Genomic DNA, 54,885 nt, shown 5'->3' with positions numbered 1-54,885 from the left:
TGGATGGTTGTTGTCATTGTTTTATGATTGCGGTTATTTATGAATCAGGCGGTTTCGTCTTTGCCTGTGAAACTACTTTACACTGCTTTACAAAATTTAATCAAGTTTTATTACTTCAGTAAAACTGATACGAGTTATCAGGTTTGCTTATTTAAGCTTGAGCTTTAGTGTTTGCAGTTGTTCACAATACTGTTGAACCCAGGATTTAGATATATTTACTCTGGTGTTAGCGCCCAAAAGATAAAATAGAAAGGAACATTATTGTTATCGACTCTGAAATTGAGAGTTGATATGGATTAGTACCAAAATTAGGAGGGAAGGTGTGACATGACAATTACTCTAAATCACACCATAGTGCCCGCACATGACAAAGAAGCAGCGGCGAGGTTCTTTGCAAAAATTTTCGGTTTAGAGGTCGAGCATCCCGTTGGTCACTTTGCTGCTGTACATATAAATGATGCATTAACGCTTGACTTCGCCGACGCTGAAGCGTTCGAGTCACATCATTATGCGTTCCACGTTAGTGATGAAGAATTTGATGCAATTTTTGCACGCATCAAAGAAGCAGGTATTGAATACAGCAGCGACCCCATGCATCACAAGAAAGGACAAATTAACCACAGAAAGGAAGGTCGTGGCTTCTATTTCTATGACTCCGATGGTCACAACTTAGAATTGTTAACCCGTGCATAGATTTTTGACATCGGGTCAAGCCCTTCGGGCAAGGGATGCATCTTTATTGGGAAAGGGCAAAGGGAACCCCATAACTAAAGTTAGGGGCTTGATATGAGGCGAGGACGCTGTATTTCTCGTACTACGTATCTCGAAATACATCTTTTTCCTTTCTCTTTAACCTTTTCCCTTTCCCCCCTCTTTGGTCAATGCATTACTTCTTTACTAAAAAATATGCCGTAGCATAGTCCGGTATTTGGCTGATATTCTGCCCAAATTCTGTTTTATTCTTAAAAATACCTGCCAAAAAATCGAGCTGATAAAGATTGGGTAAAAATGCTCCGCCTGTATCGGCGATGACTCCCATTTGCAGATGTTTGCGACCACCTTGAGTATGCTCAATTACAATCACTTTACCTAAACCGATATTTAAAACATCTCCAGCAAAAGTAACTCCGGGTTTGATAGAAATTTTTGCATCTATTTTGTATCCATAGCCTTTAATAGCATCAACTTCTCTAAAATACCAATAACGCTTTTGTGCTGTTGCCTTTAATCCACGGATATAAGCCATTCCATTGTTTCTATCTACATTAAAAAATGCCTTATAACCATCTGTAAAATTAATCAGGATTGTTCCTTCCATAATTGCTTCTTCTAAGCCATTTCTGGTTAGATAAGCAAGAGTATTAACTTTTCCAAATTCTCGACCACCTGGTTCATAAATACCAGATAAAACATCTTGCTTTGTGTATCGAGTGTAGAACTTATCGTTATTCGAGTTATCTTTTAAGCTATAAATTGGTATATTAAAAGTAGAGGTTTTCTTGCGGGAACCAGGGTGAGTAAATACAGCATATTTGGTAATTCGTAATTGTTTTTGCTGTTTAGCTTTGGGGTTGTAAGCAGACCATTTAATGACTCGAAAGTTGGTATTAATAAATTGAGAGTCTTGTAAACGAGTAGCCCGATTATTAGCAATATCTTCCTTCAAAACAGCAATCATGAAATCCAAAGTCTTAAGGACATCTGCTACAGTAACTCCTTGAGTTGCAAGCACTCCTGTACGCATAATATCTGGATCTTCTGAAGCATAATCTTGAAAATATTTTCTAGTATTAACGAGAACAGTTAATAAATCTCTTTGATTAAATTTAACCTTACTATTTGGTAGTTTTCCTGAAGTAGCAATCTGGCTGCCATTAATGTTAAATTTATATTTTTTGAACTCATCAACAACTGGATAGGGTGTAGATGCTGTTAACAAATTCTGTCGAGATGTAAAAGCATTTTGAGACTTAGAGTTAAGTCGATCGCTATCTTTATTTGAAGTCAGAGAAATCTGCGATTGAAGTAGGGCAGAATTTTCTTGTTGAGTAAATGACTGTTTAGTTTTTGAGTGGGTATATAGATAACTACTTGCTAAACTGACAAGTAATAAGGCAGCACAACCTACTCTAAAGCGAAGTTTTTTGCTCAATAACATATTCTTTAATGCTAAATAATCAACGTTATGTTTCTATCACCTCACGCACTAACTGCGCCAATTTTTCGGCACTATCAGGAACTGCGATCGCCTTTGCTTTTTTCCCCATGTTTGCTAACTCTTGAGGTGACTGCAATAAATTCAACACACTACTTTGCAATACTTCAGTTGTCAACTCAGATTGCTTCAACGTTAACGCTGCACCCGATGAAGTAAATACGTCTGCATTGTAAGATTGATGGTCTTCTGCGGCAAAGGGGTAAGGAATCAAAATCGCAGGCGTTCCACACACTGCTAATTCTGTTAAGCTACCTGCGCCAGAACGACTAATGGCAAGAGTTGCTCGTTGCAATAACGCTGCCATATTGTTGTAAAAAGGCAAGGCTATGTACTGTGGATGTTTGAGACTATCTGCTTGGGGATCGCGATCGCCAGTTAAATGTACTACATAAACACCAGCATCAAACCAAGCTTTTGCAGATTCGCGCACCAATTTATTTACTGCAACTGCACCCTGGCTACCACCAAAAACAACAATTAAAGGCACACCATCAGGAATAGCTAAATCTAGTGGCGCATTAATTGCCCCATCAAGAAATTGCGCTCTAACCGGAGTACCAACATAGACATTTTTGGCACGAGGTAAATACTTAGCAGCGACTTCAAATCCCAAAGCTACCGCACTACACCAAGGGCCAAAAAAGCGAGTTACTTTACCTGGTAAGGCGTTAGATTCGTGGAAAACCACGGGTAAACCGAGAGAACGCGCCGCAATCACGGCTGGCCCGGCAATGTAACCGCCAGTGGTAAACACCCCTTGAAAATTTCCCTGTTTGAGAATTCGTCTGACTTCTAGAATCGAAAGGGCGAGTTTACCCAAAATGCGAATCGAGGAAACTCCAAACCCTTGCTGAAACCCTTCAACTGCAATAGTATTCAAGGGATACTGTTTCGGGACAAGTTGAGTTTCTAGGCGATCGGGTACTCCCAGCCATTCTATTTGATAATCTGGAAGTTTTTGTGCCAGGGCGATCGCTGGAAACAAATGTCCACCAGTCCCACTGGCAGCTATTAATAATCGTATCGGTGCGTTTGCCATCAAACCTCTACCGTTTAGCGTCTAGCTTAACTAAGATAAAACAATTTGCTTACTTTCTCTAATCAAATCAGTAAACTCTTACCCATGACTAACATTATTACCGCCTTAGTGAGACGACAACTCAAATTCCCAGCAAATATTTGGCTAGTTTCGTTTCTGCTGACTATTGGTTTAACAACTGGTTGGCAACGTACTCAGGCGACGACACCACAGCAATTATCCCAAGCCACAACAGCCCAAAATGCACCAGCTGCTTTGACAAACCTGTTGACACAAGTTGATACCGCCGCCAGCCGAGGCGATATCAGAGGGGTGTTGCAATTTTACAGTCCCAATTTCACTCATGGCGATGGATTAAACCTCCAAACCCTGGAAAAGTCTTTGACTTCACTTTGGCAACGATATCCGAAATTGCAATACAGCACGAAACTGCTATCTTCAAAACCTGAAGCCAATGGAATTATTGCTGAAACAGAGACGAAGATAACTGGCTTACCCTCTGGTAACGGTAATAAGTTAGCTCTCAATGCCACGATTAAATCGCGTCAGCGCATTGAAGGCGGAAAAATAGTCCGCCAAGACATTTTGTCAGAACGCACCCTGCTTACTTCTGGTAGTAATCCGCCCCAAATTGATATTAAATTACCCCAGCAAGTGCAAGTCGGTCAGAAGTATAATTTTGATGCGATCGTTCAACAGCCACTTGGTGATGATTTTTTACTAGGAACGGCCTTAGAAGAATCTATCCAACCAGATAAATTTCTTAATCCTACACCCGTCGATTTGGAATTACTGACATCTGGCGGATTGTTTAAAGTAGGACAAGCACCATCTACCCCAGGTAGCCAATGGATTTCTGCTGTCATCCTGCGAGGTAATGGAATGACAATGGTAACTCAGCGCTTGCAAGTGGTGAAGAAGTAGTTAGGAGTTAGGAGTTAGGAGTTAGGAGTTATAGACCGATTGATGATAAATTATGAACGATGAAACTTGTGCTAATTCATAATTCATAACTGTTAACTCCTCACTTCTAACTATCTTTGTTTACTTTTCACTCCTAACTATCCTAATGACTTCCCTACAAAATCAAATCATTTTGATTACTGGTGCAAGTAGTGGTATTGGTACTGCTTGTGCAAAAATCTTTGCTGGTGCGGGTGCAAAACTGATTTTAGCAGCACGAAGGTTAGAACGTTTGCAGCAGCTAGCAGATACTCTGAGTAAAGATTTTAGTACTGAAATTCATTTATTACAGCTAGATGTGCGCGATCGCCATGCTGTTGAATCTGCTATTGCAAATCTACCCCCTGCCTGGTCTGACATCGACATTCTCATTAATAATGCTGGCTTGAGTCGTGGTTTAGACAAGTTACACGAAGGCAGCTTTCAAGACTGGGAAGACATGATTGATACTAACGTTAAGGGTTTACTTTATGTCTCCCGCTATGTCGTTCCAGGAATGGTAAGTCGCGATCGCGGTCATGTGGTAAATTTAGGTTCCATCGCCGGACATCAAACCTATCCCGGTGGCAATGTCTACTGTGCTACCAAAGCTGCTGTGAGAGCCATTTCTGAAGGTTTAAAACAAGACCTGTTGGGTACGCAAGTCCGTGTAACTTCTGTCGATCCTGGTATGGTAGAAACGGAATTTAGCGAGGTACGCTTTCACGGAAATACTGAACGCGCCAACAAAGTCTACCAGGGAGTTACACCCCTAACAGCAGATGATGTGGCTGATGTGATATTTTTCTGTGTGACGCGATCGCCCCATGTCAATATTAATGAAGTTGTGCTAATGCCTGTTGACCAAGCTAGCGCTACCCTAGTTAATCGACGAACATAAAAGTAAGCGATCTCATCCCATTCTCAAAAAGCTTACCTCTGCCACTTACTCTACTCAAGAGACATTTGGTAGAAAAAATGTAGAGACGTAGCAATAGTACGTCTCTACTAAGGTTCTGGATAATGCATATTTAATTTCACTAAATATTTAAAGTCTTAGAGTTTATGTTTCAGTTTACGTCTAGAGAGTTTGTTAAGCCTTTAAGTAAGTTGGCGAGAAAAAACATAACTATGTTAATAAAGATAAACGAAGCTCAAACTCTCTTTCCTTCTGCCTCCTGCCTCCTGCCTTGCCCTGACGATAAATATTCACGACGACCTACTTACCAACTCAGCTAGAGTAAAGAACTCTTAACCCAAGCGTATTGGATTTTAATTGTAAATTAACCTATTTAATAACTTTTCTTAACTGTGTTTTACGAAGTATTTAGTTATTGTATTTAAGGATACGCAATTATTTTTTATAAATAAGCGCTAATCTAATCAAACATGGCCAGAATATACTATACCTTCCTGGCAGGGGGACTTGTTATATAGTCCCTGCTGGGTTTATTTATTACAAGCTTTAAGTTTTTTCTAAATTTTTATGAGTTGGCGTTAGTGTAGATCGACTCAAACATCGCCAACACTATTTTCAAGGCAGGTATATTGGCTATTGGTCAGCCGTGACGATCGCGATCGCAAAGCCGTCATATCCTTTGCTACCCACAGTCTGGATTGCCGTGGCGTTGACGCGTGGCTCAGAAGCAAGCAGTTCGTTGAAGCAACGCACCCCCTGAACGCTAGGATCGTTGCTACTGGAATCAATCACCGCTCCGTTACGCACAACATTATCAGCGATAATCAGGCTGCCGCGACGGGAAAGCTTGAGCGCCCACGCGAAGTAATCGGGATTACTTGGTTTATCAGCGTCGATGAAGATTAAGTCAAATGGGCTGTGACCTTCGGCGGCAATCTGTGGCAGTGTAGAGAGGGCTTGTCCGAGGCGGAGGTCAACAACGTCAGACAGACCAGCGTGAGCGATATTGGCGCGGGCAATTTCGGCGTGCTTTGGGTCAGCTTCCAGTGTGATTAGGCGGCCATTGCTGGGTAACGCCCGCGCCAGCCAGATCGTACTGTAGCCGCCCAGTGTGCCAATCTCTAAGATGCTTCGCGCTCCTTGGATTTGCGCCAACAGTAACAACAGTTTGCCTTGGTTTGGCGAAACGTTATGCGGCGGTAGTCCGGCGGCGGCACTGGTTTGGAGGGCTTTATCCAGCACGGAGTCTGACGGCACAAGCAGATCGGTAAAGTAACGATCGACCGCAGTCCATTGCTCTTGAGTCATAGATTCTCAGTTTTTACGATTAAGTGTCACTTGCTTCATTGGAAAGGATTGTAATGATTTCATCCAACGGGCGATCGCGATTAGACTTTTCTGGTGTTTCTTTACCCAAGGAGGTTTCTTTCACCAAACGGTAAACGTTAGCTGCTCCGTAAAAAATCTGCTCTGTCAGACCTAACTCTTTAAAGGTTTCTGCAATCTCTTCCATCTCTCCTACCCAACGATGTGCTTTCGGTGTCATCGTGGGAATGGAACGCGTTAAAATACTAGCAAGTTCTGGTTGACTATTAGATATTTCATCCCATAGTTCCTTATCTAAACCTAAACGATGGGCTGCAATTAGTAATTCTGTGCCAATTGCTGTAAGCCCCTTTGTCAGTGCTGCATAGGACATTTTCAACCCGGAAGCCTGACCAATTTCATCACCAATTACCCGTACATCCAGTCCGCGATCGCGCAGTTGTTGGAGTTGATTTGCCTGTTTTCCAGAAGTGTAAATGCGGGTGCGATTGGGAACTCGCGGTGGTGGGCCAATAATTGATGCATCTACAAATGTTCCTCCAACTGATTCAATCAAGTGGCCGATATTTATGACTTTTTGGGGTGCGATCGCATTACAATCAACGTAGAGAATGGGTTTACCAACATTGGCGATCGCCTCAGCTACTTGCTTCGCCGCTTGGGTAGCCACTGCCGGGACTAGAACTGACAACACCACATCAGATTCAATGACCAATTGTGTGAGGGAACCCACATCTTGGATGTTGGCTGCGGCTGCTAATTGCCGAGTTCGTTCACTGCGATCGTCTAGGGCTGCAATAGTTTTCAATCCATGTTGATTGAGAACAGCTGCGATCGCCTGTCCCATATCACCCGGACTTAAAATACCAATAGTTTGGATAGGCATGGAAAGTTTTATATTTATTTTATGGCTGACAAGTTAATTCAAGTAATTGAGTAGTCATCAACTACGATAAATCGATGTATATGCCGTACTTTAATCAAACCACGGATAAGCTTAACAAGCAAGCTATCTGCTGAGAGATATGTAAGAGGTAGGAGCAAAACCAGTACGGTTCGGTTAACGTTTTTATATTTTGAAGATCCCCCCAACCCCCCAATTTATTGGGGAGCAAAAAGCCTCTTTTACCCCCTTTTTAAGGGGGTCGCCGTAGGCGGGGGGATCTTAACCGAACCGTATTGGCAGCAAAACAATCTTTATATATAAGGATTTTGATGAATTGCAATAGGAAATGGCAATTTCTCAAAATCAACTAGATTTATTTCAATTTCTAATAGGGATTTTAATGAATTGCAATACACTAATATAGTGTAAGAATCCTACACTGGAAATGTGGGAGATATTCAAGTAAGAATGTTGACTTTACCAGTATCAATATCGTAACAAGCACCAACAATTTTTAGTTTACCTTCACGAAGCAATTTAGCTAAAATAGTTGAGCTTTCTTGCAACTTTTCAGTTTGATATTGAATGTTGGCTATAACTGCATCTTGCATATTATCGCCAGTTCTGAGCTTTACCCTTTCTACAGATGGTTTGATACCTTCAATAATCAAACCAATTCTGCCCGGAAGTGGTTCGTTTTTGATTGCTTCTGCTACTGCACCACATCTTCTATGACCCAAAACCATAATCAACTGCGAACCCAATACTGCTGTAGAATATTCCAGACTACCTATAACCGTGTCACTGACAACATTACCAGCAACTCGCACGACAAATAAATCTCCAAGTCCTCGATCGAAGACAATTTCTGCGGGTACTCTAGAATCTGCACAGCCCAATATGGCGGCAAAGGGATACTGAGCTTTCGCAACTAATCGCAGGTGTTCTAGTGATTGATCGGGATATTGGCGTTTTTGATGGATAAATCTTTGATTACCATCAAGCAAGCGTTTGATGGCTTCATTTGGACTGATTGAATTAGGGTTAACTGGGTGAATATCAGCAACAGCAGTTTGCTCTGTATTCCAAAAGCTATCACCAAAAGTAGTAGCTGCAATACCTACAACACTGGCGAATTTCAAGAAATTACGTCGCCCGACAAATCCATTAATTCGACTCATCAATCTACCTGACAACAATAAAGCTGTTCCCAAGAAGATATCAGACTTAATTAAGATGCAAGAGTACTTGATTACACGGTTTAAGAGTCATTTAATATTCGCGTGATTTCGAGTGGTTAGAATCCCATCTGGTTTAGCGATGAAAGCAGATGAACAAGCGATATAAGAGAGTCATTATAGCGGCTTTATCGCTTCTATTCTAAATTATAACAACTAATAAAATATAAGTTTTTTAAAAGGTTTTTGGAGAGACATTACTTAAAATATTCTGTAAATATAGGGATATTATCTTTCAACCTATTAGTCAAACTATTTTAGAGGATGTTTGAAAAGTTTAATTTCCAATACTTTTCAAACATCCTCTAAAAGCGATAGTGTAGCTCGTTTGGTATTTGCTTATTGATTCATTCAAACACAAAGCTCTGTTCTGACGTTCATTTTCAAAAATTTGTGGTTGATTGAAATTGTTTCTTTGGCTAATAGTGTGTTTTTTCTAGTCAAATTTAAAGTACTTTTATCTAAACTCAGGTTAGGCATCTCTTGCCAGCAGTGGCGGCAGAACCAGTAGGTTTCTTGTAAACGAATGTGACGAAGCATTTGGTTGGAACAGCAAGGGCAGTTTGTCATAAAATTGTTGTTTTATTAAAAAAATTAAACACAAATAAGTAGTTTGCTCTTGGCTTAACTACCAACAGCTTTAATTTATAAACAGAAAATAAAGAACTAATAAAGAAATGATAGTAGTTAAAAAACTTTAGAAAATATTAACAATTACTTGATTAGCGTAGGATCGCAAGAACCGCAGGCATCACTCACTCTCTAAGCTCGACTTTATCCATTTTTACGAAACCCAAAACCTGACACTGAAACCTTTGTGGGACGGTAGTTTTACTTTTTAGATTTAACCGATAATCAGTGACATGGAAAAAGTTTTTGCCAAAAAGCTAGGGTTTTTGCCGTATCAAGATAAGCAAGTTCTTAATTTTGGATAAAGTCGAGCTAAGACAGTCTATTTATACAAGAACGATTACGCCCGTTTGCTTTGGCTTGATAAAGGGCTTGATCTGCTGCCTCAATCAAATCTAAAGGAACCATACTGGGTGTCGGAATCACTGTAGCAATTCCGATACTCAAAGTGACGTGGTGCATCACAGGCGATGCCGCGTGGGGAATATTTAGCTGTTGGATAGCTTTATGAATTTCTTGGGCAACGTGAAAAGCCCCATCACTAGCAGTGTTAGGCAAGATGACAACAAACTCTTCTCCACCATAACGAGCAGCTAAATCTCTAGAACGTTTGACATTTTGTTTGAAAGCTTGGGCAATAAAGCGCAAACAATCATCTCCGGTCGTATGACCATAAGTATCGTTATATTGTTTAAAATAATCAATGTCGCATAAAAGTAGTGAGAGAAAACCTTGTTCTCGTAAAAGATATTGCCAGGTAGAATTAAGTTTAATATCAAAACATCGGCGATTGGCGATTTGAGTTAATTCATCCACCATTACCATATTTTCAAGCTGCTGGTTGGCACGCTGCAATTGTTGATAAAGTTCTGATTGCTGAATAGCGATCGCTACCTGTGTTGCCAATTGCTGAAGCAGTTCGCTTGCCCAAGATTGCCACTGACGCGGGGCGCTGCAATGATGAGCAACCAAAAGACCCCAAAGGCGATCGCCTTGTAAAATTGGTACAACTAGCTTGGCTCTGACTTGCAACTTTTCCAATAACTCTACATGACAAGGGGCAAATCCGGCGGTGTAGATGTCTGGAGTAACTCTGAGCGTACTTTCTGGATAAGACTGTCCCTGTATATTGACAAAATAGCTGTCTGTAATTTCCATATTCAAAATCGATTGCCAACCTGCTGTTATAGACTCCGTGACAATCACACCACTCCAATCACGGTTAAAGCGATAGATGATGACGCGATCGGTTTGCAGAAAATGTCGAACTTCAGCAACAGTTGTGTTTAAGATTTCATCCAAGTCTAAAGACCTACGGATATGTTGAGCGATCGCATAAACCATACGTTCCCGTTCTGTTTGCTGTTGCAGGGCAATTTGTGCCTGTTTGCGGTCTGTGATATCTGTAAATGATGTCACCACCGCAGATGGTTTTGATTCATCCGATTCAAACAGTGGCTGAGAATTGATTGAAATCCAAGTCAAACTGCCATCAGGTTTATGAACTCCCATAATCACGTTAAATTGGGGTTGTCCGGTGCGTAAGGTGACAACAGCAGGGTGAGTTTCACCTGGAAAAGAAGTACCATCTTCATGAATCGCTCGCCATAGCAAAGCGATGGAAGTTCGCCCCATCATTTGATCGGCTGTTAACCCTAAAATTCTTTCGGCACTGTCATTACAGGTGGTAATGCGTCCATCGGATTGCTGTAGGACAATACCTTCTGCCATCGCTGTAATTACGGAACGATAGCGTTGTTCGCTTTCTCGCAGCGCTTCTTCCATACGCTTGCGTTCAGTAATATCAGTATGAGTTCCTAGCATCCTTAGGGGAAAACCATTCTTGGCGCGACTCGAAACTTGACCCCGATCTAAAATCCACTTGTAGGTTCCATCCTTGCACTTAATCCGATATTCACTGACATATTGTTGGGTTTCACCGGACAAATGCTTGCTAACCTCCTCGTAAACCCTCGCTTTATCATCAGAGTGAACCCGCTGTTCCCATTCACTGAGGGTATTTCCAACTTCATGCTCTGCAAACCCTAACATTTCTTTCCATCGCCGGGAAAAAAAGACTTCGTTAGTTTCAGCATTCAAATCCCAAACTGCGTCGCCATTTCCTTCCAAGGCATACTGCCATCTTTCTTCACTGGTTTTGAGTGCGGCTTCGATTTGTTTACGTGAGGTGATGTCTTCAAAAATGTATAACCGCCCAAAGTATCGATCCTGAGTATCCCGAATTTGACTGGAAAAGCGGCGAATCGTTCGCCCATCGACAAATAAAATTTCATCCTCAATCGTGCAACGATTTTCTTCAGACTGCAACGGTTTATAGGATTCGACAAATGCCGATACATCGACAATTGAAGATATACAATCAGGAATGATGTCATTATTTTTTAAAGCACCCAAACGCATTTGGTCTTCTAGATGTTCGATGCCCCAAATTTTACAGAAGTGGTGATTGAAATAGAGTATTTCATCGGTACGATTGTCAACAACAAAAAATCCCAGCAAAGAAGTTTCAGTCATAGAACGCAGCAAAGCTTCCCGCCAGCGCAATTCTGATTCTGTACGCTGGTGTTCTTGTAGTGCAGCTTGTTGCTTGGTAATATTGTTTTCGTTGACGAGGATGATGGAGTTACCTGTTACTGGATCGCGGGTGCATCGTATATCGATCCCATGCCATTGAATTCCCTCAGTAGTAAACACCTGAGCCTCTATGCTGAACGCCTCACCGCAATTAATCGCTTTCATAGCTTGTTGTCCAATACTCTTGTCAACAAAGTGACTCAGGAAAATATTCTCAGCTGACGAGTTAGGGTACAGGGTATCCCGATAACAGCGAAGGGCTGCCGGATTTTGCATCAAAGGTACACCATCGATCGTGTAAAGCGAGATCATTACTCTGGTGTGACGTAGGGCTTCAATCGATCTGAGTGTTTCTCGATCGATCTGATTGATAATTTCTGTCGATCCTTCAACCAGCATCGCCATTCGCCCTTCTTCAATTTGAATCCCAGAAAAGATACAGCGCAGAGAAACAGGTTTTCCTTCTGGGTAAAATGTCCAGTTTTCAGTGATGGTTTTCCCTTGCTGAAATTCTTGCAAATAGCTTTGCATTCGAGTGTGAGTAGACTGGGAAACATCACTGAAGTTGCGACTGAGCAATTCTTCTCGACTTTGAGCATTCCAAATATGCACAGCGGATTGATTCGCCCACCACATCTGCAAGTTTTGAATATCATAAATCCAAACTGGAGTTTGTAATCGGTCAAATGCAATCAAGTCTGCAACTGATATATTCTTTGGCAATGCTGTTCTTGTGATAATGGAACCTCTAAAATTCTGATACAGAGTTCTTTTGATTGATTTTAACTTTGGCTGAACTGTCAAATTTTTCAGGTTTTGATTCAGTTGCAGCGTTAGTTTTTGGCAGGATGTAGCCTTTTGCCGATGGCGTTCTGCTTCCCCAAGAGCGATTCCTAGTTCTGCGGCTATCAGTTGGAAATACTCAATTTCTAAAGAACTCCATTGACGCGAACCACTGCACTGGTGAGCAATTACTAAGCCCCATAAATAAGGATATGTACTAGAAACTCCATCAAGTTCTTGATTATTGACTAAAATTGGTACTACTAAATTAGCTCGAATCTGCAAGTCTGTTAATAGTTTTTTGTAACAAGGGTCAAGGTTTGTAGTATGAATGTCTTCAATGACACTAACGCTTCCATCTCGATATCGCTCTACCCATATCGCATTGAAGCAACGATCGTAAATTAATTGCCCTAGAATCGGTTTCCATCCATTACTTACAGACTCTTCTACGATGACTCCATCTCCATCCGGCAAAAAACGATAGATAATGGCGCGATCGCTTTCTAATGTTGTTCTAACTTCGCTGACAATAATCTTGAGAATTTCACTCATTTTAAGTGACTGATGAATTTGATTGGCCAGCATCCTAATTCGATCGAGGATTTGCTTTAAATCAATTTCAGAACCCGATAGACGATTGAACAGCATAGTCATAATCTATGTATATGCACTTAGGTAGATGTAAGATTTTTCTCTGGTATTTAATTTTATTCCAAATTACCTAAAACGTTAAGTTAAATTTAAGCTTAAACTTGATATACAGCAGAATTCAGAAGTAAAACAGGCTTTATACCTGGCTTTGAGACGAATCGTTGCGTACTTTACTTTCTTTAAAATCCGCTGTAGCAATCCAAATTGAAACGTGAGAAAATATATAGGCAGAAAAAAAGTATCTATAAGTGTTTTAGCGATTTTATTTTTTACTAATAATTTAAGATTGCTATTATTGGTAATAACTTCTTGATTTTATTAAACTTATTAAGTTTAGGTATCAAAGTCTTCTTAATTCTGACTTCTTACGGATGTTTTACCCATTCTTGTTTAATCTTTTAGTCAAGTAAAATCCCAACCCAGCAATTGAGCAACTTGAGACGGGAGGGTAACTGGATTAAAGGGTTTGAGAATTACACCTGCAACTTGATACTGTCGCAAAATTTGCGAATCCAACCATCGCGCTTTCGCACTGAGCAACACTACAGGAATAGCTTGAGTTTCTGGATGATTTCTTAGTTTATTCATAAATTCAAAACTAGCCAAATCGCGGATTGAGATATCTAATACAATCGCATCAGGAGTATAGTGTACTGCATTCTGCAATCCTTCTAATGGAGAATCTGCTGTCACCACATTCCAACCAGCTAAATCTTGGAGGCAAAATTTTACTATCTCACGGACATGCAGTTCATCATCAATGAGCAATATCGTTTTGCCGATTATATTTACCTCCTTTAGCATATTCATTTGATTTCATATACCTTTTTTGGTTACAGATATAGCAAGGGACTGGGGACTGGGTGAAAAGCCTTTTTGTGTCTAAGTTTTATCGTCTGTTGATGTCCTAACCACCAAGGCTTGTGCTATAAAAGGTTTTTATCTGTAACCAAAAAATACATTACAAAAATAAAAAACTAATAAAGATATAGATTTCGTTACCAAACTTAACTATTAATCGTCCCACCCCAGAATCTCACTAACTTCGTTGCAAATAGAGGTGGGTTCAAAAGGTTTGGTGATAATTCCGGCAATTCCCATCTGGGCGAAACGGGCGCGATCGCTCCCTTGGACTTTCGCTGTTAATAGAATCACTGGAATCCCTTGGGTTGCTGAATTTGCCTGAAGTTTTTCGTAGACTGCAAAGCCATCCATATCAGGCATAGAGACATCAAGTAGAATGGCATCAATGGGTTCTGTCTGGGCGATTTTTAATCCTTCTAACCCTGATGCAGCTGTCAGGGTGTCCCATTCTCCTAAGTCTTCTAAACAAGCTTGCACTAATTCGCGGATTCGTTCTTCATCATCCACAATTAACAATTTTTTAGTCATTTGTCATTTGTCATTTGTCATTTGTCATTGAGTATGGGGATTGAATCTTCAATTTTGAATTTTGAATTTTGAATTTTGAATTGATTTCTCCCCTGCCTAATTTATCGGCAATGGCAGAGTGAAGAAAAACGTGCTGCCAACACCAAGAGTGCTTTCAGCCCAGATTTGCCCACCGTGCCGATCAATAATACTACGACAGATTGCCAATCCCAAGCCTGTGCCGCCTTTGGTGCGAGAATCAGAGGCATCTACTTGCTGAAATCTTCCAAAGATTGCTTCTAACTTATCTGCTGGAATACCTCGGCCTCGATCCGTTATTTGGAATAGTACGCAGTCTGTTTGCTGTTGGACACTGAGAGTAATAGTAGAATCGGCAGGCGAGAATTTAATCGCATTACCTAACAAATTGGTGAGTGTTTGCACAATGGCATCAGGAGCCGCCCAAACTTGAGCATTGGTAGGATGGATCTTAAAAGTAATATTATGCTGATTGGCGATCGCTTGCAGTCCTGCTACTGCTTGTTGAATTAAATCAGCTGCATTGCAGATGGTTTTTTCTAAGACAGCTCGATCCGATTCTAAGCGTTCCAAATCGAGAATATCGTTGACTAGACGCACTAAGCGATCGCTGTCGATGGCTGCAATCTCAATCATCCGCTTAAATTTATCTGGTTTTTTGTCGTAGATACCAGTTTGTAGTAAACCCAATGCTGCGCGAATTGCAGTTAAGGGAGTGCGGAGTTCGTGACTAACGATGCCAATAAACTCACTTTTGATCGAATTAATCTGCTCTAGTTCAGTGATATCTTCGGCAATCCCAGCAATCCGAACTACCTCGCCGAGTTCATTTTTGATCGGAAATGCGCGATCGCGAATCCAACGGATTGAACCATCAGGGCGGATAATGCGATATTTTTTATCGTATTGCCCTGCTTTCATCTGTTCAATGAGTTCAATTTCGACGCCCTGGCGATCTTCTGGGTGAATTGCATCTAACCAATTTGAATAGTTGTGATACAAGTCCTCACAATTTTTTTGCCAGATGGTTTGGTATGCATTGCTCACATATAGAACTTGCTGATTTTGAATATCGGTCATCCAAAATACTGCTTGGATGTTTTCTGCCAGCTGACGAAATTTTTCTTCGCTGTGGCGTAAAGCATCTTCGATGCGTTTGCGTTCGGTGATATCTTGGTGAACCGCAACCAGAACGTCGCCGTAGTCGGGATGTCTAAATACCGAAGCCGTCACACTACACCAAAATGGCGTACCATCTTTTTTAAGATTCTGAACTTCGTAGGTGGCTTCAGTATTTTGTAAAACGGCAGACAAAGTGGCTTGATTTACATTTTGAGTAGTTACTGATTTGGTGACACAGTTCGCAATCGAAACGTGTTGACCGTTGAGTTCGCCAGAGTCATAGCCAAACATCTGCTCAAATTTCGGATTGGCATAGACAATGATTGCATTATCAATTCTTACTAAGCAAATGCCTTCCCCCATATTTCGGGTGATTACAGCCTGAAGCTCTAGCATTTGCGTCTGTTCTAAAAGTGTGAGTTGGGTTTGTTGCTGCTCTATAACTGTTTTTCGCAGGCGATCGTTCGTCTCTGTCAGTTGGGCAGTGCGTTCTTGCACCCGTTGCTCAAGTTCGGTATTCAGTTGTTGTAGGTCAATTTCTGCCTGTTTGCGCTCTGTTAGTTCTGTTTGTAACTGTTTGACCAAAGCTGCTTGCTGGATAGCAATGCTTACCTGCGCTCCCAACTGCCGCAACAGAGAAATTTCTCTTGATTGCCACTCACGAGGAGCCTTACATTGATGAGCTGCTAATAATCCCCACAATTCATCTCCTACGGAAACAGGAACGACCAGATTTGCCCTCACTTGGAGACTTTCCAAAAATTCAACATGACAGGGACTAATTCCAGCAGTATAAATATCAGTTTTGGCAGTGACTAAGCCTTGTTTAAAGGGTTCGACGTTCTCTTCACCAATGCAAGCGTCATAAATCTGGAGTGGTAAAAGAGCCATGCAGTCCGGTGCAACAGACTCAATCACAATCGTTCCTCCCCAACCTGGATAAAATTGGAAGATAGTGACGCGATCGCACTCCAGAAATTGCCGCACTTCATCGACAGTAGTTTGTAAAATATCTTGTAAATTGAGCGATCGCCGGATACGCTGGGTCATCTCCATCACTAGGCGCTGTTGCTCAAATTGCTGTTGCAGCGTTTCTTGTGCTTGTTTGCGCTCGTCAAGAGCTATCCGCAGTTGCTCGGCGTTTTCTTGAGACAATTGTTGGTTGAGTTGTTGAATCTTCCGTCTGCTGTACTGAAGATTGCTAGTGATTAGGTTAATCACCAAGGCAACCAGTAAAAAGATACTTAGCCGCAATAATTTTTCTGGTTGACCGAGCCAGATTTGGGATCGCGGATGCATCAATAAATAATTAATTGCTACTGTCGAAAGGACAAGTGTAACGATCCCTGGCCGAAAGCCACCATACCAAGTACTGACAATAATAGCTATATAGAAAAAAGCACCAATGGTTCGGGAAATAAGCGGTTCTAACCAGAGTGACAGCAGCAGGGCGATCGCAGTTGAACCAATAGCCACACCGTAGTTCAATAATCGCTGATAATTTCTCATCATGCTTTACTTCTCCCCGCCTGAGAGCGCCAACGAGTTCTTTGAATGCGGCTCAGTACTCGTGTCACAAGTTCTGGCCCTAGCACTGGCTTGCTGATAAAATCATCGGCTCCGGCAGCAAAAGCTTGCTGAAGAAATTCTGCTTCGGTATGGGCTGTAACTACTAAAATCGGTAAATCTCCCCACTGGGCATCCTGGCGCACGACTTTGCACAATTCTAATCCGTTCACTATCGGCATTTCTAAATCTAGCACCACCAAATCAGGAGATGTTGTAATCAGCACTTTCCAAAATTGTTGTGATTGGGAGAGGGTGATTACTTCCAGCCCCCAAGGAGTTAACAACGCCGATAATCCAGCCAGCATTACAGGGTCATCGTCTACGATTAAAACTTTGGCTTCGGAAGTTTGAGGTTGAGGTAAGACACGAGCGATCGCCTGAAAAATCTCCTCGGTTGTCGCCGGTTTATGCAAAAATTGTCTAGCTCCTAAACGCGATACTTTCAGTCGATCTGTTAGGCTATCTCGTCCGGTAAAAACAATTACTGGGATATTTGACGATCGCTCTACGATCTCGCTCAATAATATTAATCCATCTTCTTCTGTTGTTGTAAAACTCAAATCCAGTAAAACTGCATCAGGAGTTTTTAAGGAAAAAAGCGATCGGGCGGTTGCTAAGTTTGGTGCAACCTTCATCCTGATTCCCCACGAATCGGCTTCTGCTTGCAACTGCTTTGTCAGTATAGGATCATCATCGATTACTAACAGCCGATGAGTTTGCTTCATCGGGACGCTTGGAGCAGTGGAAGTGACAGCAGGCTTGGTTAACTCTTGCTGTAATGCTGTTACCAGTTGCGAGAAATTAGAGATTTGCTCTGGAGATAGCAAGGAATCTTCAAGCAGCAAATGTTCTATTTTCCGTCCGAGCCGAGAACCCTCTGGATAACCGAACGACCCCATTGAACCTGCTAGCTTATGAGCTTCACGCAATGCATTCTGCTGTAAATCTTCATTTAAATTTCCTGCCAAGAGTGCAGTTTTTGCTTGCTCCAGCACTGCAACCTGTCCAACAAAGGAATTACGAAATCGCTCCAGCACCCGATTTACAGAAGTCATATCTTTGGAACTGGGTTTCTTCTTTCCATGTTGATTATTTTCCCCAACAGACATGGGGCGATTAGGTACAGGCTTGATCCGATAGCCCATGCCATATACCGTTTCTAGAAGTTCTTCTGCTATACCTGCTGTTTTCAGTTTCTTGCGCAAGTCTTTAATATGAGTCGTAACTGCATTTTCAGTCGGTGCATCCCCAAATCCCCAAAGCCGATCTAGAATCACTGCCCGACTAAAGATTCGGTCTGGGTTTTGCAAAAACAACTCCAGCAGTTTGTATTCTGTGGCTGTGAGGAGAATTTCCTGCTCATTACAAGTTACTCTGCCGGCACTTGGATCTAAAGAGAGATTTCCCCAGGTTAAAATAGATGATGAGATCGCCCCATTGCGTCGTAGTAAAGAGCGAATTCTGGCTAGTAATGCTTCTGGGTCAAAGGGTTTGATGACGTAATCATCTGCTCCGGCATCTAACCCCGCCACAATATCTGCATTAGAATTTTTCCCTGTTAATAACAAAATAGATTTACGGTAGCCTTGCTTTCGCAGTTGCCGACACAAGGTAATCCCATCCAGTTTTGGAATTAGCCAGTCCAGCAAAATCAACTCATATTCAGTCGATAGCGCTAGTTCTAATCCAGCTTGTCCATTACTTGCAATGTCGATAGTATAATGATTTGCACTCAACAACTCGAAGAGTGCTGTACTCAGTAATACGTCATCCTCTACCAACAAAATTTTCATAAGTTGTATCAAAAGAAGATGCTTATGACACCTTCGCGATCGCAGGGCACACCCTCTGCGCGGTCAAACTTTTGTGTAATTTTAATATATTGTTACAAACAATACAACAAGTTAATTTAATGTGAGTTCGACAGGTGCTATTTTGACCTCTCCCCCAGCCCCTCTCCTACCAGGAAAGGGGAGCAAAAACTTTTCTTTTTTCGTTACTCCTCCCTCTCCTTTTAGGCTACGGTGTACACACAAGTCTCTTGACCTGCACCTTTGTTGCATCGACTTGCACCTTTGTTGCATCGACTTGCACGTTTGCTGCATCGACTTGCACCTTTGTTGCATCGACTTGCACGTTTGCTGCATCGACTTGCACCTTTGTTGCATCGACCTGCACGTTTGTTGCATTGACTTGTACCTTTGTTGCATCGACCTGCAAAAATTAACCTACCCTATGTTAGGCAGTAACTTTAAAAGACTTGTGTGTACACAGTAGCTCCTTTTAGGAGAGGGAGGCTGTCCGGGAGAGGTCTGTCGAACTCACGTTAATTTAGATAGATTTTGCAGTCTGACATATTTCGACTTATATCTGTGTCAGTGCATTAGTACTATATATTTTCTGTTTGATTTCTAGCCAGTTGTAATGAAGCGGTGGCGCTGGCGCTGCATACACCTTAAGGTGGTTGGGAGAGCGCGAACGTCAACAACTGGCCATTGGGTGGGATTTTGAGACGGGAATCGATCCCTTGTAGAATTTTCTCAATGTCCCTGTAACCCTGTTGATATATAAATTAAAACTGCAACAGAAAAACTTTGGATGCCAAATTGCCAAAAGCACTCAACACAATAGATTCTTGGCTTTTGTAATTTTTGCTTTCCGATTGGGGAAAGGTTAAAGAGAAAGGGAAAATTCCATACCTTTACCCTTTACCCCTTACCCTTTTCCCCACAATGCCATAAACGCTATATATATTAGGAAGATCGGCTAGATTTGCAATCATACCTTGTATGGTAGTTCTGCACGCACTTTCAGATTTCATCGACTGCGATTTTGCGATCGCCAACTCATCTTGTAGTTATTGGTACGAAGGGCGTTGTCCGCAAAGTGGCGATCGCCTAAAATTACCCCGCACTTCAATGTCCGAAGCGATCGCCCACGGATTAATGCAACATCTTGCCAACAATGACTGTTATTCTCGTGAAGGGAAGATGTATGGAATCCTATTAGTTGAACTGCCTAATGGCGAACAACGGATACTAAAAGCTTTTTCTGGTCTTTTGAATGGTTGCAGTATGATTGAGGGCTGGGTGCCGCCAATTCCGGGACGAGATGAAGTTGCTTTCGAGGAAAACCGTACTTTGGCACAGTTGGAAGCGATTAAGCAAGAAATTATTACCTTGAAGCAACTAACCGAACGCCAGCAGTATGAAATCCTGTTTAATGACTTTGAGCAGCAGTTACAAGCAATGAGCGATCGCCATCGCTATTGCAAACATCAACGACAGGAAAAACGTCAGCAAATCTGCAATACACTCACTGCCGAAGCGCTTACTATTGCCCTTGAACAACTCGATGAAGAGAGCCGTCAACAGGGAATTGAGCGACGACAACTTAAACGCCAGCAAAATGCTGTATTACAGCCCATACAACAGGTAATTGCAGCAACGGATGCGCGAATCAGCGAACTGAAACAACGGCGCAAAGAACTTTCCCGTCAATTGCAAGCTCAAATGCACGCTAGCTACAGCCTGACTAATTTTTCCGGGCGATCGCAATCATTGCAAGAATTGATGCCAGGAGGTTCGCCCACTGGCACAGGAGACTGTTGTGCCCCAAAGCTGCTGCATTATGCGGCAACACATAATCTCAAACCCCTAGCAATGGCAGAATTTTGGTGGGGTGAATCTTCCGCAAATCAAGATAAAATTCCAGGAGAATTTTATGGAGCCTGTGCCGAGCGATGTCAGCCATTGATGGGGTTTTTGCTCTCAGGCTTGAAACCTTCCCTCCCTGCTAGGGAAAAAAGAAGCCTCTCTTCTGATAGGCTACCGTGTATACACAAGTCCTTCTCACCCCCTCTAACTCCCCGATGCCTTGGGGGAGAACCGGGAACCGGATATTTCCCCCAAGGCATCGGGCTACAGTGTACACACAAGTCTGAAATAGCTTACTCATCTGGGTTTTTGCGTCACTTTTACCCCACCCTAACCCTCCCCTTGCAAAGGGGAGGGAACCGGATCTTTAATCTCCCCCCTTTGCAAGGGGGGATTAAGGGGGGTAAATCCGGGGTTTGCGCTTCATTACCAAGATGTGTGTACACAGAGGTAACTTTACCGATTATTTATGAAGATGAATGGCTGATTGCTGTCAACAAACCTGCTGGATTACTTTCGGTACCCGGTCGTTATCGCGATCGCCAAGATAGTGTTTTGAGTCGCTTACGTCATTTGTTACCTGATGGTATGGCGCTTATATCTGTGCATCGCCTAGATCAGGAAACTTCCGGGATTTTGTTGTTGGCACGCGATCGCCAAACCCATCGACAACTCAGCCAGCAGTTTCAGCTACGCCAGGTTCACAAGGTTTATGAAGCCATACTTTCCGGTGTTTTGACAATTGAGCAAGGTAAAATTGAACTGCCATTATGGGGAGATCCTGAAAATCGCCCCTATCAAAAAGTTGATTGGCAGTACGGTAAACCCAGCTTGACACACTTCCAGGTAATAGCGAGAGAAGGAAACTACACCCGCGTAGAATTTACGCCACTAACAGGACGCACTCATCAGTTGAGAGTTCATGCAGCTGATGCGCAAGGACTTGGGATAACTATTTTAGGCGATCGCCTTTATGGATGTTGTGCAGTTACTAGTCGGTTACATCTGCACGCCAGAGAACTTCGCTTCAAGCATCCGCAGTTAGAAAAAACCTTGCATTTACAATCAATTATGCCCTTCTGACGGATTATATTACAGCATATTTCAAGTTGGTGAGGTACAGAAGCTAAGTCTGTTACCCGTTTTATATCAAGTCCGGGTAATTAGTTATGATTCCCACAGTCATTATTGCACCCACCGCGCCAAAGCTACGCTTTGTCTCCCCTAACAGCTAGCCTATTGCTTTTTAAATTTGTATGTGATAATTTTCTGCTTGTAGTTAATTCAACGGTTATCCGACCGACTTATAGTACTTACAAAAATTAATATAACTGCTAAGAGGCTTCCTAATAAAAATATCCAAATACAAATGATTGTGGGACACCCCACAAAATTGGATGATTGATTTCTTGGAAATCCCTAAATGAAAGGTAAAGACGAGAGTGCTGGAGTTAACTTATAGACTCTCATTCTTATCTTCTTATAAAAGGAGCAGGGGAGCAGCACTTCTCTACAAGAGGCTGCACTTCGACTACGCTCAGTGACCACGCCAAAGGCTACGCTCTGTAACCGAGGAGAAGTTGCAGTAAGTTTTCCCCCATACACCTCCCCACCTCTGCCTCTTGTGTCCAGTCCCCAATTCCCAATCTGGCGATCGCAAATCTAAAATTCAAACTTGTATGACTAAAGTATTCATTCTCGATGCCAACAAACAACCGTTATATCCAGTACGCATCAGCCATGCTAGGCTGCTATTGTCACAAGGTAAAGCTACTGTATTTCAGCGATATCCTTTTACTATCATTCTGAAGGAGTCCCTTTCTCATCTAAAACTTGAGCAACTTGGCTTCAAGATTCATCCTGGTATTAAAATAAATCGTAATTAAATTACCAATTACGAATTACGAATTACGAATTAGTTAATCTTAGTCGCCTCCTCAACAGAGGAATATAGATGACGAACCAGACTATTTTAGAACCGTTACCAGAAGACCAATGGTTTATTGAGAGCCAGGAACTACGATCCTTTGTAGCAACAGTGCAAGAGATTAGCGCTAGCACTGTTGACGATCGCACACAAACTCTCGCTAGACTAGAACCCTATTTTCAAGAACTCCTTGCCCAACAGCAATGGCTACCCCAAAAGTTTGCCCAAGTCAATCCCGAAAGCCGGATGGGTGGCGGTATTGGTCAATGGCTGCTTTATCGCGCTAAAGACCGTTCGCTGTCGGTATTCAGTTTGGTGATTCCCCCAGGTTCCACGACTCCCGTCCACGATCATCTAGCCTGGGGATTGATTGGTTTATACAAGGGCGATCAAGAAGAAACAGTCTATCGCCGTATAGATAACAGTGATGTAGAAGGGCACGCACAATTACAAGTAACTGAAGTGCGTAGCCTTCAACCAGGGGATATCTACCGCCTCTTACCACCAGATGGTGATATCCACGCCGTCAAAACCACATCCCAGAGCGCATCTGTATCGATTCATACCTTGGGTAATGATACTGGTTGCGTCTTGCGTCACCAGTTCATCCCAGCATCTCACAGCGTCAAATCCTTTCGCTCTGGATATTCCAACGCTCCCTGTAAAGAAGAGGAGGAAAAATAACATGGCCAATTATATTAGACCAAAACCCCCAGTTTTCGAGCGAGTTGAAGACGAACGCCTGCACCGCAAGCAACGTCTCGCCGCCGCCTTTCGCTTGTTTGGTAAGTTTGGCTTCAGTGAGGGAATCGCAGGCCATATTACGGCTCGCGATCCTGAGTTTACAGACCATTTCTGGGTCAATCCATTCGGGGCATACTTCGGTCATATCCGAGTTTCTGACCTGATTCTAGTTAACAAAGATGGTGAAGTGGTTAAAGGCGATGCTGATGTAAACCAAGCTGCTTTCGCCATCCATTCTCAGATTCATGAAGCTCGACCTGATGTCATCGCCGCGGCTCACGCCCATTCACTTTATGGTAAAGCCTGGTCTAGTTTGGGGCGTCTCCTTGACCCCTTGACTCAAGATTCTTGTGCTTTTTACGAAGACCATGCCCTGTTTGACGATTTTACAGGTGTGGTTTTAGAAACTTCTGAAGGTCAACGATTGGCGCAAGCCTTGGGACCAAAGAAAGCCATAATCTTACGTAACCATAGTATTTTAACTGTGGGACATACAGTCGATGAAGCTGCCTTTTGGTACATTAGCTTAGAGCGATCGTGCCAAGGACAACTGCTGGCAGAGGCTGCGGGTAGACCCACTACTATCAAACACGAAACAGCCCGTTTAACACAAACTCAAGTAGGGTCACATGTAAGTGGGTGGTTCAGTTTCCAGCCGCTTTACGATCGGATTGTGCGCGAAGAACCCGATTTACTAAATTAGTGCTGTGTTTTTCGGCATTGGGATATTAACAATTCAAAATTCAAAATTCAAAATTCAAAATTATTCGCGCCGCATCTCGTAGAGAAGAGAGTTACATAAGGAGATTTAAACCCCGACTGTAGCTTACTTAAGAGCAGGGTAACTGAACTGAGCGGAGTAGTTCCGACTCCGCCTCCCAGTTATTTATTGTCAATTGAAGCTAAATTTATTTATATACTCCGGTAAACCTATAAGTTTATAGTATTCATATAGCTCAGAGAAATCATTTTGATGATTAACCAAATCTTTCGCCGTTTTATTGCCAAGTGGATATCGTTGATAAAATTCAGGAATATCCCCTTTAACAACCAGCATAAATTATTCTTTTCTTCTCCTTTGCCAACAGTAGGGGCTTTTGTTACAGGTCTTTGTCTGAGCTTGCTATTTGCTGCTTGTTCATCGACACCGACTGTTAATGCCCCTAATCCCAATGCCACATCTCAGGGTAATTCTACTTCCAGTAAAGCAACAGTAGTCAGATTTGGTTATCAAAAATCGACCATTTTGCTGAGAACTAAGGGTGTTTTAGAAAAGCGTTTAGCGCCAGAAGGAATAACTGTAAAGTGGACTGAATTTCAAGCGGGGCCACAATTACTAGAAGCGATGAATGTAGGTAGTATTGACATTGGCCCTGTGGGAGAATCACCGCCAATCTTTGCCCAAGCTGCGGGAGCGTCACTAACTTATGTTGTTGGTACTGCTGCTAGTCCGGCTGGTTCAGCAATTCTTGTTCCTCAAAATTCGCAAATTCAAAAAGTTACTGACTTGAAGGGCAAAAGAGTTGCCTTTCAAAAAGGTTCTAGCGCCCATTTATTGTTAGTCCAAGCTTTAGAAAAAGCCGGATTAAAATATACAGATATTGAACCTAAATATTTGGCTCCGGCTGATGCTCGTGCTGCATTTGTGAAAGGGAGTGTAGATGCTTGGGTAATTTGGGACCCATTTTATGCAGCCGCTGAAGAGGCAACTAAAGCTAGAGTCCTGATTGATGGCACAGGAATTAATAAACAGGGAGGATATTATTTGATGAGTCGCAAATTTGTCACTGAAAATCCCCAAACTGTCAAGGCAATAGTAGAGGAAATTAAAAATCTCGAAGAATGGTCTAAACAGAATCGAGAAGAAGTAGCAAAAACTCTCGCACCTGTGTTAGGAATTGATTTAGAAACGATGAAAAAAGCAACTAACAGGCGGACTTTTGGGATTGTACCAATTGACGACAATTTGATAAATCTACAACAAGGTGTTGCAGATACATATTACAAATTGAAGTTAATTCCCAAAGAAATAAATGTGAAGGATGCAATGTTGACAAAAGAAGAATATGCTGCTTTCTCACCAAAAACTTAAACTAGTACAATGAATCGGCTGTAGGGGCATAGAGATGTATGCACCTACAGATGAAATTGGTATTAGTAGCAAATTTGAAAATGTAAATCTTGGAATTGATTATGACTAATCCTACAGAATTACTGCGATCGCGCTACGGTGAAATTCCCTTCAACCCCGAAATTACATGGAATGATTCGCTAACAGCACTACTATCTCACCGTTCAATTCGGTCTTATCTAGCCGATCCTTTACCATCGGGAACTCTAGAGTTACTAATTGCAGCCGCCCAATCTGCATCTACTTCCTCGAATTTGCAAACCTGGAGTGTGGTAGCAGTCGAAGATCGACAACGCAAAGAGGAGTTATCCAAGCTAGCGGGAAACCAAGCACATATTAAGCAGGTTCCTTTATTCTTGGTTTGGTTAGCAGATTTGGCGCGTCTAAGTCACGTTGCTGACAGTCGCGGCATATCTCACGATGCGCTGGAATACTTGGAAATGTTTGTGATGGCAACAATTGATGCAACGTTGGCGGCACAAAATGCCGCAGTTGCAGCTGAGTCACTTGGTTTAGGAACAGTATATATCGGTGGAATCAGGAACCACCCACAAGAGGTAGCACAGATATTGAATTTGCCCTCCTCTGTGTATGCTGTATTTGGATTATGTGTGGGTTATCCGAATCCAGAAGTAGAAGCGGCGATTAAGCCAAGGTTGCCCCAGTCAGCTGTGCTGCATCGTGAAACCTATAAATTGGCAGAGCAAGAAGAAGCGATCGCTCACTACAACGACATCATCAAAGAATTCTATACTGAACAAAAGATGAATATTGCTGGTGATTGGTCAGAACACTCAGCCCAACGCATTGCCACTGTAGAATCATTGAGAGGACGCGATCGCTTGCGTGAAGCTCTCAATAACCTTGGCTTCAAATTGCTGTAAATTAAGAAGAATCAAGATTATGGATTTGCAACTCCGTGGCAAAGTCGCCTTAGTGACAGCTGCTAGTAAAGGTTTGGGCAAAGCTACAGCGAGGCAATTTGCCCGTGAGGGTGCAAAAGTTGCCATCTGCGCCCGCAGTGAGTTAATTCACAAAACTGCTGCGGAGATTGAAAGCGAAACAGGTACAGAAGTGCTATCTCTGCGTGCGGACGTTACTAGTCAAAAAGATATTGAACGTGTAAGGGAATTCCAGAAAATAAAATATACAAATCATAAATATGCATCCTGTATATCTTGAAGAGCCTGGGTTAATTACTAGTCAAGTTGAATACACTTTCGGCCGGCTTCTGCTGCTGCTTGGGGGTATAGTACAGTCTTTGTTCACCAAATACTGCGCCATCAGCACTAACTAACCGAAACTCCCAGAAATATCTCTGTGTGTTAAACACAACTAAAGTAAAGCTTTGAATGCCAACCACAGAGTAAATTTTGATGATAGACATAATGGTATTTAATCTATCTCTTTCAAGATGTTATGTGATGGGCTGATTTATTTGGTTAAGAGAATTACAACATTTTTAACAGAAGCAAAGTTAGTGATGATTAATAGTATTGCTCCTCTGATTGAATAATAAATGTTAAAAGATGAGTTTATTTAAAAACTAGACGTAAGTTAACGTGGGGAATTACCAATGATGATGTAATCGCACAAGGAAGTACCAAAAGCAAAAACGTTGTTAGGGTTGTTTGCTGTAATTGTAGGTAATTGCTCAACTCACAGGTTGCAAAATTTTTCTCCCACCAGTCCAGCATTGCTCGTCACCTTTAGCACCTGATTTCTCTTACTGTCCCGTATATGCTGTGCTGTTACTTAAATCCTTTGCTAGTAAGCTTTTCAAGACTTAACGGGAAAAGCCAGGTTGATAAACTGCTTCATAGCCATCTACCATTTTTGGCACACTAAAACAATTCTCGACATGCTTACGACAAGCATAACGATCTAGTTCTGCCACTTTGTTAACGGCATTAACACATTCAGAAATGCTGTTACATATGAAGCCAGTTTTTCCGTGGACAATTACTTCGGGAACTGAACCCAAATTCATGGCGATGACTGGTGTTCCTGCTGCCATTGATTCTGTCATTACCAAACCAAATGGTTCTCGCCAAGTAATCGTAAATAAAGTTGCTACTGCACCCCCCATCAAAGCATTCTTTTGAACATGGTTAGCTTCACCCAAATACTGAATTTGCTGACCATCAATTAAGGGTTGAATTTCTCGTTCAAAATACTCCACATCAACGACATCTACCTTACCTGCCATCTTTAAACGCCAACCAGCCTCTTTTGCAATCTGTATTGCTAAGTGCGTTCCCTTTTCTGCTGCAATTCTTCCCAAAAAAGCCAGATAAGGTGGTTCGTCCGGCTGAGGATGAAACTTATGACTACTGATATCAATACCATTGTAGACAGTTGCTACATAATTCAACCCTAACCTAGATTCACGTTGGGAATTGGAAATACTTACATAGGGCTGGTTTTTGGCATATTGAAACATCTTTTCGTTATCAGGGGTAAAGATACCATGTAATGTGGTAACTGTCGGTGTCTTTACTAAATTCGCATAGGGCAACGCACTACAGCCTATATGTGAATGAATTATGTCAAAGGTTTCTGCTTGCTCATATACCAAAGCCAGTTCCAACATTTCATAGATGTTACACTCTTTGATGCTTGAATCTAGTCTCAAAGCATAAGGATGAACTGATTGCAGCTTTGCCAAAGTTATTGAATCTCCCGATGCAAATAGCGTTACTTCATGCCCTCGCCTAACTAATTCATCGGTCAATAAGCCTACAACTAATTCTGTTCCACCATAACCAAGAGGTGGAACTCTCTCCCAAAGAGGAGCAATTTGAGCAATCCGCATAGAAACTCCTAAAAACTTAAGACTAGAATTTCAAGAAGGTCTTTCTTTTAAAAAGGGTTTTAAAGTAACTCAGTTCATTACTAGTCAAGTTGCATACACTTCCGGCCGGCTTCTGCTGCTGCTTGGGGGGTATAGTACAGTCTTTGTTCACCAAATACTGCGCCATCAGCACTAACTAACCGAAACTCCCAGAAATATCTCTGTGTGTTAAACACAACTAAAGTAAAGCTTTGAATGCCAACCACAGAGTAAATTTTGATGATAGACATAATGGTATTTAATCTATCTCTTTCAAGATGTTATGTGATGGGCTGATTTATTTGGTTAAGAGAATTACAACATTTTTAACAGAAGCAAAGTTAGTGATGATTAATACTCTCCGTGTCTTTTCTCCTGCCTTATGGTTTGAGTACAACTTTGATGGCATAGATATAGCAAAGCTGTCACCAGAGGCAAGATAGCCTGAAAGTACTGTGGTGAATGACTTTTAGATATTTCAGTTACCAACCAGCCAAGGGATTAACAAAGCTGTAACAGCCAGCCTACTCGATCTAGCAGGAGCAAGTCGTGAAATTGTTCAATACATCGCTGGGCCAATTGTCACTCAGCAGAACGGCTGGCAACAGTCAATTCCTACTTGGGTAGGAAAAGCGAATGCCTCCGGCACGCTACGCGATCGCAGTTGATAGATTAGATGCAGCTTTACAAGAGATAGACAAGGGAGAAGTAGGTAAACTCCCCCATCAAGGAAGCTTGACTAGCTAACGATGTCAACTTCCTCAATGGTGGGCGGCTAGGCAAAAAGCTCGGAAGTCTCCTCCATCAGCGCGGTGCCTTCAATTCATGGGCAGGCAGCCCGCAGGCGAGCCAATCAGGCTTACAGCATGGGAAGCACGCGGGGACGAGATCCGGTCGGGAAGGCTGCGTCGATTCGATCGAGTTCGGTTTGGGTCAGATTGAGTTCCCCGGCTCCCGCGTTTTCAGCGGCGTGTTCGGGGTTGGATGCTTTGGGGATTGCGAAGAGCGAGGAATGCCGCACCAGAAATCGGAGCGCGACTTGGCGAGGGGTGGCGTTATGGGCGGCGGCGATTTCCTGTAGTACGCGACCTCCGGTTGTGCGCGAGCTGGGAAAATCCCCATGACCGAACGGGCTGTATGCGACTACGGCGACCCCATGCTTTTCACACCAGGGGATCACAGCGTGTTCGATCGCTCTCTCTTTCAAATGGTAAAGGACTTGATTGCAGACCAGAGACCCCTCGCCAGCGATCTTCTGGACTGCTTCAAGGTCAGGCACATCGAAGTTGCTCACGCCCCAGCAGAGAATTTTCCCCTCGTGCTGAAGCTGCTCGAAGGCAGCGATCGTCTCCTCCAGTGGGTGTTGACCGCGCCAGTGCAACAGATAAGAGTCCAGCCGATCGGTATGAAGTCGAGCGAGGGATTTCTCGCAGGCTACGATCGTCCCTCTCCGAGAAGCATTTCCAGGAAGAACCTTGGAAACCAGGAAAACCCGATCGCGTCGTCCAGCGATCGCCTCGGCGACCACCTCCTCGGCGCTGCCGTACATCTCTGCCGTATCGATGTGGGTCATGCCGAGATCGAGTCCTTGGCGCAAAGCGGCGATCGCAGAGGCGCGGTCACCGTTGTCGATGTACCAGGTTCCTTGACCGATCGCTGCCACCTCGCGCTGCGTGGAACCAAATCGATGCTGTTCCATAGCTGTTCTCCTGATTAACGCTCCTAGTCCTCACACTGTCTGACGTACCTGCCCTGCATGGCTGAACAGCTCGATCATTTCCCGGTTGAAGGCTGGGATGTCGTCTGGCTTGCGGCTCGACACGAGGTTGCTATCAACTACAACTTCCCGATCTAGCCACTGGGCACCTGCGTTCTGGAGATCGGTCTTGAGCGACGGCCACGAGGTGATCTGCCGTCCGCGCACCACATCTGCCTCGATCAGAGTCCAAGGTCCGTGGCAGATCACTGCTACCGGCTTGTCAGCATCGAAGAAGGACTTTATAAACTCGATCGCCTTAGCTTTAGTCCGAAGTTGATCTGGATTGGCAACACCACCGGGAAGCAGGAGGGCATCATAGTCGGCTGGATTTACTCGATCGAGGGGGACATCTACCGAGAAAAAATCCCCTTTGTCAAAATGGTTCCAGCCCTGAACGCGATCGCTCTTAGGTGAAATGATGTGGGTTTGAGCACCTGCTGACTCAAGGGCAAGCTTTGGTTGAGTCATTTCAACTTGCTCAAAGCCATCTGTAACCAGAATGGCAACTTTCTTATTTGTGAGTTCTTCTGTCATCTCTACCTCCTAAAGTGTTGGCTAGACTTGGTTTTTTCGTGTTCTTGTGGGGTTTTAGGCAGCCTGACCTGGCTTGAGTACGATCTTGATACAGTTGTCCTTCTTGTGCTTGAAAATTTCGTAGCCGTGGGGTGCTTGCTCTAGCGGCAGACGATGGGTGATTACAAAAGATGGGTCGATATCGCCATTTTGGACGCGCTCAAGTAGCGGGCGCAGGTAACGATGAACGTGCGTTTGTCCGCTTTTAAACGTCAAAGCTTTGTTCATGGCAGCACCCATCGGTATCTTGTCTACAAAGCCGCCGTAAACACCAGGAATTGAAACAGTGCCACCTTTGCGACAGGCAACAATCACTTGCCTTAGGGCAGTGGGTCGGTCGGTTTCCATACGCACGGCTTGCTTTACCTGGTCGTAAAACGCATCAGGGCCCGTACCGTGGGCTTCCATTCCCACAGCATCCATGCAAGCATCGGGACCGCGCCCACCGGTCATATCTTTGAGGGCTTCACCAACATCAACTTCCTCATAGTTAAGGACTTCTGCCTTGCCGTATGAAGCCATCTGTAGGCGTTCGGGAACTCGATCAATAGCAATGACGCGCTCGGCACCTAGCATATATGCACTTCTAATGGCAAACTGTCCGACTGGACCGCAGCCCCAGATCGCTACAGTATCTCCTGGCTGGATATCGCAGTTTTCCGCTGCCATGTAGCCAGTGGGGAAGATATCCGTCAGAAACAGGACTTGTTCGTCTGCTAGTCCATCCGGAATCTTGAATAAACCGACATCGGCAAAGGGAACGCGGGCATATTCAGCTTGACCTCCAGCATAGCCACCCATCATATGGGAGTAGCCGAAAAGACCAGATGGAGAATAACCCATCAGTTTTTCCGGTATCCAAGCGTTAGGGTTGGAGTTATCGCACAACGACCATAAATCCTTTTTGCAGAAGAAACACGAGCCACAGGAAATGGTAAAGGGGACGACAACGCGATCGCCTATCTTCACATTCTTGACGGCACTACCTAGCTCGACGACCTCCCCCATAAATTCATGACCCAGGATATCGCCCTTTTCCATCGTGGGGATGTAACCATCATAAAGATGTAAATCAGAACCGCAAATCGCCGTTGACGTGATTTTAACAATCGCATCACGCGGATTGATGATTTTTGGATCGGGTACTGTATCAACTTGTACATCGTTAGCGCCGTGCCAGCAAACTGCTCTCATTGAGTTGTTCTCCTTTTTTATTTCGCACATTAGCCAGAGGCGAAGCGTTAGACGCAAAGGGTAAGAGATGACAAGCTTCTTTAGCGTCTTTGCACCTTGCCGCACCCCAAAATTTGCTTGAAATCAGGGTTTGAGTAAGACTTTGACGCAGTTGTCTTGTTTGTGTTTGAAAAGCTCAAAGCCGCGTGGTGCGTCTTCTAGACTGAGGCGATGTGAGAATACAGCAGATGGATCGACTTCGCCTTCGATGACGTGACCCAGCAACCGAGGCATATACTTTTGACCGTGCATTTGTCCCGTTTTGAGCGTCAAGGCTTTGTTCATGAAAGCGCCCATCGGCATCTTGTCCACGAAGCCAGCATAAACGCCCATGACCGACAGAGTGCCACCCTTGCGACAAGCCAGAATCATTTGCCGTAACACATGAGGGCGATCAGTTTCCAGCCGTACTGCCTGCTTCGCTTCATCGTAGAATCCTTCCAGCCCGATCCCATGAGCTTCCATGCCACAGGCATCAATGCAAGCATCGGGACCGCGCCCGCCTGTCATTTCTTTCAGGGCTTCGCCCGCATCGACTTCCTCATAATTGATCGTTTCCGCTTTCGCGAAGTCCTTAGCCAGTTGCAAGCGGTAGGGAAAGCGATCGATGCCAATCACGCGCTCGGCACCGAGTAGATAGGCACTGACCATAGCGAACTGTCCGACTGGGCCACAACCCCAGACTGCTACGGTGTCTCCAGGCTGAATATTACATAAATCTGCTCCCATGTAGCCCGTGGGAAAGGCATCGGTGATCGGCAGCAGTTTTTCATCGGGAATGTCTTGGGGAAGTTTAAGCGCGCCGAAATCAGCGAACGGCACGCGAACATATTCTGCATCGCCACCGGCATAGCCACCGAATAAATGGGAATAGCCATAAATTCCCGACGTACCAAAGCCAAACACCTTCTCCTGCATCCAAGCGTTGGGGTTGGAGTTATCGCATAGTGACCATAAATCTCGTTGGCAGAAGAAACACGAGCCGCAGCCGACCATAGAAGAGACAGCCACGCGATCGCCCTTTTGCAATTTCTTGACTTCGCTACCAATTTCAACAACTTCCCCCATAAACTCGTGACCAAGAATGTCACCCGGTTGCATCGTCGGAATGTAGCCATCGTAGAGGTGCAAGTCAGAACCACAAATGGTTGTTGATGTCACTTTAAGGATGGCATCGCGCGGGTTGAGAATTTTTGGATCGGGAACTGTTTCGACCCGCACATCATTAGCACCATGCCAGCAAGCTGCTTTCATAGTCATTAGTCCTTAGATCATTGGTTATTAGTCGTTAGTCTTCTCATTAGTCCTTAGTCATTTGTCGTTAGCTAATAAACAAAGGACAAGTAACTATTTCCCTCTTGGTTGTCCCTCTGTGGTGGCAATCTCGCCTGCTTCCATCATCATTTTTAAGCGGCGTAAATCATCTCCGATTTGCTGTTCTGGGTCTTCGCCAAATAATTTAGCGATGTCTGCGACGGGCTTCGCCAACGCAGCCCCAATCGCACCCCCAGGCGGGGTAAATTCTCGGACTGTTTTTACCTCAGTGCCACGATTCCCAGGTGCTGGCTTGAAGTGGACGCGACCAGAGGTTTCAATTGCTGCGCCTTCAACCGAAGTCCAGGCAATCAATTCGTTTTCTCGGTCTTCGGTAATGACTACATCCCACTCAACGCTTTCATTTAAGAATCCTTTGCTAATCCAGTGCGATCGCTTCTCGTCGTATAGCCTCACCTCTTTGAGATGCTTGATAAAGCGTGGCAAGTTATCAAAGTTACGCCAAAAGCGATAAAGTTCCTCTACTGGTTTGTTAATGGTTAAAGTCTTTTCAACGTTGATCCGTTGGTTCATGACTGTACTCATGACCATTACCTCTTGTGGTTGGTATATGTGTTTTAATTATCAAACTTGGGACAAATTGATTTGTCTTAACTCTTCTATTGCTTAGAGTTTTAGTTAAAAAAAAATTACTTTTACTCTTCCAATAGTCTTAGTTTTTCAATAAATTAATACTTCAAAAGTAGTAATTGGCATTTACAATATTTGTATACAAAAACACTTAGTTAATTTACAAAACAGTTGCGTTTTCAGAAGCAGAAATGGTGTTAGGGACTTCCAGAAAATAAAATATATAGATAATAAAAATGATAATCATTGTTAGGGGGGTGGGAGAGGCTGCCGTTGGCAGCCTCTCCCACCCCAAGTTGTAGTAAATTGAATGATGATTCGATTTTGGGATGTTTGAGGTGTCAATACAATAAACAGATTCATTGAAAAAGTTATTGAAGGAAACGCGCCTTATGGTATCTTTCTTCCAGAGCTTGACGAGCTATTTTTGTATTTCACAGAATCCAAAGTAACTAGCGATTTTATCGTTGACATTTTAGTGGATTTTTGGAAATCAGAAAGCTGGCGATTTTCGGAAATAAAAACTTTAGTTTTGATGATATTGATTTGGCAACTTGGGAAACTTCGATCGACTTGACTTTGTTGAGTGCGGTACGTCTGGTAAAATACGCTTTACCTCACTTACGCCAATCTACCGCACCAGCAATTTTGACCATCACCTCAACCTCAACTAAACAACCAGCCGAAAATCTGGTTTTATCTAATTCCATTCGATTAGCAGTGATTGGTTTAACGAAAACTCTCAGCCAAGAACTGGGTAGCGATAAAATTCGCGTCAACAGTATTCTACCAGGCTGGACATATACAGAACGGGTAGAAGAATTGCTCAATGCCCGCATTGCTAAAAGTCGTGAAACGAAAGAAGCAGAAATTGCTAGAATCAATGGGACAGTCCCTTTGGGTCGTATCGGAACACCAGAAGAGTTTGCCAATGTTGCGGTATTTCTGAGTTCACCAGCAGCCTCATTTGTGAACGGAGTCATGCTACAGGTAGATGGCGGAATTATTCAAAGCACATTTTGAGCGGCTCGATCAACCCCACCCCCAACCCCTCCCCGCAAGCGGGGAGGGGTTGGGGGTGGGGTGCGATGACTGTGGGAATCATAACTAAATTAGCCGGACTTGATATAAAAACTAACTTTGACTACTTTCATCATTTTTTCAATTGTTCTAAATAGACAGCAACCACTATCATAATGCTGTTACATCTTTGTTAAGAATAGTTACAACTTCTTAACACAAGGAAATATTTCTTATGGAAGTCTCACTTGAAAAGAATGCACCACATCGGGTTGTTATTGTTGGTGGCGGCTTTGGTGGACTGTATACAGCAAAAGCTTTGAAGAAAGCAAATGTAAATGTTACTCTCATTGATAAACGTAACTTTCACCTATTTCAGCCGCTTTTATATCAAGTTGCCACAGGTACGCTATCACCTGCTGATATTTCTGCACCATTGCGATCTGTATTCAGCAAAAGCAAGAATACAAAAGTGTTGTTGGGAAAGGTAAATGATATCGATCCAAAAGCACAACAAGTTATTTTGGGTGATGAAGTAGTACCTTATGACACATTGATTGTCGCCACAGGTGTTAACCATTCCTATTTTGGTAAAGATAACTGGAAAGAATTTGCTCCTGGCTTGAAAACTGTTGAAGATGCTATAGAAATGCGTCGCCAGATATTTTCGGCATTTGAAGCGGCAGAAAAAGAAACCGATCCAGAAAAACGCCGTGCTTTGTTGACTTTTGTGATTGTGGGGGGCGGGCCCACAGGTGTAGAATTATCCGGCGCGATCGCAGAATTAGCATACCAAACTCTCACAGAAGATTTCCGCAGCATCAATACTTCAGAAGCGAGAATTGTACTATTGCAAGGTGGCGCTCGCATCCTCCCACACATTTCACCAGAATTATCGAAAGTAGCAGCAGAATCTTTGCAAAAGTTGGGTGTGGCTGTCTACACCAACACCAGAGTGACAAATATTGAAGGTAACATCGTTACTTTCAAGCGAGGCGATGAATTGACAGAAATTACCTCAAAAACTATCTTGTGGGCAGCAGGTGTTCAAGGTTCGCCTATGGGGAAAGCCCTAGCAAAAAGTACAGGTGTAGAGTGCGATCGCGACGGACGTGTGATTGTAGAACCGGACTTGTCTATCAAGGGTTATAACAACATTTTTGTAGTGGGAGATTTAGGCAACTTTTCCCATCAAAATGGTAAACCCTTACCTGGTGTTGCACCTGTAGCCAAACAACAAGGAGAGTATGTAGCTAAACTCATTAAACGCAGGTTGCAAGGTGAGACTTTGCCACAATTTCGTTACAATGACGTGGGTACTTTGGCGATGATTGGGCAAAATTTAGCTGTTGTAGATTTAGGCTTAGTCAAACTCAAAGGTTTCATTGCTTGGCTCTTTTGGCTAGTAATTCACATCTACTTCTTAATCGAGTTTGACACTAAAGTAGTAGTAGCAATTCAGTGGGGATGGAATTATATTACTCGTAATCGCCGCTCTAGATTGATTACAGGTCGAGAAAGTTTTGTAGAAACAAAAACTGTTAACAGTAACAATAGGTTGCAACAGCCTTCTGGTACACCTCTGTAACTTCAGGGATGACACCCGATAGGACTCATATAGTGTCCTGCTGAAGACTTATCATTTAGACCGCAGGGGAGCAGGGGGGCATACTTCGACTCCGCTCAGTAACCGGGGCAGGGGAGCAGCACTTCTCTACGAGAGGCTTCGCCAACGGCTACGCTCAGTGACCGAGGAGCAGAGGGAAAGAGGCTGTGTAGCGAACGCTATAAACCCTTTAAATTATTTACTGTCATAGCTGGCGATCGCCACAATCGTAGATAAAGGAACTTCCGCAAAATACTGTTGCTGAAATTGTTCTTCTCGAACAGCAGCTAAAAATCGTGCAACTGCTTCCTCAGCAAGGTTTTCGGCACTATCGTTTGGATTCCAACTAATTTGTAAAGAACGGTCTTGTCGTTGAACTGTGAACCCTAAGTATTTTAAAGTTTTGATGCCGACAAGTAAGGTTTGATCGCTGATGCCAATTTTCTCTAAAAGTTGTCTGCGGGTAACTAGTTGATTTGTGCGACTGAGATATTTGGCAATTCCGACAAGAGTCAGCCAAATTTGATTGGGTGGTTGATGCTTAGGTTTAGACCAAGCGATCGCTAATTGTTGCTGATTCTCAAGCCCAGACGTAGAGCGGCTGATTGCCAAACATCGCCGCAACCACATACGTAAATCATCCCAATTCGTGGGACAATCTTCAATAATTAGTCCTGAATGTTGAGTTGCTGAGTGTTCCTGATTCCGTAAGTCTAGGATGAAGGGTGTTAGCGATAGCTGAGTGTTGAGTGCTGAGTTAGCAGAAGAACGCACGGCAATCAATCTGATTTCATAACGTTTTTTGAAGGTGTTGTAGTCTAGTTCTGCTATGCAATCACATCTTCCTATAGGCAATTCATCTTTGTAGTGTCCCCACCATAAACCAGGAAAAGCATTTCTGGTAGAGTCATCCCGAATATCAAACTCAGCTTTAATGTACTGTACCTTTTTCCCCTGCCAATCCTGCTGATTGCGATGCCAAGAATTTTCAAACCAGCAGTTTTGAATTAGCAATTTCGGAACAGGATTACCCATTCCACAAGGTTCTAACAGTTTCAGTTCCAAAAATAACTCTTTCCCCAAGTCGGCTACTGTTACCGTCAAGTCTGCTTGCACGGTTGGCGTTAGAGTTGTACTACCTAAAGATTGCCGCAACTGCTGATTAATCGCTGCTGTAAATAAAGGAATATTCTCCACCAACAAACTCAAACCAGCTGCAAAGGGATGTCCCCCAAAGCGATGTAACAAATGTGCTTGCTCTTTCACCAGCTGGTATAAATCGACAGAATTCACCGAACGAGCGGAACCACGAGCTAAGATGAGTTCTGAGTTCTGAGTTCTGAGTTCTGAGTTAGAAGATAAAGAAGTAATTTCTCCCCCTGCTTCCCCTGCTCCCCTGCTCCCCTGCTCCCCTGCTTCCCCTGCCCCTTCCGTACTCAACAAAATCGTCGGGCGTCCAGTTTCTTGTGCTACCTGTCCCGCAACTAAGCCCAATACACCCGCAGGCCATTGGGCATCTTCTAAGACAATGACGCTGGTGGTTGATAAGTCTAATTGAGTAAGTTTTTGCGCTACTTGTGCCTGCACATCTTTTTGTAAAGATTTGCGGCGGGCGTTGGCGAGTTCTGTAACTTCGGCTAGTTCGTTACAACGTTTGACATCCCGACTAGTTAATAATTCCACGCAAAAACTGGCATCACCTTGGATGCGACTAACGGCGTTAATTCTCGGCCCCAAACCAAAAGAAATATCTGTGGGGCGATCGCCACTTTTCTGGCACAATTCTAATAATCTTCCCACCCCTGGCCGCCGTCGCGCTGCTGCTGGCTGTTTAAAATCTTCTTGCAGTCGTTGAATTCCCATCTGTGCCAAGTAGCGGCAATCTCCACTTAATTGCACTAAGTCAGCAATTAATCCAACTGCAACTAAATCTAATAAATCCTCTAACGGATATTTAGCAACATTGGGCAGACTTTGATATAGCGCTTCCACCAACTTATAAGCTACCGCCACCCCAGAAAGATTAAATAACTGATGTTCCTTTGGAAAATAACGGGGATTGATAATCGCTGCGACGGGTGGGCGTTCGGCTGGTAAAGTGTGATGGTCTGTAACTATTACATCTATACCTAGCTGTTTGGCATAGATAATTTCTTCAATGTTTGTGCTACCTGTATCGCAAGTAACTATTAATTTGCAACCTTCTTTTGCTAAGTTATCAATCCCTTGATTATTAAGTCCGTGGGATTCTTTCAGACGATTGGGAATGTAGTAAACTAACTGAGTATTTTGAGCAAAAAACTGCCCCAATCCATCCCAAAGTACCGATGTAGAGGTAATGCCATCAGCATCGAAATCTCCCCAAATGGCAATTTTTTCTTTAGTATTATATGCTTGTCGCAACCGTGCGATCGCCAGATGCATTTCTTGCCCAAACTCGAAGGGACTTGCTGGTTGATAAGCTTTATAGTTGATAAAAGCTGTTAATTGTTGACGATCTTTAATACCCCGTTGCCACAACAACTGCGCTGCATACAGTCCACTTGAGGCAGGTGTATACTGTTTCACTGCTTGGATAAACCACTCTGGTGGTTGTTCAGTTGCTGTTATAGTCCACTGCTGTTGTTCTGGCATACAAACAAAATTAGGATTTAGAAGTTAAAACTCTTCAAATACAATGATAATTTGTAAATCTGTGGAGTTGACTTTGAAAAGAGTCAATGCTCATAATGGGGAACTGTTAATCTCTTCTAACCTCTTGACCGAAACTACTGTGAGTGTTCAATTAACTGTGGTCATTAAATGAAGTTTTGATTGATATAAACGTCAGTTTTTAGCAATCATAATATTTATTAACTTTGCTTTTAATTTTATTTTTATTTGCAACTTGTGAGCTAAATCACACTAGTAACCTAAGCACCGAAATAAAATTCTATTTGTGCATAAAATATTATATATAAAATGATGGAATTACTGCAACTAATGTTGGTGCTAGGTACAGTAGTTGGTGTTACAGACGGAAACACTATTTTGGTTAAAGATAATGCAGGACAAACAACTATAGTCAAGTTAGCGTGTATTAATGCACCAGAGGCAACTGACAAGCGCTATGGTTTAGCAGCAACACAAAGGCTAAAACAGCTATTACCACTTCAAACTCCTGTTGTGATTAGAACCACAGAACAACTTAAAAGTGCTCGTCCAGCAGGTGAAGTGTTTGTAGATAATCGGTCAGTAAATCTTCTTCTCGTAGAGTCAGGTAATGCCGTCGTTGATCAAGAATCTTTACAAAATTGCTATGAGAGCAAAACCCAATTTTTAATTGCAGAAGCTAATGCTAAGAATAAGCATTTAGGCTTGTGGCAACAATCAAAATTGCAGTTGAAGTTATATACCAAGTAAGCGCTAACACTATCAGTTATAATCAACTGAAACAATTTGCAATTTTAGGATAATACAGTTGAAAATGAGCAATAAAACCCTCATTTCAAGACGCGATTTATCGCGTCTTGAAAGACCAATTATTTACACCAATGACCCTTAACTGAATCGTATTAAATTTTAGGATTACTGTACTTATTTCATTGTTTGAGATTTTCCATATTTAATTTTTGTCAATAAGTAATATTATGTCTGCTTGATTACTTATAAGACATATTTCAAAAGTAAATTTTGCAACATATTGGGGAAACGTTAAAGGGTAAGGGGAAAATTAATTCTATCCCTTTCCCCTTTACCCCCGCCCCTTATCCCCAGAGGGGGCCCCACCTTCCCCTTTTAGCCATTTCTTGTTGCGTTTTTAATATCACCAATCAACTCATCAATCCTTGATTGAGTAGTGTTCCAAGAACACATAAAACGTACTCCTCCCACACCAATAAATGTATAAAACTGCCAGTTTTTGGCTTTTAAACTGTGAATGACTTCTTCAGGTAATTTTACAAATACAGCGTTGGCTTGTCTAGGAAACATCAAGTCAACACCTTCTATGTTTAATAGTTGATTTTCTAAGTATTCAGCACATTGATTGGCATGTCTAGCATTTTTTAGCCAAGCACCAGTTTCTAATAAACCCAACCAAGGAGCCGAAATAAATCGCATTTTTGAAGCTAGCTGGCCTGCTTGCTTGCATCGATAATCAAAATCTTCTGCTAGCGCTTTATTGAAGAAAAGAATAGCTTCACCTAATGCCATTCCATTCTTGGTACCACAAAAACACAACACATCCACTCCAGTTTTCCAAGTAATTTCAGCAGGACTTTTATTCATAGCGGCAACTGCATTGGCAAAACGAGCGCCATCCATGTGAAGTTTTAAGTTATATTTGTTTGCAACTTCTTTAATACTTAAAAGTTCTTCAATAGAATATAAAGTCCCTAATTCAGTTGATTGTGTAATGCTAATAACTTTAGGTTTGGGATAATGAATGTCAGTACGTTTGGTGACAATTGACTCTATAGACTCTGATGTTAATTTGCCATTCTTACCGTGAGCAAGTAACAATTTAGAACCATTAGATGCAAATTCCGGTGCGCCACATTCATCTGTTTCTATGTGAGATGTCTCATGGCAAATGACGCTATGATATGACTGACAAAGAGCAGCTAAAGATAAAGAATTTGCGGCTGTACCGTTAAAGGTAAAAAATACTTCACAATCAATTTCAAAGAGATCCCGAAAATAATCTGTTGCTTTTTGAGTCCATTCATCATTTCCATAAGCTGGAACACTACCTTGATTTGCCCTAATCATATATTCCAGTGCTTCAGGACAAATACCAGAGGAATTATCACTTGCAAACTGTTCTAATTGGCTACTCATAATTTTTATTTTGATTTTTAACTAATTGTTACAATTTTAGTAAATAATTTTTGACTTTGCCAAATCCATTGGTGAGTAACACTATTAATCTTTCCAATTATTTAATAATTCTGCTAAGTACAATAACTTTGGATAGCAGGAAGCTCATTTTTTGATAACCATAGTTCATAATTAATGAAAAACAAGGTTTGTGACTTATATAAAAAATAGCAAGTCTGAACCTTTTGATTTTCACAACTTAAATTTGATTTTTATATTTTGTATCAACCTGAATCGTTATAAAGTTAAGCAGGATATTAATAATATCTAAATGACTTTGCTGATGTCTACAGAAAACTGAAATCTTTTTTTCACATCACTGAGATGTTTAATTACTACGGTGTCTTCCTCAGCCTTGCATTGAGGGTATTTTGAGACGATAAACATCGTCAGTAACTAAATATTATGCTAAAAAAATAAAGTTGACTCTAATCAGAATGCTAATTATGTACTTATAATACACTATACAATGTCCTACCAATCACCATCAAATCACTATTGGGCATATTTGTCCTTTGTTAGTTCTCAGTAGTCATTTGTTTATTTTCTACTGACTAATGACCAACGATCGATGACCAATACTTCGGCTTACCTCGGCTCCGCTCGGCACGAGTCGCTCAGTACAAGTGACTAAATAACTAATGACTGAACCATTGATTGAACTGAAAGGTGTTTCTAAGTCCTTTGGTAGCCATAAAGTTCTAGATAATGTAGACTTGACCATTTACCGGGGAGAAGCACTGGGTATTATTGGGCCATCAGGGACTGGGAAATCAACTATCTTACGAGTAATAGCGGGGTTACTTAGTCCTGATGAAGGAGAAATTTATGTGCAAGGAGTGCGGCGAGAGGGTTTGATTGAGGATGGCGGCCAGCAAATTGGCATTGGTATGGTGTTTCAGCAGGCGGCGCTATTCGATTCGCTGACAGTGGAAGAGAATGTGGGATTTTTACTTTATCAAAATTCAAAGCTGCGGCGATCGCGCATCCGAGATTTGGTAAACGAAAAATTGGAGATGGTAGGTTTGCCAGAAATAGGCGACCTCTACCCAGCCGAACTTTCCGGGGGAATGCGCAAACGGGTAAGTTTTGCCCGTGCGATTATGTCTAACCCTGATAATCCCAATGAAGGGCCAGAAGTTCTACTATACGACGAACCAACAGCTGGACTCGATCCCATTGCCTCGACAGTCATCGAAGATTTAATCCGTTACTTGCAATGTTTACATGGAGTTTGTAGTACTTATGCTGTTGTTACCCACCAAGACAGCACTATCCGTCGTACATCTGATAGACTTATATTTCTCTATGAAGGTAAAGTGCAGTGGCAAGGTACAGTTAGTGAAATATACAACACAGAAGATCCCTTGATCAGACAATTTATCAGTGGAAGTGTTCAAGGCCCGATTAAAGTCGCCGGCTAGAAACTTAAAAGCCAGGAGTAAAAAGTTAAATTTAACTACTAACTCCTAACTTTTAACTCCTAATTGGTTATTGGTTGTTGGTGGAGGCAAAAAAATGCGAGGTCTTATGACAAGTCGCTTCGCGTCTGGGCGAACATTTAGAGAAGGTTCTGTGGGGTTATTACTCCTGCTAGGACTAGGGGTATTTGGATTACTCTTTCTGTGGTTAAATAGATTCACTGCTGCTGGCCGTTCATACAAAATTATTGTAGAATTTGCCAACGCTGGCGGAATGCAAAAGGGAGCAGCAGTTCGCTATCGTGGCGTTAAGGTAGGAACTATTTCCCAGGTTCGACCAGGGGCAAATGCTATTGATGTAGTGATTGAAATTGCCCAAACTGACTTAATTATTCCCCGTAATGTAGTGGTGGAAGCTAATCAAAGCGGATTAATTAGCGAAAGTATTATTGACATTACACCAAGAACAACCTTACCTCCTGGGGCTGTACTTGCTAAACCCCTAGATAAAAGTTGTGATACCAGTCTCATAGTCTGTAATGGCTCTCGGTTAAAAGGTCAGGTTGGCATTAGTGTTGATGCACTAATTCGCAGTTCAACTGAGCTAGCTGGTGCATACAACGATCCAAAATTTTATAGAAATGTCAATAGGGTTCTAGAAACTACCACAGGCGCAGCATCCAGTTTTACTGAGCTAAGTCAGGATTTACAAGGTTTGACCAAAAGCTTACAACTACAACTTAATACCTTTTCTGCTACGGCTAATTCAGTGCAACGGGCGACAAACCAACTTAATGCATCCGCAAATCAAACAGTAAATAAATTCGGTGCAACTGCAACTCAAGCAAATCGATTGCTGAACAACCTGGATAATTTGGTGACAACAAATCGGTCAACACTGGTTGGTGCGTTGAACAATATCACCGAAACCAGCAACCAATTGCGTGTTACAGTCAGTAGCTTATCACCAGCTGTCAATCGATTGACTCAAGGACAATTACTCAACAATTTAGAAACGCTCTCAGCAAATGCCGCCCAAGCCTCTGCTAATTTACGTGATGCTTCTAAAGGCTTAAACGATCCCAAGAATGCGGTGTTGCTGCAACAAACTTTAGATTCAGCACGAGTAACCTTTGAAAATACCCAAAAAATTACATCTGATTTAGATGAATTGACAGGCGATCCCAATTTCCGTAAAAATCTGCGGCAATTGGTGAATGGTTTAAGTGGTTTAGTATCTTCTACACAACAGATGCAGCAACAAGTGCAAGTTGCTACTACTCTAGATTCGGTAAAAGCTGCTGTGAGCAAACCAAAGAATCTAATTCCTACCCCAGCACCAACCCAACAGGCTATGTTTAATGACAAGTCGCTACCAGTCTACGAAAATAATCCTTCAGCGGCTAATTTTGCAAGTACCGATACCGACCTTCAATCAACTCCTAGTCCGTCTATCCCGAACTCATCCCAAGAAAACCTTTTGAAGCAGCTACGGGAGTACGGCAAGCAACGAGAGCAACTGGAGACGGGGAAAGAGGCAATACAGGTTGACCCTTCGGCTTCGCTCACTGCTGACCCTGAGCAAAGCCAAACTGTTGAAAATTTTAAGTAAGATATTTTACTGTCAGGTGAATATATTGAAGCTCATCGACACCACTCGCCATAACCTTGAAAACCGTATAATTTTGTTGATTGGTGTCGATTCTTTGCACAGTAGAGTTTTCAGGCTGCAAAACCCATTGCTTATTGATACAGCAGATTTCAAGTTGGTGACCTACACAAGCTAAATCTGTTACCCAGATATAAAGCGTGTTTTACTCCAATACGCTTGGGTTAAGGGTTATTGGTGTCGAATTCTGGACTGTATTGTGTTTTACTCCTGAATTCTGTTAGCAGTAGCGGGGCGTTTAGCCCATTCTGAATTCTGCTGTATCTTCCAAAACTTAAATAAGTTTGCTCCCTTTCATGACAGCAGCCGCTTTTAAGAGCGAATTAACATTGGGTCATAAATTTGAGACTCTTGAACCCCATAATTGCACAGAATAGACCTAGCTATATCTTGCTCGCGCTCTGTGCCACTAACGATAAGTATGTAATTGCCTTGCTCTATTTGCTCATTATAAAAGCGTGCCCACTCATCTGCTATTCCTAACCTCATAGCGTCAAAGCGTTCACTTAAATTAATGCCTATTGGCACAACCAATTGAGAAAAGTCTTTACAAATTAAGGAAATCTGGTTTACTGAAAAACCTGCGATACACATATCCTTAATTGCCGCTTCAGCATTATCTATGCTATTAAAGCAACTAACGCTATACTTAGACATCATCCCAATTTTACTAGGAATGGCAGTAGCAGAAGTCGTTGTGGTCAGAGAATTTGTAGTTTCATATTCACTGTTGAGATGCTCGTAAATGCCAAACTCTTCAATACCCCAACGCTGTAGTATTTCTTGTACTTTAGCAATTTCAAAAGATGTACAATCCACAATTATTAAATAGTGTCCCTCCTCTACTCGCTCGTTATATGCTCTAGCTTGCTCTGACGACATTCCCCAACCAACTAATGCACCAGCAAAAGTCCCAGTGGCAGCACCAATACTTGCGCCAACAAGGGTTGTAACCAAAGCAGTTGCCGCTGCCCCAGCCAGCATTATTGGGCCAATTCCAGGGATTGCTAAAGTCCCAAGACCCACTAATAAACCAGTTAACCCACCAACAGCGCCTCCTGAAAGCCCTCCTACTGTTGCACCTTCGTCAGCTTTATCACCAGTGTCCTCTTTAACTTTATTATCGGCAATCTCATGATTGCGATCTGAATTTTGTACAAGTATAGATACTTTCTCCATTGCCAAGCCAGAAGCTCTCAACTCATGTATTGCCTGTTCTGCATCTATCCGATGAGTAAATACGCCTACAGCACGTTGATATTGACTTAAAACCATAATTACTCCTTGGTCGCAGGGGAAAGATTAATCGCTGACAAAGTTGATTCTTCAGTACTTGTTATATTAAATACGAGTTGGTTCAACTCAAAACTATCCTTAGTAATAAAATACATTCCTCGCTTATGAGGTAGGCAATAACACCTTCAACGGTGCAAGTCAAAAAATGAATACACCAAGATGGAAAGACCCTTAACTGATGCGAAATTATTATTAGTGAGTGACACGGCAATACGGTTCGGATAAGCATTTTTCACTTTCCCTTTGGTCTGGGGAATGGGTTTGCGGGTAAAGGGGAAAGGATGTATTCAAAACCTTTCCCCTTTACCCTTTCACCTTTAACCGAACTGTATTGAGTGACACAGGACAGCCTCAACTACATGTGTATATCCAACGCAGACATAACTAGATTTCCCTGTGTTGATATCTTAAATTCTCACAGCTTGGTCATGGGATGCAAATTAAGTCTTTGAAATTATGCTTCCGTCCTGACTGTGGTTTTCCCTATAAAAAGTCCAGGAATTCTGTGTGATTTGATGGGCAACCTATTTAACAAAACCTTCCTAAAGGCTGACTGTCCTTTATTTATAGTTTGTCCGTAGGCAGAAGAGATCGATACATAGAATAAGTAATATTCATTATGTATAGCTAAAAGGCTTGTGTAGATTTCATCCTACCTAGTTCAAGCAGTATTTTTTTATATTGAGGAAGCGATCGCCAGAATCGATTTTGCCTAAACTCATCTGGTTCTGGAAACGAGATAGCGATCGCAAAATTCCCAATGCCCAATTCCCAATGCCCAATTCCCCATAACTAATTCCAATCCTGTTCGTCTTTCTTGCCACGGCTTTTGTAAATTCCCCCCAAATCGTGAATTTGACGAGTTTTCTCAAAAAGCTCGGCTTCGGTTAAACCCCACTGCTGCAAGACTTTATCTAGGTCTTTTTGAATGTCTCTCGCCCCTGGAAACCCTTGATAACGCATTCGCAGCCTAGCCAATTCTGCTAAGTTATAGTCTGTTGCCTCTTGAGCGAGTAAAATATCAATAAGGGGGCGATCGCGGTTATAAAGTGGATGTTGTTGGTCTTTCCCAGCCGTTGCTTCAGTCATTGTCAGTCCTGAGTTTAGAGTGCTAAGTCCTGAATTTTAAGTTTAGCTGACAGTGGAAAACAGAACAGACAAAAGAAAATTGTCAAATACCGAAAGTTTAACTGTCAACTTTGCAACTTCTGACTTTCCCCGTACTACACTCAGCACTCCTACTAGACGGCAAGTACACCTGATGTCTTACGGCTCTCACCACTGCCACTTAACTTTAAATAAAGTTACATTGTTCTTAAGAAAATACAAAAAACTTTAGATGAGGGTGAATTTTATCTCACCCAAAGTCCAAGCAGCGAGGGAGCAAGAACCCATTATGTTTGAACACTTCACTTCCGAAGCCATTAGAGTAATTATGTTAGCTCAGGAGGAAGCCCGTCGCCTGGGACACAACTTTGTAGGAACAGAACAAATTCTCCTGGGTTTGATGGGAGAAGGAACTGGGGTTGCTGCTAAAGTGCTAGCTGAATTAGGCGTTACCCTCAAAGATGCACGTCGCGAGGTAGAAAAAATTATTGGTAGGGGTTCTGGCTTTGTACCACCAGAAATTCCTTTTACTCCTAAAGTAAAAAGCCTCTTCGAGCAATCGTTTAAAGAAGCTCATAGTTTGGGACAGAATTACATCAATACTGAACACTTACTCTTAGGATTAACCGAGGCTGGTGAAGGTGTCGCCGCCAAAGTATTACAAAATCTAGGGGTTGACTTCAAGAGTGTCCGCACTGCCATAGTTCGCCGTTTGGGTGAAAATGCACCAGCTTTTGCTGGTAGTGGTAATCAGAAGCGCACCCAACCGCTAACAATGGAAGAGTTTGGCAGAAATTTGACCAAATTAGCCCAAGAAGGCAGACTTGACCCCGTAGTTGGTCGCCAGAAAGAAATTGAGCGGGCGATCCAAATTCTCGGTCGCCGCACCAAGAATAACCCAGTGTTGATTGGGGAACCAGGAGTTGGTAAAACTGCGATCGCAGAAGGTCTAGCTCAACGTATTATCAATCAGGATGTTCCTGAAAGCTTACAAGACAAGCAAGTTATCAGCCTCGATATGGGGTCATTGGTAGCTGGAACTCGCTTCCGTGGCGATTTTGAAGAACGCATCAAAAAAGTTGTGGAAGAAGTCCGCACTGTGGGCAATATCATCCTGGTGATTGACGAAATTCACACCTTGGTTGGCGCTGGTGGTACAGAAGGTGGCTTGGATGCAGCCAACATCCTTAAACCTGCCTTAGCACGAGGAGAACTCCAGTGCATCGGCGCAACTACCCTCGATGAGTATCGGAAGCATATTGAGCGCGATGCCGCCCTAGAGCGTCGTTTCCAACCGATTCAGGTCGGGGAACCATCGGTAGAGGAAACCGTACAAATTCTCTACGGCTTGCGCGGTGCTTATGAACAACACCACAAAGTCACAATTTTGGATTCAGCACTTGTGGCCGCCGCAGAATTATCAGACCGCTATATTAGCGATCGCTTCTTGCCAGATAAGGCAATAGACTTGATTGATGAAGCTGGTTCTCGCGTTCGTTTGCGGAACTCCCAAAGTTCTCCCAATAAAGAACTTAAGCGCGAACTCGCTGGCGTTACCAAAGAGAAAGAAGCAGCAGTCAGAGTCCAAGATTTTGACAAAGCTACACAACTGCGCGACCAAGAGTTAAAACTCGCAGAACAACTGCAAGCAACCTTTACAGCAAACGAGCAACCTGTCAACTCGACTGTAGTTGACGAAGAAGACATTGCCCAAATCGTTGCCTCTTGGACTGGCGTACCAGTCAACAAACTCACTGAATCTGAGTCAGAGTTGCTCTTGCATTTAGAAGATACTCTGCATCAGCGGCTCATCGGACAAGAGCAAGCAGTCACGGCTGTAGCTCGCGGTATCCGTCGCGCCCGCGTTGGTTTGAAAAATCCCAATCGTCCCATTGCGAGCTTTATCTTCTCTGGCCCGACTGGCGTTGGGAAAACAGAATTGGCGAAAGCACTAGCTTCCTACTTCTTCGGTGCGGAAGACTCGATGATTCGGCTAGATATGTCCGAATACATGGAAAGTCACACCGTCGCCAAGCTAATTGGTTCGCCTCCTGGTTATGTAGGATACGACGAAGGCGGACAGCTTACAGAAGCTGTGCGGCGGAAACCTTACACAGTGCTGCTATTCGACGAAATCGAAAAAGCACACCCCGATGTATTCAATATGCTGCTGCAACTCTTGGATGACGGTCATCTTACCGATGCCAAAGGTCGGAAAGTGGACTTCAAGAACACGCTGATCATTTTGACTTCTAACATCGGTTCCAAGGTGATTGAAAAAGGCGGTAGTGGTTTAGGCTTTGACTTCGACACTCAAGCCGACGCTAGTTATAACCGCATCCGCACCTTGGTAAATGAGGAATTGAAAGCTTACTTCCGTCCTGAGTTCCTGAACCGTCTTGATGAGATTATCGTCTTCACCCAGCTTTCCAAGGATGAAGTTAAGCAAATCGCCGAAATTATGCTTCGCGATGTTGCTAGCCGCTTGACAGAAAAGGGAATTATCCTAGAAGTTAGCGATCGCTTCAAAGAGCTTGTGGTACAAGAAGGTTATAACCCCAGCTACGGTGCTAGGCCATTACGTCGGGCAATTATGCGCCTCTTAGAAGATTCTCTCGCCGAAGCAATGCTATCTGGTGAAATTACAGATGGAGACACAGCCCTGATTGATGTTGATGATGACTCTCAAGTGAGAGTACAAAAATCAGAAAAACGAGAATTGCTCTTGGCAAATGTTGGCTAATTTTATACCCGATCGCTTTTTACTGTAATATTTGAGAAACACTCCAGCCTCTTGCGTAGAGCAGAGGCACAAACAGGGTCATCTCAGACAAACATCAAGTGAAATGGTATTATTTCTCACCCCTAGTAGAAATGCTAGGGGTTTTTTTCTGCGATTTATTTTGAGTGGGCAATACCCGTCTCCCACTGTAGCAAATAGAGGATTGAGGAGGAGTATGCTCGCGGACATGAAATAAGTTATACCAATTTAAAAAAAGAATGCGACAGATACATATTCCCAAACCTTTGTTCTGTCTACCTTTCCTAATTTTGAATGCGTGAATTTTGAATTGGTATTACGGTCTTTTTATAGTCTTCTCGGTTGACTTATAACTCCTGACTCCTGCCCAAACAGTAAGTGGCTGCCCAACTTGCTTATACAGTAAGCTTTCCAGAATTACACCATTATTGTTAGCAGTGAGAGTTTTATTCGGCTGACGCAGAGACTCATAAAAGCCGTTGTACCAGCCATCTTGAGACTTAAGATTGCCTTGAACAAAATCAAATAACTGACGGGTATAAGCAGTGTTATAAAGCACATGCCAGCCGATCGCAGCTTTCGCACTGAGGAATCGCAAATTGTTGTGCTGTTCTCTGGTATCCGCGATCGTTGCCCAAGGTTCTCCGTTGACAAATAGGCTGCTGTAAACAAAGTATGGCGCGCGATCTAAGTTATCTTCGGTGACGGCGGTTAATTGTTTTGTCGCTTCATAACGCGCGGCTTGGGCAGCTAAAATCCGATCGGCATAAGCTTTAGGCAAAGCTTGAAACCCAGTTTCGATGCCATCCAAGATATAGGGTTCGCTAAGAACGTAGTTATTGGCTCCAGAGTTTTTATAGTCTCGTTTGTCGTAAGGAATTCCCTGTCCGTAAAGATCGACAAAGGCAGTATGGGACTGATAATCTAAAGCTTTATTAACATTCAAGCCCCAAAGCTTCAAACCATAAGCAGCATAATTCTCATAGCCCAAGCGACCTTCTTGATTGTATTGTTCTTTGCCTTTGATGACAGCAGTACCATACATTTGGCCATTTGTCGTCAGACGCTTGACTTGCCAGTGTTTCCAAACTGCTGCTGTTTGCGATCGCATTTCTGGATACTTTGCCTCGACAATCTTCAGCCAGATTGCCATTCTTCCTAAATCGATGGCTGACCAGCCAATTTCTTCCCGTTTATCTAGTTGACCATAATTAACAGGTACGAGAGTTTTCGCATTGTAAACCTTGTTGGGTAGTTCTCCTTTATACAAAGGCATTGACGCCAGTGTATTCAACATTTTGCTCATTTTGGCTTCAAATTCAGCCGCAGGCACGATATTGAGTTCTTTAGCACTGACTAAAGCTGCGATCGCTGCTGTCTGATCCCACATACTTATTGAGGCAAAGCCATCAACGGAATTGATCAAGCCGGTTTCATCGTTCCAGTTGCGCTGGAAGTATGACCAAGCTTGACGCGCCGTTGTCATTTCTTCTGGGGTTAATTTTCCAACTCCAGGAGCAACGTATGGAATTATGGCTACTGTTAATTGATTCTTAGGAATCGGTTGACCTGGCAAAACTACGGATTTAGCATCAAGGCTGGCAACTATTTCAGCATCTTTGACACCAAAGACAGAGGGTTGGGGTTTCTCTGGTTGTAAAGCAGTTGGGGATGTTGATATTTCAGGTTTTTTTATAGAAGTATTGGAAAGTTGCTTAGACCAACCATTTAAAAGTGCGATCGCGATCGCAGCGGTAACGACTCCTCCTACAGTAGCTAGTATGGACAAGCTCTTAGGTGGTGGTTGAAAATCAGAACTCATACTGATTAAAGCCTTATTTTGTAAGTCAGGGTTATTTGCGTAGTTTCACCAAATACATTCTTCCCAACTTTGAAATCTAACTAACACCCAGAAGTGCACCTGACTACTACAATAAAATAGTCACGCACCCGATCTCTGGAGTTCTAGCAGTGGGATTATTTGATGATTTGAGTCGGTTTCTAGAAAACCGTTTAGAAGAATTCTTGCGTAACAATCCACATTTGGAGTTAGAGGCGCTGCTAGAACAGCTGCGTGAGCAAGAAGAAGACACATTAAAGTTAATCGCAGATTTAAAATTACAAGAGAAGCGATCGCAAGAAGAAATTCTTTCCACCGCGCAAGAAATTCAGCGTTGGCATATCCGCATTCAAAAAGCCAAAAACGCTAATAGAGAGGATTTGGCAGCGGCGGCGGGTGAGCGAGAAGCAGCCCTGTTGCGCGAAGGAAATCAGCGCTGGGGACACATGCAAGGGCTGAAAGAACGCATTAACCAATCTCAAGAATTACTGAAAAAAATTCAGCAACGGCGACAAGAAGTGCAAGCTAAAGCTGCCGAAGCACAAACAGCCCGTGCGAAAGCGCAAACCCAGCAGCGTTCGGAAACCATTGGCTGGTCAAATCAAACTAGCAATTTTTCTAGTGGTTTTGATGACTTAGAAGAGAAGTTCCGTAGCTGGGAAACTCAGGATGAGTTAGAGCAAATGAAGCGGAATATGCAGAAGTAGCGCCTATTGGCTAAAATATGCCGAAATAACAAATGCGATCGCAAAAGTAACAAATGAGTTCGCAAAAGCAACAAATGCGATCGCCAAAGTAACAAATGCGTAGGCGTAGCCAGCCGTAGGCATCGCCAGAAATAGCTTACTCACTTGGTTTTCCGCGTCAGTTTTACCCCACCCTAACCCTCCCCTTGGAAAGGGGAGGGAACAAGATTTCTTATTTCCCCCCTTTACAAGGGGGGATTAAGGGGGGTAATAATGTGATTAAAATCACAGCCAACTACTTTTTCAACAACCTCTTAAGCTGAGTGAACACTAAAAACGAAAAATCAAAGCTTTCAGGCACATTTTACAAGAAGAATTAGGGATTTTTAGAAGAGTAGGATAAGTTCATTGCTGTTGTTCATGGGAAAAAGCAACGGTTGCAGGTAATCAGGATTATCCCGTCCTTGAATCGGTTGTAAAATTCGCGCAGCGACTGACAAAGCTAATAAGCGTGTAGTATGTATATAAACTATATATACCAAGCAATATGAGTGCAGAGTTATTAACTATTGCTGGCTCAGTAGGAAAAGCAGTATTTCCAGAAATTGTTAAGAAAATCAATAGTGCATTAAATCCTACAGACTTAGAAAAAGCTTTGAAAGCAGGCGTACAATCCGCCGAAAAGTGGGATTCTAATCAAGATTATTATAAGCATTTATTTTTTCGCTGTACGCCAAAGGATGCGAGAGAACTTGTAGAGGTTTTTTTCAAAGATACGGGAGTTCAAGAAGAATTACAGAAGCCTTTTACTGAGAAAACAACCCCAAATCTACAAGTTTTAATTAAAATATTCCACAAAATTCAATCAGAAAACGCATCAAATTATTAGCACGCAATCCTTTACTACTGACAATTATTGCTTTGATTCATCGCTATGACGCACATTTGCCTAGACAGCGACATAAACTCTATGAACAGGCAGTTGATACGCTATTGATTAACTGGGATGAAAACAAGGGCATTGAGTCTCGGAAGCTGAATTATATTCAATTGGACGATATCAAAACATTGATGCAACACCTCGCTTACTGGATTCATTCTCAAGGGGAAACTGGCGATAAAGAAGGCGGTACGCTGATTGATAGAGATGAGCTAATTACGCAATTAAGCCAATATATTCGTGAATGTAATTATCAAGTTCAAAAACATCAAGCTCAAGAGGAAGCAAAACGCTTAGTTGACCATATTACAGAACGCTGTGGTTTATTAAACGAACAAGGTCAAGATAGATATGCCTTTGTGCATAAGACATTTCAGGAATATTTGGCAGGTGAAGAAATACGCGATCGCCAATCAGGAGACTTTAACGAAGTACTAAATCACATTGGAGATTATCTACACAATTCCTACTGGCGAGAGGTGTTGTTGCTGTTAATAGCTCAACAAAATCAAAATAACTCGAAAAAAATTATTGAAGCAATTCTCCAACAAGAAACTCCTTATGAAGAATGGCTGCACCGCAATCTTTTATTTGCAGGTACTTGTTTAGCAGAAGATTTAAAATTATCTGATGGCAATTTGATCGCAGATATTTTGCAGAGATTAGTTGAGCTTGAAGTTAGCAATTCTCGCTTAGTAGGTGAGAAAGTTAAATCACAAGTTTTTCAAATTCTTTGCAATTTAAATGAAACCCAGTTTCAAGCTCAAGCACTAGAATGGTTAAAAGCATCAGCAGGTTTGATAGGTAAAGGGCGACTGCGAGAATATCGGGTAGCTTTAGGTGAACAACAGGAAGTATTGGCAGAACTGCTGGGTTTACTCAAAGATGAGAATCAGAATGTGCGTTACTCTGCTGCTTTAGCATTAGGCAACTTGGGCAAAGCCTCGCCACAGGTAGTTGAAGCACTGCTGGGTTTACTCAAAGATGAGAGTTGGCGTGTGCGTGACTTTGCTGCTTCTGCATTGGGCAAGTTGGGCAACGCCTCGCTACAGGTAGTTGAAGCACTGCTGGGTTTACTCAAAGATGAGAGTATGAATGTGTGTGTCTCTGCTGCTTCTGCATTAGGCAAGTTGGGCAACGCCTCGCCACAGGTAGTTGAAGCACTGCTGGGTTTACTCAAAGATGAGAGTGAGAGTGTGCGTAACTTTGCTGCTTATGCGTTGGGCAACTTGGGCAACGCCTCGCCACAGTTAGTTAAAGCACTGCTGGGTTTACTCAAAGATGAGAGTTGGCGTGTGCGTGACTCTGCTGCTTATGCGTTGGGCAACTTGGGCAACGCCTCGCCACAGGTAGATGAAGCACTGCTGGGTTTACTCAAAGATGAGAATCAGAATGTGCGTTACTCTGCTGCTTGTGCATTGAGCAACTTAAGCAACGCCTCGCCACAGGTAGTTGAAGCACTGCTGGGTTTTCTCAAAGATGAGAGTGTGAGTGTGCGTAACTCTGTTGCTTATGCATTGGGCAAGTTGGGCAACGCCTCGCCACAGGTAGTTGAAGCACTGCTGGGTTTACTCAAAGATGAGAGTG

The 54,885-nt window shown here is 42.8% G+C and carries 46 protein-coding genes and 1 pseudogene; 21 read left to right on the top strand and 26 right to left on the bottom strand.

Features of this window, described 5'->3' with window-relative positions; genetic code table 11:
* Window positions 1–327 precede the first annotated feature (327 nt).
* The gene (locus tag RMZ42_RS13955) at window positions 328–693 is read left to right on the top strand and encodes a VOC family protein (RefSeq protein WP_322671959.1); all 366 of its coding nucleotides are present in this window, start codon (window positions 328–330) and stop codon (window positions 691–693) included.
* A 193-nt stretch (window positions 694–886) separates the two neighbouring features.
* On the opposite strand, the gene RMZ42_RS13950 is transcribed toward RMZ42_RS13955, so the two are convergent.
* Together RMZ42_RS13950 and murG are read right to left on the bottom strand one after the other, a co-directional pair.
* Window positions 887–2,158, bottom strand: a complete 1,272-nt coding sequence (locus tag RMZ42_RS13950) for a hypothetical protein (protein ID WP_322671958.1) — start codon at window positions 2,156–2,158, stop codon at window positions 887–889.
* A 25-nt stretch (window positions 2,159–2,183) separates the two neighbouring features.
* Window positions 2,184–3,257: an undecaprenyldiphospho-muramoylpentapeptide beta-N-acetylglucosaminyltransferase gene (gene murG, locus RMZ42_RS13945; RefSeq protein ID WP_322671957.1), complete on the bottom strand. Its 1,074-nt coding sequence runs from the start codon at window positions 3,255–3,257 to the stop codon at window positions 2,184–2,186.
* 84 nt (window positions 3,258–3,341) lie between these two features.
* Between murG and RMZ42_RS13940 the strand changes: the two genes are divergently transcribed.
* A complete protein-coding gene (locus RMZ42_RS13940; RefSeq protein ID WP_322671956.1) occupies window positions 3,342–4,181 on the top strand; it encodes a nuclear transport factor 2 family protein in 840 nt (279 codons plus the stop codon).
* Window positions 4,182–4,326: 145 nt separating this feature from the next.
* Complete coding sequence (locus RMZ42_RS13935) at window positions 4,327–5,100, top strand: SDR family oxidoreductase (RefSeq protein ID WP_322671955.1); 774 nt, start codon at window positions 4,327–4,329, stop codon at window positions 5,098–5,100.
* Between the two features lie 651 nt (window positions 5,101–5,751).
* On the opposite strand, the gene RMZ42_RS13930 is transcribed toward RMZ42_RS13935, so the two are convergent.
* The 9 genes from RMZ42_RS13930 to RMZ42_RS13890 all read right to left on the bottom strand — a co-directional run bounded on the left by RMZ42_RS13930 (window position 5,752) and on the right by RMZ42_RS13890 (window position 19,509).
* On the bottom strand, window positions 5,752–6,375 hold the full coding sequence (locus RMZ42_RS13930) for an O-methyltransferase (RefSeq protein WP_322671954.1): 624 nt from the start codon (window positions 6,373–6,375) through the stop codon (window positions 5,752–5,754).
* A gap of 70 nt (window positions 6,376–6,445) precedes the next feature.
* Window positions 6,446–7,330, bottom strand: coding sequence for an NAD(P)-dependent oxidoreductase (locus tag RMZ42_RS13925; RefSeq protein WP_322671953.1), 885 nt, complete (start codon window positions 7,328–7,330; stop codon window positions 6,446–6,448).
* Window positions 7,331–7,788: 458 nt separating this feature from the next.
* Window positions 7,789–8,511, bottom strand: a complete 723-nt coding sequence (locus tag RMZ42_RS13920; RefSeq protein WP_322671952.1) for a carbonic anhydrase — start codon at window positions 8,509–8,511, stop codon at window positions 7,789–7,791.
* A 999-nt stretch (window positions 8,512–9,510) separates the two neighbouring features.
* Window positions 9,511–13,227: a diguanylate cyclase domain-containing protein gene (locus RMZ42_RS13915; protein WP_322671951.1), complete on the bottom strand. Its 3,717-nt coding sequence runs from the start codon at window positions 13,225–13,227 to the stop codon at window positions 9,511–9,513.
* A 405-nt stretch (window positions 13,228–13,632) separates the two neighbouring features.
* A complete protein-coding gene (locus RMZ42_RS13910) occupies window positions 13,633–14,040 on the bottom strand; it encodes a response regulator (protein WP_322671950.1) in 408 nt (135 codons plus the stop codon).
* A 204-nt stretch (window positions 14,041–14,244) separates the two neighbouring features.
* Window positions 14,245–14,622 carry a response regulator gene (locus RMZ42_RS13905; RefSeq protein WP_322671949.1) on the bottom strand — a complete coding sequence of 126 codons (378 nt, stop codon included), beginning with the start codon at window positions 14,620–14,622 and terminating at the stop codon, window positions 14,245–14,247.
* 96 nt (window positions 14,623–14,718) lie between these two features.
* On the bottom strand, window positions 14,719–17,274 hold the full coding sequence (locus RMZ42_RS13900; RefSeq protein WP_322671948.1) for an ATP-binding protein: 2,556 nt from the start codon (window positions 17,272–17,274) through the stop codon (window positions 14,719–14,721).
* Complete coding sequence (locus tag RMZ42_RS13895) at window positions 17,271–19,124, bottom strand: response regulator (protein WP_322671947.1); 1,854 nt, start codon at window positions 19,122–19,124, stop codon at window positions 17,271–17,273. The genes RMZ42_RS13900 and RMZ42_RS13895 overlap by 4 nt, the downstream gene beginning before the upstream one ends.
* Before the next feature lie 226 nt (window positions 19,125–19,350).
* Entirely contained in the window at window positions 19,351–19,509 is a 159-nt protein-coding gene (locus RMZ42_RS13890) for a hypothetical protein (protein WP_322671946.1), read from the bottom strand.
* Window positions 19,510–20,120: 611 nt separating this feature from the next.
* Here RMZ42_RS13890 and RMZ42_RS13885 point away from each other — a divergent pair.
* The 7 genes from RMZ42_RS13885 (at window position 20,121) to RMZ42_RS13855 (ending at window position 26,971) form a co-directional block, all read left to right on the top strand.
* The gene (locus RMZ42_RS13885; protein ID WP_322671945.1) at window positions 20,121–22,070 is read left to right on the top strand and encodes an RluA family pseudouridine synthase; all 1,950 of its coding nucleotides are present in this window, start codon (window positions 20,121–20,123) and stop codon (window positions 22,068–22,070) included.
* Between the two features lie 596 nt (window positions 22,071–22,666).
* The gene (locus RMZ42_RS13880; RefSeq protein ID WP_322666382.1) at window positions 22,667–22,873 is read left to right on the top strand and encodes an RRXRR domain-containing protein; all 207 of its coding nucleotides are present in this window, start codon (window positions 22,667–22,669) and stop codon (window positions 22,871–22,873) included.
* Window positions 22,874–22,941: 68 nt separating this feature from the next.
* Window positions 22,942–23,598, top strand: a complete 657-nt coding sequence (locus tag RMZ42_RS13875; protein ID WP_322671944.1) for a cysteine dioxygenase family protein — start codon at window positions 22,942–22,944, stop codon at window positions 23,596–23,598.
* Between the two features lies 1 nt (window position 23,599).
* Window positions 23,600–24,361: a class II aldolase/adducin family protein gene (locus RMZ42_RS13870; RefSeq protein WP_322666378.1), complete on the top strand. Its 762-nt coding sequence runs from the start codon at window positions 23,600–23,602 to the stop codon at window positions 24,359–24,361.
* 270 nt (window positions 24,362–24,631) lie between these two features.
* Window positions 24,632–25,750 (top strand): sulfonate ABC transporter substrate-binding protein, encoded by a 1,119-nt coding sequence (locus tag RMZ42_RS13865; RefSeq protein WP_322671943.1) that lies wholly within the window; start codon window positions 24,632–24,634, stop codon window positions 25,748–25,750.
* A 101-nt stretch (window positions 25,751–25,851) separates the two neighbouring features.
* Window positions 25,852–26,673, top strand: coding sequence for an NADPH-dependent oxidoreductase (locus tag RMZ42_RS13860; protein WP_322671942.1), 822 nt, complete (start codon window positions 25,852–25,854; stop codon window positions 26,671–26,673).
* Between the two features lie 19 nt (window positions 26,674–26,692).
* Entirely contained in the window at window positions 26,693–26,971 is a 279-nt protein-coding gene (locus RMZ42_RS13855) for an SDR family NAD(P)-dependent oxidoreductase (RefSeq protein ID WP_322671941.1), read from the top strand.
* Window positions 26,972–26,981: 10 nt separating this feature from the next.
* Here RMZ42_RS13855 and RMZ42_RS13850 read toward each other — a convergent pair whose 3' ends face one another.
* The 3 genes from RMZ42_RS13850 to RMZ42_RS13840 all read right to left on the bottom strand — a co-directional run bounded on the left by RMZ42_RS13850 (window position 26,982) and on the right by RMZ42_RS13840 (window position 28,873).
* The gene (locus RMZ42_RS13850) at window positions 26,982–27,176 is read right to left on the bottom strand and encodes a hypothetical protein (protein WP_322671940.1); all 195 of its coding nucleotides are present in this window, start codon (window positions 27,174–27,176) and stop codon (window positions 26,982–26,984) included.
* A 399-nt stretch (window positions 27,177–27,575) separates the two neighbouring features.
* Window positions 27,576–28,604, bottom strand: coding sequence for a glycosyltransferase family 4 protein (locus tag RMZ42_RS13845; RefSeq protein WP_322671939.1), 1,029 nt, complete (start codon window positions 28,602–28,604; stop codon window positions 27,576–27,578).
* Between the two features lie 80 nt (window positions 28,605–28,684).
* Complete coding sequence (locus tag RMZ42_RS13840; protein WP_322671938.1) at window positions 28,685–28,873, bottom strand: hypothetical protein; 189 nt, start codon at window positions 28,871–28,873, stop codon at window positions 28,685–28,687.
* 51 nt (window positions 28,874–28,924) lie between these two features.
* Here RMZ42_RS13840 and RMZ42_RS13835 point away from each other — a divergent pair, with 51 nt between their 5' ends.
* The gene (locus RMZ42_RS13835) at window positions 28,925–29,065 is read left to right on the top strand and encodes a hypothetical protein (RefSeq protein WP_322671937.1); all 141 of its coding nucleotides are present in this window, start codon (window positions 28,925–28,927) and stop codon (window positions 29,063–29,065) included.
* A 416-nt stretch (window positions 29,066–29,481) separates the two neighbouring features.
* Here RMZ42_RS13835 and RMZ42_RS13830 read toward each other — a convergent pair whose 3' ends face one another.
* From RMZ42_RS13830 to RMZ42_RS13810, 5 genes are all read right to left on the bottom strand, one after another.
* Window positions 29,482–30,321 carry an aldo/keto reductase gene (locus RMZ42_RS13830; RefSeq protein ID WP_322671936.1) on the bottom strand — a complete coding sequence of 280 codons (840 nt, stop codon included), beginning with the start codon at window positions 30,319–30,321 and terminating at the stop codon, window positions 29,482–29,484.
* Window positions 30,322–30,351: 30 nt separating this feature from the next.
* A complete protein-coding gene (locus RMZ42_RS13825) occupies window positions 30,352–30,915 on the bottom strand; it encodes a type 1 glutamine amidotransferase domain-containing protein (RefSeq protein ID WP_322671935.1) in 564 nt (187 codons plus the stop codon).
* 54 nt (window positions 30,916–30,969) lie between these two features.
* The gene (locus tag RMZ42_RS13820) at window positions 30,970–32,148 is read right to left on the bottom strand and encodes a zinc-dependent alcohol dehydrogenase (RefSeq protein ID WP_322671934.1); all 1,179 of its coding nucleotides are present in this window, start codon (window positions 32,146–32,148) and stop codon (window positions 30,970–30,972) included.
* A 123-nt stretch (window positions 32,149–32,271) separates the two neighbouring features.
* Complete coding sequence (locus tag RMZ42_RS13815) at window positions 32,272–33,441, bottom strand: zinc-dependent alcohol dehydrogenase (protein WP_322671933.1); 1,170 nt, start codon at window positions 33,439–33,441, stop codon at window positions 32,272–32,274.
* Window positions 33,442–33,534: 93 nt separating this feature from the next.
* The gene (locus RMZ42_RS13810; protein ID WP_322671932.1) at window positions 33,535–34,047 is read right to left on the bottom strand and encodes an SRPBCC family protein; all 513 of its coding nucleotides are present in this window, start codon (window positions 34,045–34,047) and stop codon (window positions 33,535–33,537) included.
* Window positions 34,048–34,480: 433 nt separating this feature from the next.
* On the opposite strand from RMZ42_RS13810, the pseudogene RMZ42_RS13805 reads away from it, so the two are divergent.
* From RMZ42_RS13805 to RMZ42_RS13795, 3 genes and pseudogenes are all read left to right on the top strand, one after another.
* Window positions 34,481–34,627: pseudogene (locus tag RMZ42_RS13805) on the top strand (ISAzo13-like element transposase-related protein); the annotation flags it as partial.
* Complete coding sequence (locus RMZ42_RS13800) at window positions 34,579–35,115, top strand: SDR family oxidoreductase (RefSeq protein WP_322671931.1); 537 nt, start codon at window positions 34,579–34,581, stop codon at window positions 35,113–35,115. The pseudogene RMZ42_RS13805 and the gene RMZ42_RS13800, both read left to right, overlap by 49 nt.
* Window positions 35,116–35,347: 232 nt before the next feature.
* Complete coding sequence (locus tag RMZ42_RS13795; protein ID WP_322671930.1) at window positions 35,348–36,700, top strand: NAD(P)/FAD-dependent oxidoreductase; 1,353 nt, start codon at window positions 35,348–35,350, stop codon at window positions 36,698–36,700.
* Window positions 36,701–36,913: 213 nt separating this feature from the next.
* On the opposite strand, the gene RMZ42_RS13790 is transcribed toward RMZ42_RS13795, so the two are convergent.
* The gene (locus RMZ42_RS13790) at window positions 36,914–39,352 is read right to left on the bottom strand and encodes a single-stranded-DNA-specific exonuclease RecJ (RefSeq protein ID WP_322671929.1); all 2,439 of its coding nucleotides are present in this window, start codon (window positions 39,350–39,352) and stop codon (window positions 36,914–36,916) included.
* 327 nt (window positions 39,353–39,679) lie between these two features.
* On the opposite strand from RMZ42_RS13790, the gene RMZ42_RS13785 reads away from it, so the two are divergent.
* Window positions 39,680–40,120 carry a thermonuclease family protein gene (locus RMZ42_RS13785; protein WP_322671928.1) on the top strand — a complete coding sequence of 147 codons (441 nt, stop codon included), beginning with the start codon at window positions 39,680–39,682 and terminating at the stop codon, window positions 40,118–40,120.
* Between the two features lie 375 nt (window positions 40,121–40,495).
* Here the strand turns inward: RMZ42_RS13785 and RMZ42_RS13780 are convergent, their stop codons facing one another.
* Window positions 40,496–41,539, bottom strand: coding sequence for a low specificity L-threonine aldolase (locus RMZ42_RS13780; protein ID WP_322671927.1), 1,044 nt, complete (start codon window positions 41,537–41,539; stop codon window positions 40,496–40,498).
* 680 nt (window positions 41,540–42,219) lie between these two features.
* Between RMZ42_RS13780 and RMZ42_RS13775 the strand changes: the two genes are divergently transcribed.
* Together RMZ42_RS13775 and RMZ42_RS13770 are read left to right on the top strand one after the other, a co-directional pair.
* Window positions 42,220–43,002, top strand: a complete 783-nt coding sequence (locus RMZ42_RS13775) for an ABC transporter ATP-binding protein (RefSeq protein ID WP_322671926.1) — start codon at window positions 42,220–42,222, stop codon at window positions 43,000–43,002.
* Between the two features lie 94 nt (window positions 43,003–43,096).
* Window positions 43,097–44,611: an MlaD family protein gene (locus tag RMZ42_RS13770; protein WP_322671925.1), complete on the top strand. Its 1,515-nt coding sequence runs from the start codon at window positions 43,097–43,099 to the stop codon at window positions 44,609–44,611.
* Window positions 44,612–44,980: 369 nt separating this feature from the next.
* Here RMZ42_RS13770 and RMZ42_RS13765 read toward each other — a convergent pair whose 3' ends face one another.
* From RMZ42_RS13765 to RMZ42_RS13755, 3 genes are all read right to left on the bottom strand, one after another.
* Window positions 44,981–45,943, bottom strand: a complete 963-nt coding sequence (locus RMZ42_RS13765; RefSeq protein WP_322671924.1) for a hypothetical protein — start codon at window positions 45,941–45,943, stop codon at window positions 44,981–44,983.
* A gap of 648 nt (window positions 45,944–46,591) precedes the next feature.
* Entirely contained in the window at window positions 46,592–46,732 is a 141-nt protein-coding gene (locus tag RMZ42_RS13760; RefSeq protein WP_322671923.1) for a hypothetical protein, read from the bottom strand.
* A gap of 24 nt (window positions 46,733–46,756) precedes the next feature.
* A complete protein-coding gene (locus RMZ42_RS13755) occupies window positions 46,757–47,053 on the bottom strand; it encodes a DUF3288 family protein (RefSeq protein ID WP_094353136.1) in 297 nt (98 codons plus the stop codon).
* Window positions 47,054–47,360: 307 nt separating this feature from the next.
* On the opposite strand from RMZ42_RS13755, the gene RMZ42_RS13750 reads away from it, so the two are divergent.
* Window positions 47,361–49,814: an ATP-dependent Clp protease ATP-binding subunit gene (locus tag RMZ42_RS13750; RefSeq protein WP_322671962.1), complete on the top strand. Its 2,454-nt coding sequence runs from the start codon at window positions 47,361–47,363 to the stop codon at window positions 49,812–49,814.
* Between the two features lie 334 nt (window positions 49,815–50,148).
* Here the strand turns inward: RMZ42_RS13750 and RMZ42_RS13745 are convergent, their stop codons facing one another.
* A complete protein-coding gene (locus RMZ42_RS13745; protein WP_322671922.1) occupies window positions 50,149–51,654 on the bottom strand; it encodes a DUF3131 domain-containing protein in 1,506 nt (501 codons plus the stop codon).
* A 149-nt stretch (window positions 51,655–51,803) separates the two neighbouring features.
* On the opposite strand from RMZ42_RS13745, the gene RMZ42_RS13740 reads away from it, so the two are divergent.
* Window positions 51,804–52,379: a TIGR04376 family protein gene (locus tag RMZ42_RS13740; protein ID WP_322671921.1), complete on the top strand. Its 576-nt coding sequence runs from the start codon at window positions 51,804–51,806 to the stop codon at window positions 52,377–52,379.
* Between the two features lie 3 nt (window positions 52,380–52,382).
* On the opposite strand, the gene RMZ42_RS13735 is transcribed toward RMZ42_RS13740, so the two are convergent.
* A complete protein-coding gene (locus tag RMZ42_RS13735) occupies window positions 52,383–52,523 on the bottom strand; it encodes a hypothetical protein (RefSeq protein WP_322671920.1) in 141 nt (46 codons plus the stop codon).
* A gap of 382 nt (window positions 52,524–52,905) precedes the next feature.
* Between RMZ42_RS13735 and RMZ42_RS13730 the strand changes: the two genes are divergently transcribed.
* Both RMZ42_RS13730 and RMZ42_RS13725 read left to right on the top strand, forming a co-directional pair.
* Window positions 52,906–53,247 (top strand): hypothetical protein, encoded by a 342-nt coding sequence (locus RMZ42_RS13730; RefSeq protein WP_322671919.1) that lies wholly within the window; start codon window positions 52,906–52,908, stop codon window positions 53,245–53,247.
* A 32-nt stretch (window positions 53,248–53,279) separates the two neighbouring features.
* Window positions 53,280–54,885, top strand: a 1,606-nt coding sequence (locus RMZ42_RS13725; RefSeq protein ID WP_322671918.1) for a HEAT repeat domain-containing protein, incomplete at its 3' end; no start/stop codon positions are given.

It is taken from the genome of Nostoc sp. DedQUE05 (assembly GCF_034530955.1).
Taxonomy (GTDB): Bacteria; Cyanobacteriota; Cyanobacteriia; order Cyanobacteriales; family Nostocaceae; genus Nostoc.
This window is presented reverse-complemented; position numbering and strand designations above follow the sequence as displayed.

Bases quoted from the DNA above. Each gene is read 5' to 3' on its own strand.
- RMZ42_RS13955 (WP_322671959.1), top strand. From the start codon at position 328: ATGACAATTACTCTAAATCACACCATAGTGCCCGCACATGACAAAGAA.
- RMZ42_RS13950 (WP_322671958.1), bottom strand. From the start codon at position 2,158: ATGTTATTGAGCAAAAAACTTCGCTTTAGAGTAGGTTGTGCTGCCTTA.
- murG (WP_322671957.1), bottom strand. From the start codon at position 3,257: ATGGCAAACGCACCGATACGATTATTAATAGCTGCCAGTGGGACTGGT.
- RMZ42_RS13940 (WP_322671956.1), top strand. From the start codon at position 3,342: ATGACTAACATTATTACCGCCTTAGTGAGACGACAACTCAAATTCCCA.
- RMZ42_RS13935 (WP_322671955.1), top strand. From the start codon at position 4,327: ATGACTTCCCTACAAAATCAAATCATTTTGATTACTGGTGCAAGTAGT.
- RMZ42_RS13925 (WP_322671953.1), bottom strand. From the start codon at position 7,330: ATGCCTATCCAAACTATTGGTATTTTAAGTCCGGGTGATATGGGACAG.
- RMZ42_RS13920 (WP_322671952.1), bottom strand. From the start codon at position 8,511: ATGAGTCGAATTAATGGATTTGTCGGGCGACGTAATTTCTTGAAATTC.
- RMZ42_RS13915 (WP_322671951.1), bottom strand. From the start codon at position 13,227: ATGCTGTTCAATCGTCTATCGGGTTCTGAAATTGATTTAAAGCAAATC.
- RMZ42_RS13910 (WP_322671950.1), bottom strand. From the start codon at position 14,040: ATGAATATGCTAAAGGAGGTAAATATAATCGGCAAAACGATATTGCTC.
- RMZ42_RS13905 (WP_322671949.1), bottom strand. From the start codon at position 14,622: ATGACTAAAAAATTGTTAATTGTGGATGATGAAGAACGAATCCGCGAA.
- RMZ42_RS13900 (WP_322671948.1), bottom strand. From the start codon at position 17,274: ATGATGAGAAATTATCAGCGATTATTGAACTACGGTGTGGCTATTGGT.
- RMZ42_RS13895 (WP_322671947.1), bottom strand. From the start codon at position 19,124: ATGAAAATTTTGTTGGTAGAGGATGACGTATTACTGAGTACAGCACTC.
- RMZ42_RS13885 (WP_322671945.1), top strand. From the start codon at position 20,121: ATGGTAGTTCTGCACGCACTTTCAGATTTCATCGACTGCGATTTTGCG.
- RMZ42_RS13880 (WP_322666382.1), top strand. From the start codon at position 22,667: ATGACTAAAGTATTCATTCTCGATGCCAACAAACAACCGTTATATCCA.
- RMZ42_RS13875 (WP_322671944.1), top strand. From the start codon at position 22,942: ATGACGAACCAGACTATTTTAGAACCGTTACCAGAAGACCAATGGTTT.
- RMZ42_RS13870 (WP_322666378.1), top strand. From the start codon at position 23,600: ATGGCCAATTATATTAGACCAAAACCCCCAGTTTTCGAGCGAGTTGAA.
- RMZ42_RS13865 (WP_322671943.1), top strand. From the start codon at position 24,632: ATGATTAACCAAATCTTTCGCCGTTTTATTGCCAAGTGGATATCGTTG.
- RMZ42_RS13860 (WP_322671942.1), top strand. From the start codon at position 25,852: ATGACTAATCCTACAGAATTACTGCGATCGCGCTACGGTGAAATTCCC.
- RMZ42_RS13855 (WP_322671941.1), top strand. From the start codon at position 26,693: ATGGATTTGCAACTCCGTGGCAAAGTCGCCTTAGTGACAGCTGCTAGT.
- RMZ42_RS13850 (WP_322671940.1), bottom strand. From the start codon at position 27,176: ATGTCTATCATCAAAATTTACTCTGTGGTTGGCATTCAAAGCTTTACT.
- RMZ42_RS13845 (WP_322671939.1), bottom strand. From the start codon at position 28,604: ATGCGGATTGCTCAAATTGCTCCTCTTTGGGAGAGAGTTCCACCTCTT.
- RMZ42_RS13840 (WP_322671938.1), bottom strand. From the start codon at position 28,873: ATGTCTATCATCAAAATTTACTCTGTGGTTGGCATTCAAAGCTTTACT.
- RMZ42_RS13830 (WP_322671936.1), bottom strand. From the start codon at position 30,321: ATGGAACAGCATCGATTTGGTTCCACGCAGCGCGAGGTGGCAGCGATC.
- RMZ42_RS13825 (WP_322671935.1), bottom strand. From the start codon at position 30,915: ATGACAGAAGAACTCACAAATAAGAAAGTTGCCATTCTGGTTACAGAT.
- RMZ42_RS13820 (WP_322671934.1), bottom strand. From the start codon at position 32,148: ATGAGAGCAGTTTGCTGGCACGGCGCTAACGATGTACAAGTTGATACA.
- RMZ42_RS13815 (WP_322671933.1), bottom strand. From the start codon at position 33,441: ATGAAAGCAGCTTGCTGGCATGGTGCTAATGATGTGCGGGTCGAAACA.
- RMZ42_RS13810 (WP_322671932.1), bottom strand. From the start codon at position 34,047: ATGAGTACAGTCATGAACCAACGGATCAACGTTGAAAAGACTTTAACC.
- RMZ42_RS13795 (WP_322671930.1), top strand. From the start codon at position 35,348: ATGGAAGTCTCACTTGAAAAGAATGCACCACATCGGGTTGTTATTGTT.
- RMZ42_RS13790 (WP_322671929.1), bottom strand. From the start codon at position 39,352: ATGCCAGAACAACAGCAGTGGACTATAACAGCAACTGAACAACCACCA.
- RMZ42_RS13785 (WP_322671928.1), top strand. From the start codon at position 39,680: ATGATGGAATTACTGCAACTAATGTTGGTGCTAGGTACAGTAGTTGGT.
- RMZ42_RS13780 (WP_322671927.1), bottom strand. From the start codon at position 41,539: ATGAGTAGCCAATTAGAACAGTTTGCAAGTGATAATTCCTCTGGTATT.
- RMZ42_RS13775 (WP_322671926.1), top strand. From the start codon at position 42,220: ATGACTGAACCATTGATTGAACTGAAAGGTGTTTCTAAGTCCTTTGGT.
- RMZ42_RS13770 (WP_322671925.1), top strand. From the start codon at position 43,097: ATGCGAGGTCTTATGACAAGTCGCTTCGCGTCTGGGCGAACATTTAGA.
- RMZ42_RS13765 (WP_322671924.1), bottom strand. From the start codon at position 45,943: ATGGTTTTAAGTCAATATCAACGTGCTGTAGGCGTATTTACTCATCGG.
- RMZ42_RS13755 (WP_094353136.1), bottom strand. From the start codon at position 47,053: ATGACTGAAGCAACGGCTGGGAAAGACCAACAACATCCACTTTATAAC.
- RMZ42_RS13750 (WP_322671962.1), top strand. From the start codon at position 47,361: ATGTTTGAACACTTCACTTCCGAAGCCATTAGAGTAATTATGTTAGCT.
- RMZ42_RS13745 (WP_322671922.1), bottom strand. From the start codon at position 51,654: ATGAGTTCTGATTTTCAACCACCACCTAAGAGCTTGTCCATACTAGCT.
- RMZ42_RS13730 (WP_322671919.1), top strand. From the start codon at position 52,906: ATGAGTGCAGAGTTATTAACTATTGCTGGCTCAGTAGGAAAAGCAGTA.